The 55,496-nt window shown below is 64.4% G+C and carries 57 protein-coding genes and 4 tRNA genes (1 of these 61 running past the window's edge); 54 read left to right on the top strand and 7 right to left on the bottom strand.

Going from position 1 to position 55,496, the window contains the following annotated elements; all coding sequences use genetic code 11:
- The 46 genes from N5E02_RS03795 to N5E02_RS03570 form a co-directional block, all read left to right on the top strand.
- On the top strand, positions 1-689 hold the 3' portion of the coding sequence (locus N5E02_RS03795; protein WP_139726761.1) for an isoaspartyl peptidase/L-asparaginase. Its footprint begins 328 nt before the window's first position; 689 of the gene's 1,017 nt are visible here — the last part of the coding sequence; the start codon falls outside the window, past its left edge; its stop codon occupies positions 687-689.
- Between the two features lie 137 nt (positions 690-826).
- Positions 827-912 (top strand) — tRNA-Tyr (locus N5E02_RS03790).
- Between the two features lie 24 nt (positions 913-936).
- Positions 937-1,010: transfer RNA gene (locus tag N5E02_RS03785), tRNA-Gly, on the top strand.
- Positions 1,011-1,059: 49 nt separating this feature from the next.
- Positions 1,060-1,135: transfer RNA gene (locus tag N5E02_RS03780), tRNA-Thr, on the top strand.
- Positions 1,136-1,176: 41 nt separating this feature from the next.
- Entirely contained in the window at positions 1,177-2,367 is a 1,191-nt protein-coding gene (gene tuf, locus N5E02_RS03775; protein ID WP_188247895.1) for an elongation factor Tu, read from the top strand.
- Between the two features lie 102 nt (positions 2,368-2,469).
- Positions 2,470-2,545, top strand: a tRNA-Trp gene (locus tag N5E02_RS03770).
- Between the two features lie 49 nt (positions 2,546-2,594).
- Positions 2,595-3,008: a preprotein translocase subunit SecE gene (gene secE / locus N5E02_RS03765; RefSeq protein ID WP_004145202.1), complete on the top strand. Its 414-nt coding sequence runs from the start codon at positions 2,595-2,597 to the stop codon at positions 3,006-3,008.
- A gap of 10 nt (positions 3,009-3,018) precedes the next feature.
- Entirely contained in the window at positions 3,019-3,579 is a 561-nt protein-coding gene (nusG, locus tag N5E02_RS03760) for a transcription termination/antitermination protein NusG (protein ID WP_279945839.1), read from the top strand.
- A gap of 299 nt (positions 3,580-3,878) precedes the next feature.
- Positions 3,879-4,307 carry a 50S ribosomal protein L11 gene (gene rplK, locus N5E02_RS03755; protein WP_004145248.1) on the top strand — a complete coding sequence of 143 codons (429 nt, stop codon included), beginning with the start codon at positions 3,879-3,881 and terminating at the stop codon, positions 4,305-4,307.
- 4 nt (positions 4,308-4,311) lie between these two features.
- Complete coding sequence (gene rplA, locus N5E02_RS03750; RefSeq protein ID WP_005415407.1) at positions 4,312-5,010, top strand: 50S ribosomal protein L1; 699 nt, start codon at positions 4,312-4,314, stop codon at positions 5,008-5,010.
- Between the two features lie 386 nt (positions 5,011-5,396).
- The gene (rplJ, locus tag N5E02_RS03745; RefSeq protein WP_005408203.1) at positions 5,397-5,933 is read left to right on the top strand and encodes a 50S ribosomal protein L10; all 537 of its coding nucleotides are present in this window, start codon (positions 5,397-5,399) and stop codon (positions 5,931-5,933) included.
- 63 nt (positions 5,934-5,996) lie between these two features.
- The gene (gene rplL, locus N5E02_RS03740) at positions 5,997-6,365 is read left to right on the top strand and encodes a 50S ribosomal protein L7/L12 (protein WP_005415408.1); all 369 of its coding nucleotides are present in this window, start codon (positions 5,997-5,999) and stop codon (positions 6,363-6,365) included.
- Positions 6,366-6,696: 331 nt separating this feature from the next.
- Entirely contained in the window at positions 6,697-10,851 is a 4,155-nt protein-coding gene (gene rpoB / locus N5E02_RS03735) for a DNA-directed RNA polymerase subunit beta (RefSeq protein ID WP_005415409.1), read from the top strand.
- A gap of 87 nt (positions 10,852-10,938) precedes the next feature.
- The gene (gene rpoC / locus N5E02_RS03730; protein ID WP_061480645.1) at positions 10,939-15,162 is read left to right on the top strand and encodes a DNA-directed RNA polymerase subunit beta'; all 4,224 of its coding nucleotides are present in this window, start codon (positions 10,939-10,941) and stop codon (positions 15,160-15,162) included.
- Between the two features lie 284 nt (positions 15,163-15,446).
- A complete protein-coding gene (gene rpsL, locus N5E02_RS03725) occupies positions 15,447-15,821 on the top strand; it encodes a 30S ribosomal protein S12 (protein ID WP_004145320.1) in 375 nt (124 codons plus the stop codon).
- Positions 15,822-15,833: 12 nt separating this feature from the next.
- On the top strand, positions 15,834-16,307 hold the full coding sequence (gene rpsG, locus N5E02_RS03720) for a 30S ribosomal protein S7 (protein WP_004145321.1): 474 nt from the start codon (positions 15,834-15,836) through the stop codon (positions 16,305-16,307).
- A 141-nt stretch (positions 16,308-16,448) separates the two neighbouring features.
- Positions 16,449-18,590 carry an elongation factor G gene (fusA, locus tag N5E02_RS03715; protein WP_049414677.1) on the top strand — a complete coding sequence of 714 codons (2,142 nt, stop codon included), beginning with the start codon at positions 16,449-16,451 and terminating at the stop codon, positions 18,588-18,590.
- A 52-nt stretch (positions 18,591-18,642) separates the two neighbouring features.
- Positions 18,643-19,833 (top strand): elongation factor Tu, encoded by a 1,191-nt coding sequence (tuf, locus tag N5E02_RS03710; RefSeq protein WP_188247895.1) that lies wholly within the window; start codon positions 18,643-18,645, stop codon positions 19,831-19,833.
- Positions 19,834-20,165: 332 nt separating this feature from the next.
- A complete protein-coding gene (gene rpsJ / locus N5E02_RS03705) occupies positions 20,166-20,477 on the top strand; it encodes a 30S ribosomal protein S10 (protein WP_005408208.1) in 312 nt (103 codons plus the stop codon).
- Positions 20,478-20,488: 11 nt separating this feature from the next.
- On the top strand, positions 20,489-21,139 hold the full coding sequence (rplC, locus tag N5E02_RS03700) for a 50S ribosomal protein L3 (protein ID WP_004145336.1): 651 nt from the start codon (positions 20,489-20,491) through the stop codon (positions 21,137-21,139).
- A 12-nt stretch (positions 21,140-21,151) separates the two neighbouring features.
- A complete protein-coding gene (gene rplD, locus N5E02_RS03695) occupies positions 21,152-21,757 on the top strand; it encodes a 50S ribosomal protein L4 (protein ID WP_005415412.1) in 606 nt (201 codons plus the stop codon).
- Positions 21,754-22,053, top strand: coding sequence for a 50S ribosomal protein L23 (gene rplW / locus N5E02_RS03690; RefSeq protein ID WP_004145338.1), 300 nt, complete (start codon positions 21,754-21,756; stop codon positions 22,051-22,053). Before rplD ends, rplW begins: the two co-directional genes overlap by 4 nt.
- A gap of 10 nt (positions 22,054-22,063) precedes the next feature.
- Positions 22,064-22,891 (top strand): 50S ribosomal protein L2, encoded by an 828-nt coding sequence (gene rplB, locus N5E02_RS03685; protein ID WP_004145339.1) that lies wholly within the window; start codon positions 22,064-22,066, stop codon positions 22,889-22,891.
- 6 nt (positions 22,892-22,897) lie between these two features.
- Positions 22,898-23,167: a 30S ribosomal protein S19 gene (rpsS, locus tag N5E02_RS03680; protein WP_005415413.1), complete on the top strand. Its 270-nt coding sequence runs from the start codon at positions 22,898-22,900 to the stop codon at positions 23,165-23,167.
- 12 nt (positions 23,168-23,179) lie between these two features.
- Positions 23,180-23,515 (top strand): 50S ribosomal protein L22, encoded by a 336-nt coding sequence (gene rplV, locus N5E02_RS03675; protein WP_004145348.1) that lies wholly within the window; start codon positions 23,180-23,182, stop codon positions 23,513-23,515.
- Positions 23,516-23,533: 18 nt separating this feature from the next.
- Positions 23,534-24,268, top strand: coding sequence for a 30S ribosomal protein S3 (rpsC, locus tag N5E02_RS03670; RefSeq protein WP_005415414.1), 735 nt, complete (start codon positions 23,534-23,536; stop codon positions 24,266-24,268).
- A 5-nt stretch (positions 24,269-24,273) separates the two neighbouring features.
- Positions 24,274-24,687, top strand: a complete 414-nt coding sequence (gene rplP / locus N5E02_RS03665) for a 50S ribosomal protein L16 (RefSeq protein ID WP_004154486.1) — start codon at positions 24,274-24,276, stop codon at positions 24,685-24,687.
- On the top strand, positions 24,687-24,872 hold the full coding sequence (gene rpmC, locus N5E02_RS03660; protein ID WP_004154487.1) for a 50S ribosomal protein L29: 186 nt from the start codon (positions 24,687-24,689) through the stop codon (positions 24,870-24,872). The genes rplP and rpmC overlap by 1 nt, the downstream gene beginning before the upstream one ends.
- A gap of 11 nt (positions 24,873-24,883) precedes the next feature.
- A complete protein-coding gene (gene rpsQ / locus N5E02_RS03655) occupies positions 24,884-25,153 on the top strand; it encodes a 30S ribosomal protein S17 (protein ID WP_004154489.1) in 270 nt (89 codons plus the stop codon).
- Positions 25,154-25,165: 12 nt separating this feature from the next.
- Positions 25,166-25,534: a 50S ribosomal protein L14 gene (rplN, locus tag N5E02_RS03650; protein ID WP_010483978.1), complete on the top strand. Its 369-nt coding sequence runs from the start codon at positions 25,166-25,168 to the stop codon at positions 25,532-25,534.
- A gap of 16 nt (positions 25,535-25,550) precedes the next feature.
- Positions 25,551-25,868, top strand: a complete 318-nt coding sequence (gene rplX, locus N5E02_RS03645) for a 50S ribosomal protein L24 (RefSeq protein WP_004154490.1) — start codon at positions 25,551-25,553, stop codon at positions 25,866-25,868.
- Between the two features lie 11 nt (positions 25,869-25,879).
- On the top strand, positions 25,880-26,422 hold the full coding sequence (gene rplE / locus N5E02_RS03640; protein ID WP_005415416.1) for a 50S ribosomal protein L5: 543 nt from the start codon (positions 25,880-25,882) through the stop codon (positions 26,420-26,422).
- An 18-nt stretch (positions 26,423-26,440) separates the two neighbouring features.
- Complete coding sequence (gene rpsN, locus N5E02_RS03635; protein WP_005408209.1) at positions 26,441-26,746, top strand: 30S ribosomal protein S14; 306 nt, start codon at positions 26,441-26,443, stop codon at positions 26,744-26,746.
- 258 nt (positions 26,747-27,004) lie between these two features.
- Positions 27,005-27,403, top strand: a complete 399-nt coding sequence (gene rpsH, locus N5E02_RS03630) for a 30S ribosomal protein S8 (RefSeq protein WP_005415417.1) — start codon at positions 27,005-27,007, stop codon at positions 27,401-27,403.
- Positions 27,404-27,421: 18 nt separating this feature from the next.
- Positions 27,422-27,946, top strand: a complete 525-nt coding sequence (gene rplF / locus N5E02_RS03625; RefSeq protein ID WP_005415418.1) for a 50S ribosomal protein L6 — start codon at positions 27,422-27,424, stop codon at positions 27,944-27,946.
- A gap of 32 nt (positions 27,947-27,978) precedes the next feature.
- On the top strand, positions 27,979-28,332 hold the full coding sequence (rplR, locus tag N5E02_RS03620; protein ID WP_004154495.1) for a 50S ribosomal protein L18: 354 nt from the start codon (positions 27,979-27,981) through the stop codon (positions 28,330-28,332).
- A 161-nt stretch (positions 28,333-28,493) separates the two neighbouring features.
- Positions 28,494-29,036 carry a 30S ribosomal protein S5 gene (rpsE, locus tag N5E02_RS03615; RefSeq protein WP_005415419.1) on the top strand — a complete coding sequence of 181 codons (543 nt, stop codon included), beginning with the start codon at positions 28,494-28,496 and terminating at the stop codon, positions 29,034-29,036.
- Positions 29,029-29,220, top strand: coding sequence for a 50S ribosomal protein L30 (rpmD, locus tag N5E02_RS03610; RefSeq protein WP_005408214.1), 192 nt, complete (start codon positions 29,029-29,031; stop codon positions 29,218-29,220). Before rpsE ends, rpmD begins: the two co-directional genes overlap by 8 nt.
- Positions 29,221-29,226: 6 nt before the next feature.
- Positions 29,227-29,670 (top strand): 50S ribosomal protein L15, encoded by a 444-nt coding sequence (rplO, locus tag N5E02_RS03605; protein ID WP_004154498.1) that lies wholly within the window; start codon positions 29,227-29,229, stop codon positions 29,668-29,670.
- 7 nt (positions 29,671-29,677) lie between these two features.
- Positions 29,678-31,045 (top strand): preprotein translocase subunit SecY, encoded by a 1,368-nt coding sequence (gene secY, locus N5E02_RS03600; RefSeq protein ID WP_005415420.1) that lies wholly within the window; start codon positions 29,678-29,680, stop codon positions 31,043-31,045.
- A 347-nt stretch (positions 31,046-31,392) separates the two neighbouring features.
- Positions 31,393-31,749, top strand: a complete 357-nt coding sequence (gene rpsM / locus N5E02_RS03595) for a 30S ribosomal protein S13 (protein WP_004154500.1) — start codon at positions 31,393-31,395, stop codon at positions 31,747-31,749.
- An 11-nt stretch (positions 31,750-31,760) separates the two neighbouring features.
- Positions 31,761-32,150 carry a 30S ribosomal protein S11 gene (gene rpsK / locus N5E02_RS03590; RefSeq protein WP_004145443.1) on the top strand — a complete coding sequence of 130 codons (390 nt, stop codon included), beginning with the start codon at positions 31,761-31,763 and terminating at the stop codon, positions 32,148-32,150.
- A gap of 15 nt (positions 32,151-32,165) precedes the next feature.
- Entirely contained in the window at positions 32,166-32,795 is a 630-nt protein-coding gene (gene rpsD / locus N5E02_RS03585) for a 30S ribosomal protein S4 (RefSeq protein ID WP_004145446.1), read from the top strand.
- Between the two features lie 55 nt (positions 32,796-32,850).
- Positions 32,851-33,849 carry a DNA-directed RNA polymerase subunit alpha gene (gene rpoA / locus N5E02_RS03580; protein WP_005408216.1) on the top strand — a complete coding sequence of 333 codons (999 nt, stop codon included), beginning with the start codon at positions 32,851-32,853 and terminating at the stop codon, positions 33,847-33,849.
- A gap of 190 nt (positions 33,850-34,039) precedes the next feature.
- Complete coding sequence (gene rplQ / locus N5E02_RS03575; protein WP_005408217.1) at positions 34,040-34,423, top strand: 50S ribosomal protein L17; 384 nt, start codon at positions 34,040-34,042, stop codon at positions 34,421-34,423.
- Positions 34,424-34,584: 161 nt separating this feature from the next.
- Complete coding sequence (locus tag N5E02_RS03570; protein WP_065186362.1) at positions 34,585-35,091, top strand: disulfide bond formation protein B; 507 nt, start codon at positions 34,585-34,587, stop codon at positions 35,089-35,091.
- 96 nt (positions 35,092-35,187) lie between these two features.
- Here N5E02_RS03570 and N5E02_RS03565 read toward each other — a convergent pair whose 3' ends face one another.
- On the bottom strand, positions 35,188-37,314 hold the full coding sequence (locus N5E02_RS03565) for a TonB-dependent receptor (RefSeq protein WP_139726763.1): 2,127 nt from the start codon (positions 37,312-37,314) through the stop codon (positions 35,188-35,190).
- Positions 37,315-37,535: 221 nt separating this feature from the next.
- Here N5E02_RS03565 and N5E02_RS03560 point away from each other — a divergent pair, with 221 nt between their 5' ends.
- Entirely contained in the window at positions 37,536-38,927 is a 1,392-nt protein-coding gene (locus N5E02_RS03560; protein ID WP_053500150.1) for a 3-deoxy-7-phosphoheptulonate synthase class II, read from the top strand.
- Positions 38,928-39,601: 674 nt separating this feature from the next.
- Entirely contained in the window at positions 39,602-40,789 is a 1,188-nt protein-coding gene (locus N5E02_RS03555) for a mechanosensitive ion channel family protein (RefSeq protein ID WP_329953150.1), read from the top strand.
- A gap of 27 nt (positions 40,790-40,816) precedes the next feature.
- Here N5E02_RS03555 and N5E02_RS03550 read toward each other — a convergent pair whose 3' ends face one another.
- Genes N5E02_RS03550 through typA form a run of 3 tightly spaced genes read right to left on the bottom strand, consistent with a single transcriptional unit; the run spans position 40,817 to position 44,807 of the window.
- Complete coding sequence (locus N5E02_RS03550; protein ID WP_279945837.1) at positions 40,817-42,439, bottom strand: amidase; 1,623 nt, start codon at positions 42,437-42,439, stop codon at positions 40,817-40,819.
- 41 nt (positions 42,440-42,480) lie between these two features.
- Complete coding sequence (locus N5E02_RS03545; protein ID WP_049414692.1) at positions 42,481-42,948, bottom strand: DUF2127 domain-containing protein; 468 nt, start codon at positions 42,946-42,948, stop codon at positions 42,481-42,483.
- Positions 42,949-42,959: 11 nt separating this feature from the next.
- Positions 42,960-44,807, bottom strand: coding sequence for a translational GTPase TypA (typA, locus tag N5E02_RS03540; RefSeq protein WP_005415427.1), 1,848 nt, complete (start codon positions 44,805-44,807; stop codon positions 42,960-42,962).
- A 272-nt stretch (positions 44,808-45,079) separates the two neighbouring features.
- Between typA and N5E02_RS03535 the strand changes: the two genes are divergently transcribed.
- From N5E02_RS03535 to N5E02_RS03510, 6 genes are all read left to right on the top strand, one after another.
- Complete coding sequence (locus N5E02_RS03535; RefSeq protein WP_005408225.1) at positions 45,080-45,571, top strand: peptidylprolyl isomerase; 492 nt, start codon at positions 45,080-45,082, stop codon at positions 45,569-45,571.
- A gap of 117 nt (positions 45,572-45,688) precedes the next feature.
- The gene (locus tag N5E02_RS03530; protein ID WP_279945836.1) at positions 45,689-46,675 is read left to right on the top strand and encodes a malate dehydrogenase; all 987 of its coding nucleotides are present in this window, start codon (positions 45,689-45,691) and stop codon (positions 46,673-46,675) included.
- Positions 46,676-46,760: 85 nt separating this feature from the next.
- Positions 46,761-47,375 carry an RluA family pseudouridine synthase gene (locus N5E02_RS03525; protein WP_065178952.1) on the top strand — a complete coding sequence of 205 codons (615 nt, stop codon included), beginning with the start codon at positions 46,761-46,763 and terminating at the stop codon, positions 47,373-47,375.
- Between the two features lie 635 nt (positions 47,376-48,010).
- Positions 48,011-49,891 carry a propionate--CoA ligase gene (gene prpE / locus N5E02_RS03520; protein ID WP_279945835.1) on the top strand — a complete coding sequence of 627 codons (1,881 nt, stop codon included), beginning with the start codon at positions 48,011-48,013 and terminating at the stop codon, positions 49,889-49,891.
- 214 nt (positions 49,892-50,105) lie between these two features.
- The gene (locus tag N5E02_RS03515) at positions 50,106-50,609 is read left to right on the top strand and encodes a hypothetical protein (protein ID WP_005415431.1); all 504 of its coding nucleotides are present in this window, start codon (positions 50,106-50,108) and stop codon (positions 50,607-50,609) included.
- Positions 50,610-50,655: 46 nt separating this feature from the next.
- Positions 50,656-51,711, top strand: coding sequence for a suppressor of fused domain protein (locus N5E02_RS03510; protein ID WP_279945834.1), 1,056 nt, complete (start codon positions 50,656-50,658; stop codon positions 51,709-51,711).
- Between the two features lie 93 nt (positions 51,712-51,804).
- Here the strand turns inward: N5E02_RS03510 and N5E02_RS03505 are convergent, their stop codons facing one another.
- From N5E02_RS03505 to N5E02_RS03495, 3 genes are all read right to left on the bottom strand, one after another.
- On the bottom strand, positions 51,805-52,416 hold the full coding sequence (locus tag N5E02_RS03505) for a glutathione S-transferase N-terminal domain-containing protein (RefSeq protein WP_053501065.1): 612 nt from the start codon (positions 52,414-52,416) through the stop codon (positions 51,805-51,807).
- 84 nt (positions 52,417-52,500) lie between these two features.
- A complete protein-coding gene (locus tag N5E02_RS03500; RefSeq protein ID WP_004154513.1) occupies positions 52,501-52,959 on the bottom strand; it encodes a cell wall hydrolase in 459 nt (152 codons plus the stop codon).
- A 297-nt stretch (positions 52,960-53,256) separates the two neighbouring features.
- Positions 53,257-55,287 (bottom strand): NADPH-dependent 2,4-dienoyl-CoA reductase, encoded by a 2,031-nt coding sequence (locus N5E02_RS03495; protein ID WP_164093614.1) that lies wholly within the window; start codon positions 55,285-55,287, stop codon positions 53,257-53,259.
- Positions 55,288-55,496 lie beyond the last annotated feature (209 nt).

Here is a 55,496-nt window from a genome sequence, read left to right as displayed (position 1 = left end):
CCACCCTGGCTGCAGGTGCGGTGGCCGGCGTGCAGCGGGTGCGCAACCCGATCCTGCTGGCCCAGGCCGTGATGCAGAAGTCCAGGCACGTGATGATGGTCGGGCAGGGTGCCGAGGCATTCGCGGTGGAGCAGGGCATCGGCCTTGTCGATCCATCCTACTTCCGTACCGACAAGCGCTGGCAGCAACTGCAGCGCGCATTGAAGGAAGAGGCCAGTGGCCAGGCGCACGCCGACCTGGAGACCGCAAGGCACTTCGGCACGGTGGGCGCGGTTGCCTTGGATGCGCAGGGGCAGCTTGCCGCCGGCACCTCCACCGGTGGCATGACCAACAAGCGCTATGGCCGTGTGGGTGATTCGCCGATCATCGGCGCCGGTACCTGGGCCGACGCGGGCTGCGCGGTATCGGGCACCGGCTGGGGCGAGTACTACATCCGGACTGCGGCCGCGCACGAGATCTGTGCGCGCATGCGCTACCAGCGGCAGACGCCGGAGCAGGCCGGCAGGGGCGTGATCAACGAGATGATTCCGAAGATGGGCGGCGACGGCGGCGCGATCGTGCTTGCCGCAGACGGAAAAATGGCCATGCCGTTCAACACCCGGGGCATGTATCGGGGCTGGATCGGCGCCGATGGCGTCCCCCATGTCGCAATTTTCGCCAGCGAGACCCTGTCGGTCCCTGGGCAATAACCTTGCGTATCAATGGGTTTGCGACAACGTGTGAAAAAGATGGAAAAAAGCGTTGACAGCCCCCCGCCTGATCAGCAGAATAAGCGGCTCACCACCACACACCGCAACGCTTCGGCGGCAACGGGTTGGGGTGGTAAGGAGGGATACCCAAGCGGCCAACGGGGGCAGACTGTAAATCTGCTGGCTTACGCCTTCGGTGGTTCGAATCCACCTCCCTCCACCAGTTTCACGTTGTGACATTCCCGGCGCGGGAGTAGTTCAATGGTAGAACCTCAGCCTTCCAAGCTGATGGTGCGGGTTCGATTCCCGTCTCCCGCTCCATTGAATGAACTTTGAATATTATCGAGTTCATGTCATAATGCAAAACTCGGCTCACGTAGCTCAGTCGGTAGAGCACTTCCTTGGTAAGGAAGAGGTCGAAGGTTCGATTCCTTTCGTGAGCACCATCTTAAGCATCACCTCTCAGACGAATTCGAGATAAGCAGCCATGGCCAAGGGTAAGTTCGAGCGCACCAAGCCGCACGTCAACGTCGGCACCATCGGTCACGTCGACCACGGCAAGACCACGCTGACCGCCGCACTGACCAAGATCGGTGCCGAGCGCTTCGGTGGCGAGTTCAAGGACTACTCCTCGATCGACGCCGCGCCGGAAGAAAAGGCGCGTGGCATCACGATCTCGACCGCGCACGTCGAATACGAATCCCCGACCCGTCACTACGCCCACGTTGACTGCCCGGGCCACGCTGACTACGTCAAGAACATGATCACCGGTGCCGCCCAGATGGACGGCGCGATCCTGGTGTGCTCGGCCGCTGACGGCCCGATGCCGCAGACCCGTGAGCACATCCTGCTGTCGCGCCAGGTCGGCGTGCCGTACATCGTCGTGTTCCTGAACAAGGCCGACATGGTGGACGACGCCGAGCTGCTCGAGCTGGTCGAGATGGAAGTGCGCGAGCTGCTGAGCAAGTACGAGTTCCCGGGCGACGACACCCCGATCATCGCCGGTTCGGCCCGTCTGGCGCTGGAAGGCGACCAGAGCGAGATCGGCGTGCCGGCCATCCTGAAGCTGGTCGACGCGCTGGACAGCTGGATTCCGGAGCCGGAGCGTGCGATCGACAAGCCGTTCCTGATGCCGGTGGAAGACGTGTTCTCGATCTCGGGCCGCGGCACCGTGGTGACCGGTCGTATCGAGCGCGGCGTGATCAAGGTTGGCGACGAAATCGAAATCGTCGGCATCCGTCCGGTGCAGAAGACCACCGTGACCGGCGTTGAAATGTTCCGCAAGCTGCTGGACCAGGGTCAGGCAGGCGACAACGCTGGCCTGCTGCTGCGCGGCACCAAGCGTGACGACGTCGAGCGTGGCCAGGTGCTGGCCAAGCCGGGCACGATCAAGCCGCACACCAAGTTCGAAGGCGAAGTGTACGTGCTGTCGAAGGACGAGGGCGGCCGCCACACCCCGTTCTTCAACGGCTACCGTCCGCAGTTCTACTTCCGCACCACCGACATCACCGGCGCCGCCAAGCTGCCGGAAGGCGTCGAAATGGTGATGCCGGGTGACAACGTCAAGATGGAAGTCACCCTGATCAACCCGGTGGCCATGGACGAAGGTCTGCGCTTCGCCATCCGCGAAGGCGGCCGTACCGTCGGCGCCGGCGTGGTCTCGAAGATCATCGAGTAAGCCTGCAGTACCGGTGGTTGCATAGCGCCGCCGGTTACGCGAATGGCGGGCCGGGAACCTCGGTCCGCCTTCGCCGTCTAAGGGAAGGCAAGTTTTCAACGTACGCCAGTAGCTCAATTGGCAGAGCAGCGGTCTCCAAAACCGCAGGTTGGGGGTTCGAGTCCCTCCTGGCGTGCCATCTGCCCACCTTATCCAGCGGCCTGGGCCGCTAAAGCAGACACAGCCGGATGAATAGCAAGATCGAACACTCCAAGGACAACTCCGCCAACGGTGGAGATATCGTCAAGTATGTCGCCGCATCGCTGCTGGTGCTGGCCGGTCTGTTCGTCTGGTTCTGGTTCTCCGCGGACTCCGGTCGCGCCGCCCAGCTGGGTGCGTGGGCGGGTCAGTTGCGTGCATTGGCGGTCGTGGTCGGTCTGGTTGGCGGTATCGGCGTGTTCATGCTGACCGGCAAGGGGCGCGACACCCGCGAATTCCTCTCCGAGTCGCGCTTCGAACTGCGCAAGGTGGTCTGGCCGACGCGCCAGGAAGCCGTCCGCATGACCTGGGTCGTGATCGTCGTGGTGCTCATCCTCAGCCTGCTGCTGGGTGGCTTCGACTTCCTGATCCAGAAACTGACTCAGTGGTTCCTGAGCCGCTAAGGAGAATTGCATGAAGCGTTGGTACGTCGTTCACGCCTATTCGGGCTTCGAGAAGTCGGTGGCGCAGGCTCTGCGCGATCGCATCGTCCGTGATAGCATGGAAGAGCGCTTCGGCGACGTCCTGGTCCCGACCGAGGAAGTGGTCGAGATGCGCGCCGGCCAGAAGCGCCGTTCCGAGCGCAAGTTCTTCCCGGGTTACGTGCTGGTCCAGATCGAGACCCACGAGGAAGCCGGCATTCCGCGCATCGACAACGAAAGCTGGCATCTGGTCAAGGAAACCCCGCGGGTCATGGGCTTCATCGGCGGCACCGCTGATCGCCCGCTGCCGATCGCCGATTCCGAGGCCGAGGCCATCCTGAATCGCGTTCAGGAGGGTGTCGAGAAGCCGCGTCCGAAGGTGCTGTTCGAGCCGGGCCAGATGGTTCGCGTCACCGACGGTCCGTTCAACGATTTCAATGGCGTCGTCGAAGAAGTCAACTACGAGAAGAGCCGTCTGCGCGTCTCGGTGCTGATCTTCGGTCGTGCCACTCCGGTCGAGCTCGAGTTCGGCCAGGTCGAAAAGGCCGTCTGACCTGTGCTGTCGAGTCGAGCCATGCTCGGCTCCGGGGTATGGATGGTGCGGTAGTCGGGCAAGGCTCGACTCTCCAAAGGGAACCGGGCCTGGCCCGGTTCCGTTCGTTTACCTGCTGCTTCAGGCATGTGAAGAAAAAACCTGTTATAGTGCGCGGCTCCCCGCTGGGAAAGCCAGCAGGACGAGGCCGCCGCAAGGTGGCCTTCAGCATGATTTCAAAACGCGATGCCGGGACGCGTGATTCCCGGTCCGATGGGGAGCCTGTTGTCGAAAGGCGCTAGCACCCGGAGAGCACTCACATGGCAAAGAAAGTTGTCGGTTACATCAAGCTGCAGGTGAAGGCCGGTCAGGCCAACCCCTCGCCGCCGGTCGGTCCTGCGCTGGGTCAGCGTGGCCTGAACATCATGGAATTCTGCAAGGCGTTCAACGCTGCCACGCAGAAGCTCGAGCCGGGTCTGCCGGTTCCGGTGATCATCACGGCCTACTCGGACCGTACGTTCACCTTCATCACCAAGAGCACCCCGGCTACCACCCTGCTGAAGAAGGCCGCTGGCATCTCGTCGGGCTCCAAGCGCCCGAACACCGAGAAGGTCGGCAAGGTCACCCGTAAGCAGCTGGAAGAGATCGCCAAGGCGAAGGAACCGGATCTGACTGCCGCCGACCTGGACGCCGCCGTGCGTACCATCGCTGGCTCTGCCCGTTCCATGGGCCTCGTGGTGGAGGGTTAATAAGATGGCACAGACCAAGCGTGAGAAGGCCATCAAGGCCGCCGTCGTTCCGGGCAAGGCATACGCCTTCGAGGACGCGATCAACATCCTGAAGACCGCCACCAAGGCCAAGTTCGTCGAGTCGATCGACGTCGCCGTGCGCCTGGGCGTCGATGCGAAGAAGTCCGACCAGCAGGTCCGTGGCTCCACCGTGCTGCCGGCCGGTACCGGCAAGTCGGTCCGCGTCGCCGTGTTCGCTCCGGCCGGTGCCAAGGCTGACGAAGCCCTGGCTGCTGGCGCCGACGCCGTCGGTATGGATGACCTGGCCGAGAAGATGCAGGCCGGCGATCTGAACTACGATGTCGTCATCGCGACCCCGGACGCCATGCGCGTCGTCGGTAAGCTGGGCACCGTGCTGGGCCCGCGCGGCCTGATGCCGAACCCGAAGGTCGGCACCGTTTCCCCGAACCCGGGTGAAGCCGTGAAGAACGCCAAGTCGGGTCAGGTCCGTTACCGCACCGACAAGGCCGGCATCATCCACTGCACCATCGGCAAGGCCGACTTCGCCGAAGACGCGCTGAAGTCGAACCTGACCGCGCTGCTGCTGGACCTGATCAAGGCCAAGCCGGCCACCTCGAAGGGCACCTACCTGCAGAAGGTTTCGGTCAGCTCGACGATGGGCCCGGGCGTCACCGTCGACCAGTCGTCGCTGACCCTGAAGTAATTGTTTCAAGCGGTCACGGTGCCCCGGGTGCCGTGACCGTGACATTTGAAGGCATCGCTGGCAGTGCATCGCCCGCGGTAGCCGTCAAAGACCGCAGGCGCGGTCGTGGCAATACCGGCGACGGGCATGGAAGCTCGATCTGGCAAGGAGTCGCCGCCGGAGCAGTCAGGAGCGCTTAATCGATTCCCCGGAATCACCCTGCGTAGATGGTGCCCTTCTGGAGTTTTTCTGGTTCACGCACGTCTGGGTTTCCCAGGTTGGCCCACTCCAGGTCTAGAACGGCCCACCCCCGGAACATCATCCCGATGTTCCCGGCGTCCAGGATGGATGCCGCACAGGACCGCACACGGCAGGAGCCGTAAGCGGAGTTCAATAGGAGGAGTGCAATGGCTCTCAATCTGTCCCAGAAGCAAGAAGTAGTCGCCGAGCTGGCAGACGTCGCCGCCAAGGCCCACTCCTTGATCGCAGCCGAATACGCTGGCACCACGGTCGCCCAGATGACCGCGATGCGCAAGCAGGCTCGTGAAACCGGTGTTTTCTTGAAGGTTGTCAAGAACACCCTGGCTTCGCGCGCCGTTGAAGGCACCGAGTTCGCAGTCGCCCAGGACCAGATGGTTGGTCCGCTGCTGTACGCGTTCTCGCTCGAGGAGCCCGGCGCTGCCGGTCGCCTGATCAAGGAAGCCGCCAAGGGCAACGACAAGCTGAAGGCTAAGGTCGTCGCCATCGGTGGTGAAGTGTTCCCGGCGAGCCACGTCGACGTGCTGGCATCGCTGCCGACCCGCGACCAGGCCCTGGCCATGCTGGCCCGCGTCCTGACCGAGCCGGTCACGATGTTTGCCCGCGCCATCAAGGCCGTTGGCGAGAAGCAGGGGGGTGGCGATGTCGCCGCTGACGCTGCCGAGCCGGCCGCCGAGACCGCCTGAGTTTCGACTTACCGTGGTTCCTGACGGAACCTCAATCCAGAAAATCATCCAAAGGTATTAATCATGTCCCTTACCAACGAACAGATCGTCGACGCCATCGCCGAGAAGTCCCTGATGGAAGTGATGGAGCTGGTCAAGGCCATCGAAGAGAAGTTCGGCGTCTCCGCCGCTGCTCCGGTTGCCGTGGCTGCTGCCGCTGGCCCGGCTGCTGCTGTTGAAGAGCAGACCGAATTCGTCGTCACCCTGAAGACTGCCGGCGAGAAGAAGGTCGAAGTCATCAAGGCCGTCCGCGCCATCACCGGCCTGGGCCTGAAGGAAGCGAAGGACCTGGCCGAAGCCGGCGGCGTCCTGAAGGACAACGCTTCGAAGGAAGAAGCCGAGAAGATGAAGAAGGACCTGGAAGCTGCTGGCGCGACTGTCGAAGTCAAGTAAGCAGTTACCTTGCATCGTCACCGATTCGCGGCGATGCAGCCAAGGCTGGGGGCGTAAGCCCCCGGCCTTTGGTCGTTGTTGCGGTGTTGTAGATCCGCGCCATGCGTGGATGTGAAAAAAAAAGCAGGAAAAAGCCCAACACGGGCTGCAGTCAAACCCCGGCAGGCCAGCGCCGAGCGCGGCAGCGGGGGAGTGGTAGCAGACGAGTTGGCAGTTGGAAGTAGCGGGAGAAGGCGTGCTGGTGCCGGCAATACCAGCGACTTCCAACTGACAATTTCAAGTTCCCTTCGGATCGTGGGCGCACGATCCGCACAACAAGGTGGAAGACCTCATGACGTCCTATTCGTTCACCGAAAAAAAGCGTATCCGCAAGGATTTCGGCAAGCAGCGCTCGATTCTCGAAGTGCCGTTCCTGCTCGCCATCCAGGTGGATTCCTATCGTGAATTCCTGCAGGAGAACGTCGATCCGGCCAAGCGCACGGACCACGGCCTGCACGCTGCGCTGAAGTCGGTCTTCCCGATCGCCAGCTACAGCGGCAACGCTGCCCTGGAATACGTCGGCTACAAGCTGGGCGAACCGGTCTTCGACGAGCGTGAGTGCCGCCAGCGCGGCATGAGCTACGGCGCCCCGCTGCGCGTGACCGTGCGCCTGGTGATCTACGACCGTGAGTCGTCGACCAAGGCCATCAAGTACGTGAAGGAGCAGGAGGTCTATCTGGGCGAAATCCCGCTGATGACCGAGAACGGCACCTTCATCGTCAACGGCACCGAGCGCGTCATCGTCTCCCAGCTGCACCGCTCGCCGGGCGTGTTCTTCGACCACGACCGTGGCAAGACCCACAGCTCGGGCAAGCTGCTGTACAGCGCCCGCATCATTCCCTACCGCGGCTCCTGGCTGGACTTCGAGTTCGACCCGAAGGACGCGCTGTTCACCCGTATCGACCGCCGCCGCAAGCTGCCGGTGTCGATCCTGCTGCGCGCGCTCGGCTACAGCAACGAAGAGATGCTGGCCGAGTTCTTCGAGATCAACACCTTCCACATCAACCCGGATGAAGGCGTCCAGCTGGAGCTGGTGCCGGAGCGCCTGCGTGGCGAGACCCTGGGCTTCGACCTCGCCGACGGCGACAAGGTCATCGTGGAAGCCGGCAAGCGCATCACCGCGCGTCACATCAAGCAGCTGGAAGCCTCGGGCATTGCCGCCCTGGCCGTGCCGGACGACTACATCGTCGGCCGCATCCTGTCGCACGACGTGGTCGATGCCTCGACCGGCGAACTGCTGGCCCAGGCCAACGACGAGATCACGGACGAGCAGCTGCAGGCCTTCCGCAAGGCCGGTGTGGATGCCGTGGGCACCCTGTGGGTGAACGACCTGGATCGTGGCCCGTACCTGTCCAACACCCTGCGTATCGACCCGACCAAGACCCAGCTGGAAGCCCTGGTCGAGATCTACCGCATGATGCGTCCGGGCGAGCCGCCGACCAAGGATGCCGCGCAGAACCTGTTCCACAACCTGTTCTTCACCTTCGAGCGCTACGACCTGTCCGCGGTCGGCCGCATGAAGTTCAACCGTCGCGTGGGCCGCAAGGAAACCACTGGCGAAGCCGTGCTGTACGACAGCAAGTACTTCGGCGAGCGCAACGACGAAGAGTCCAAGCGCCTGGTCGCTGCCCACGGCGAAAGCTCCGACATCCTGGACGTGATCAAGGTCCTGACCGAGATCCGCAACGGTCGCGGCGTGGTCGACGACATCGATCACCTGGGCAACCGTCGCGTGCGTTCGGTCGGCGAAATGGCCGAGAACGTGTTCCGCGTCGGCCTGGTCCGCGTCGAGCGTGCGGTCAAGGAGCGCCTGTCGATGGCCGAGTCGGAAGGCCTGACCCCGCAGGAACTGATCAACGCCAAGCCGGTCGCCGCTGCCATCAAGGAGTTCTTCGGCTCCTCGCAGCTGTCGCAGTTCATGGACCAGAACAACCCGCTGTCGGAAGTGACCCACAAGCGTCGCGTCTCGGCCCTGGGCCCGGGCGGCCTGACCCGTGAGCGCGCCGGCTTCGAAGTGCGCGACGTGCACCCGACCCATTACGGCCGCGTCTGCACCATCGAAACCCCGGAAGGCCCGAACATCGGCCTGATCAACTCGCTGGCCGTGTACGCCCGCACCAACAAGTACGGTTTCCTCGAGACCCCGTACCGCAAGGTCGTGGACGGCAAGGTCTATGACGAAGTCGAGTTCCTGTCGGCCATTGAAGAGAACGAGTACGTCATTGCGCAGGCCAACGCGCTGACCGACGCCAAGGGCACCCTGACCGAGCAGTTCGTTCCGTGCCGCTTCCAGGGCGAATCGCTGCTGAAGCCGCCGGCGGAAGTCCACTTCATGGACGTTTCGCCGATGCAGACCGTCTCTATCGCGGCCGCGCTGGTTCCGTTCCTGGAGCACGATGACGCGAACCGCGCACTGATGGGCGCCAACATGCAGCGTCAGGCCGTGCCGACCCTGCGTTCGCAGAAGCCGCTGGTCGGCACCGGCATCGAGCGCGCCGTGGCGCGTGACTCGGGTGTGACCGTGAACGCCCGTCGTGGTGGTGAGATCGTGCAGATCGACGCGGCCCGCATCGTGGTCAAGGTCAACGAGGAAGAGATCGTTGGCGCCACCGACGCCGGCGTGGACATCTACAACCTGGTCAAGTACACCCGGTCGAACCAGAACACCTGCATCAACCAGCGTCCGCTGGTCCAGGTGGGTGACGTCATCGCCCGCGGCGACGTGCTGGCCGACGGTCCGTCCACCGACATCGGCGAGCTGGCCCTGGGCCAGAACATGCTGATCGCGTTCATGCCGTGGAACGGCTACAACTTCGAAGACTCCATCCTGCTCTCCGAGCGCGTGGTGGAAGAGGATCGCTACACCACGATCCACATCGAAGAGCTGACCTGCGTCGCGCGTGACACCAAGCTGGGGCCGGAGGAAATCTCCGCCGACATCCCGAACGTCTCCGAGCAGGCGCTGAACCGCCTGGACGAGAGCGGCGTGGTGTACATCGGTGCAGAAGTGCGCGCTGGCGACATCCTGGTCGGCAAGGTCACCCCGAAGGGCGAAAGCCAGCTGACCCCGGAAGAGAAGCTGCTGCGCGCGATCTTCGGCGAGAAGGCTTCGGACGTTAAGGACAGCTCGCTGCGCGTTCCGCCGGGCATGGACGGCACCGTCATCGACGTGCAGGTCTTCACCCGCGACGGCATCGAGAAGGACAAGCGCGCGCGCCAGATCGAAGAGTCCGAAATCAAGCGCGTCAAGAAGGACTTCGATGACCAGTTCCGCATCCTGGAAGCGGCCATCTACATGCGTCTGCGTTCGCAGATCGTGGGCAAGGTGGTCAATGGTGGTGCTGGCCTGAAGAAGGGTGACGTGATCACCGACGCCTTCCTCGACGGCCTGAAGAAGTCTGACTGGTTCGCCCTGCGCATGAAGGACGAGGACGCCTCGGAAGCCATCGAGCGCGCCCAGAAGCAGATCCAGGCGCACGAGAAGGAATTCGAGCGTCGCTTCGCCGACAAGCGCGGCAAGATCACCGCGGGCGACGACCTCGCCCCAGGCGTGCTGAAGATGGTCAAGGTGTTCCTGGCGGTGAAGCGCCGCATCCAGCCGGGTGACAAGATGGCAGGCCGCCACGGCAACAAGGGTGTGGTGTCCAACGTGGTGCCGGTCGAGGACATGCCGTACATGGCCTCGGGCGAGACCGTGGACATCGTGCTGAACCCGCTGGGCGTGCCGTCGCGTATGAACATCGGCCAGATCCTGGAAGTGCACCTGGGCTGGGCCGCCAAGGGTCTGGGTCGCAAGATCCAGGCGATGCTGGAAGCCCAGGCGGCGGTCGCCGACCTGCGCAAGTTCCTGGACGACATCTACAACCACGACGACACCAACGTGGCCAACCGTGTCGACCTGTCGCAGTTCAGCGACGAGGAGCTGCTGCGCCTGGCCCGCAACCTGACCGACGGCGTGCCGATGGCCACCCCGGTGTTCGACGGCGCCACCGAAGCGGAAATCAAGCGCATGCTGGAACTGGCCGACCTGCCGAGCAGTGGCCAGACCCAGCTGTACGACGGCCGCACCGGTGAAGCCTTCGACCGCCATACCACCGTCGGTTACATGCACTACCTGAAGCTGAACCACCTGGTCGACGACAAGATGCACGCCCGTTCGACCGGTCCGTACTCGCTCGTCACCCAGCAGCCGCTGGGCGGCAAGGCGCAGTTCGGCGGCCAGCGCTTCGGTGAAATGGAAGTCTGGGCGCTGGAAGCCTACGGCGCGGCCTACACCCTGCAGGAAATGCTGACGGTGAAGTCCGATGACGTGCAGGGCCGCAACCAGATGTACAAGAACATCGTCGACGGCGAGCACGAGATGGTCGCCGGCATGCCGGAATCCTTCAACGTGCTCGTGAAGGAAATCCGCTCGCTGGCCATCAACATGGAACTGGAAGACAACTGATCCATGCCGGCGCGGCGGTCCGCCGCCGCGCCGCTGGCAGTGAACTGAAAGCCCATCGACACAGCATTCCTCCTTCTGGAGAACACCATGAAAGACCTGCTCAACCTCTTCAACCAGCAGCGCCAGACGCTGGACTTCGACGCGATCAAGATCGCGCTGGCCTCGCCGGACCTGATCCGTTCGTGGTCCTTCGGCGAAGTGAAGAAGCCGGAAACCATCAACTACCGTACCTTCAAGCCGGAACGCGACGGCCTGTTCTGCGCCGCCATCTTCGGCCCGGTGAAGGACTACGAGTGCCTGTGCGGCAAGTACAAGCGCATGAAGCACCGCGGCGTGGTCTGCGAAAAGTGCGGTACCGAAGTGACCCTGGCCAAGGTGCGCCGCGAGCGCATGGGCCACATCGACCTGGCCTCGCCGGTCGCGCACATCTGGTTCCTCAAGTCGCTGCCGTCGCGCATCGGCCTGATGCTGGACATGACCCTGCGCGACATCGAGCGCGTGCTGTACTTCGAAGCGTACGTGGTGACCGAGCCGGGCCTGACCGCCCTGGAGCGCCGCCAGCTGCTGACCGAGGAACAGTACCTGCAGGCGCGCCAGGAACACGGTGACGACTTCGACGCCGCCATGGGCGCCGAGGCCGTCTACGAACTGCTGCGCACGATCGACCTGCAGTCCGAGATGACCCGCCTGCGCGAGGAAATCGCCGCTACCGGTTCGGAAACCAAGCTCAAGCGCCTCACCAAGCGCATCAAGCTGATCGAAGCCTTCCTGGAATCGGGCAACCGTCCGGAATGGATGGTCATGACCGTGCTGCCGGTGCTGCCGCCGGACCTGCGTCCGCTGGTCCCGCTGGATGGCGGCCGCTTCGCGACCTCCGACCTGAACGACCTGTACCGCCGCGTCATCAACCGCAACAACCGCCTGCGCCGCCTGCTCGAACTGAGCGCGCCGGACATCATCGTGCGCAATGAAAAGCGCATGCTGCAGGAATCGGTCGATGCACTGCTGGACAACGGCCGCCGCGGTCGTGCCATCACCGGCACCAACAAGCGCCCGCTGAAGTCGCTGGCCGACATGATCAAGGGCAAGCAGGGCCGCTTCCGCCAGAACCTGCTCGGCAAGCGCGTCGACTACTCGGGCCGTTCGGTCATCGTGGTCGGCCCGTACCTGCGCCTGCACCAGTGCGGCCTGCCGAAGAAGATGGCGCTTGAGCTGTTCAAGCCGTTCGTCTTCGCCAAGCTGCAGCGTCGTGGCCTGGCCACCACCATCAAGGCTGCCAAGAAGCTGGTCGAGCGCGAAGAAGCCGAAGTCTGGGACATCCTGGAAGAGGTCATCCGCGAGCATCCGGTGATGCTGAACCGTGCGCCGACCCTGCACCGCCTGGGCATCCAGGCGTTCGAGCCGGTACTGATCGAGGGCAAGGCCATCCAGCTGCACCCGCTGGTCTGCACCGCGTTCAACGCCGACTTCGACGGTGACCAGATGGCCGTCCACGTGCCGCTCTCGCTGGAAGCCCAGCTGGAAGCGCGTGCGCTGATGATGTCGACCAACAACATCCTGTCGCCGGCCAACGGCGAGCCGATCATCGTGCCGTCGCAGGACGTCGTGCTGGGTCTGTACTACATGACCCGCTCGCTGGAGAACAAGAAGGGCGAGGGCATGGCCTTCGCCAACATCGCCGAAGTCAAGCGCGCCTACGACAACCGCGTGGTGGAACTGCACGCCAAGGTCAAGGTCCGCATCACCGAGGTGGTGACCGACGAAGACGGCAACAAGCAGAACAAGACCTCGATCGTGGACACCACGATCGGTCGCGCCCTGCTGGCTGAAATCCTGCCGGAAGGCCTGCCGTTCGCGCTGGCCAATGTCGAGCTGACCAAGAAGAACATCAGCCGCCTGATCAACTCCAGCTACCGCCAGCTCGGCCTGAAGGACACGGTCGTGTTCGCCGACAAGCTGATGTACACCGGCTTCGCCTATGCGACCCGCGCCGGCGTCTCGATCGGCATCGACGACATGCTGATCCCGGACGAGAAGAAGGGCATCCTCACCGAGGCCGAAGCCGAAGTGCTGGAAATCCAGGAGCAGTACCAGTCGGGCCTGGTCACCGCCGGCGAGCGCTACAACAAGGTGGTCGACATCTGGTCGCGCACCAACGAGCGCATCGCCAAGGCGATGATGGACACCATCGGTACCGAGAAGGTCGTCAATGCCAAGGGCGAGACCATCGACCAGAAGTCGATGAACTCGCTGTACATCATGGCCGACTCCGGTGCGCGTGGTTCGCAGGCGCAGATCCGTCAGCTGGCCGGCATGCGTGGCCTGATGGCCCGCCCGGACGGCTCGATCATCGAGACGCCCATCAAGGCGAACTTCCGCGAAGGCCTGAACGTGCAGGAGTACTTCAACTCCACCCACGGTGCCCGTAAGGGTCTGGCCGATACCGCGCTGAAGACCGCGAACTCGGGTTACCTGACCCGTCGCCTGGTCGACGTGGCGCAGGACGTGGTGATCACCGAAGTGGATTGCGGTACCACCGAAGGCCTGATCATGACCCCGATCGTGGAAGGCGGCGACGTGGTCGAGCCGCTGAAGGATCGCGTGCTGGGCCGCGTGGTTGCCGAGGACGTGTTCCTGCCGGGCAACGACGAAGATCCGATCGTCACCCGCAACACCCTGCTGGACGAAGCCTGGGTTGCCAAGCTGGAAGATGCCGGCGTGCAGACCATCAAGGTCCGCTCGACCATCTCCTGTGAATCGGCCTTCGGTGTCTGCTCGCGCTGCTACGGCCGCGACCTGGCGCGTGGCCACCTGGTCAACATCGGTGAAGCGGTCGGCGTCATCGCCGCCCAGTCCATCGGTGAGCCGGGTACCCAGCTGACCATGCGTACGTTCCACATCGGTGGTGCGGCGTCGCGAGCTGCTGCGGTCGACAACATCACCGTCAAGACCACCGGCTCGGTCAAGTTCAGCAACCTCAAGTCCGTGGAGCACGCCAACGGCTCGCTGGTGGCGGTGTCGCGCTCGGGCGAAATCTCGGTGCTCGATGCGCACGGCCGTGAGCGTGAGCGTTACAAGCTGCCGTACGGTGCGACCATCACGTCCAAGGACGGTGATGCGATCAAGGCTGGCCAGACCGTGGCCAACTGGGATCCGCATAACCACCCGATCGTGTCGGAAGTGGCCGGCTTCATCCGCTTCATCGACTTCGTCGACGGCGTCACCGTCATCGAGAAGACCGACGAGCTGACCGGCCTGGCCTCGCGCGAAATCACCGATCCGAAGCGTCGTGGTACCCAGGCCAAGGACCTGCGCCCGATCGTGCGCATCGTCGACGCCAAGGGCAACGACCTGTCGATCCCGGGCACCGACCTGCCGGCGCAGTACCTGCTGCCGCCGCGTTCGATCGTCAACCTGCAGGACGGCGCCCCGGTGGGCGTGGGCGACGTCGTCGCCAAGATCCCGCAGGAAGCGTCGAAGACCCGCGACATCACCGGTGGTCTGCCGCGCGTGGCCGACCTGTTCGAAGCGCGCAAGCCGAAGGATCCGGCGGTGCTGGCCGAGCGTTCGGGCATCATCAGCTTCGGCAAGGACACCAAGGGCAAGCAGCGCCTGATCATCAAGGACACTGATGGTTCGGAGCACGAAGAGCTGATCCCGAAGTACCGCCAGGTCATCGTGTTCGAAGGCGAGCATGTCACCAAGGGTGAAACCATCGTGGACGGCGAGCCGAGCCCGCAGGACATCCTGCGCCTGCTGGGTGTCGAGCCGCTGGCTGCCTACCTGGTCAAGGAAATCCAGGACGTGTACCGCCTGCAGGGCGTGAAGATCAACGACAAGCACATCGAGGTGATCACCCGCCAGATGCTGCGCAAGGTCGAGATCACCGACCAGGGCAGCAGCAAGTTCCTGAACGGCGAACAGGTGGAGCGCCAGCGCGTTATCGAGGAGAATGCGCGCCTGTCGACCCGCAACGAACTGCCGGCGCGCTTCGATCCGGTTCTGCTGGGTATCACCAAGGCCTCGCTGGCGACCGAATCGTTCATCTCGGCGGCCTCCTTCCAGGAGACCACCCGAGTGCTGACCGAGGCTGCCGTCCGCGGTACCAAGGACAACCTGCGTGGCCTGAAGGAAAACGTCATCGTCGGCCGCCTGATTCCGGCCGGTACCGGCCTGTCCTACCACAGCAGCCGCCGTCGCGGCGCTTCCGGTCTCACCGACTCGGAAATGCAGACCCTGGCCGGCACCCCGGCTGCGGTCGAGTCCCCGGTGGTTGAAGCCGAAGCTGAACAGGCCTCGGGCGAAGAATGAGGTATCCGGTCCGGCCGCAAGGCCGGACCACCCCGTCGGTCCATCGATGGGATTGGGAAAGGGCAGGGGAGATCGTCCGCGATCGACCCAGCCAACCTGAACGGGGTACATGGAGGCCCCCCAGTAACGTCCCGGGATCAGGGACGGGCTTGACAGGAGGCGTTTGACTGCTTTCCTTGCAGGTTGCTACAATCGTCTGTCTCAGCAGGCCAAAATTTCGGCCTGCTTTAACATTTCCGCATCTCTGGCCGGATTTTCCGGCCACCAATCAGAAGAACCTACTGATGGCGACGATCAACCAGCTGGTCCGCAAGCCGCGGCAAGCGACCACCTACAAGAGTGCCTCGCCGGCGCTCGACAAGTGCCCGCAGCGCCGTGGCGTCTGCACCCGTGTCTACACCACCACTCCGAAGAAGCCGAACTCGGCTCTGCGCAAGGTTGCCAAGGTCCGCCTGACCAACCAGGAAGAAGTGATTTCCTACATCGGTGGTGAAGGCCACAACCTGCAGGAGCACTCCGTGGTCCTGATCCGCGGCGGTCGCGTCAAGGACCTGCCGGGTGTGCGTTACCACACCGTTCGTGGCTCGCTCGACGCCGCCGGCGTTGCCAAGCGTCGCCAGGCCCGTTCCAAGTACGGCGCCAAGCGTCCGAAGGCATAAGGAGAGAGCACTATGTCGCGTAAGGGTAATACTCCGCAGCGTTCCGTCCTGCCCGATCCGAAGCACGGAAGCGAAACCATCGCCCGTTTCATCAACATGGTCATGCAGAGCGGCAAGAAGTCCGTCGCCGAAAAGATCGTGTACGGCGCCATGGACGTGATCACCGAGAAGAACAGCAGCGCCAACGCCATTGAACTGGTGCAGAAGGCTCTGGACAACGTCGCTCCGGCGGTCGAAGTCAAGTCGCGCCGCGTCGGTGGTGCCACCTACCAGGTGCCGGTCGAAGTGCGTTCGTCGCGCAAGATGGCCCTGGCCATGCGCTGGTTGATCGACTCCGCGCGCAAGCGTGGTGAGAACACCATGCCGAAGAAGCTGGCTGCTGAACTGATCGACGCCTCGGAAAACCGCGGCGGCGCCATCAAGAAGCGCGAAGAAACCCACCGCATGGCCGAAGCCAACAAGGCATTCGCCCACTACCGCTGGTGAGTTTGACGGCCTTGTAAAACAGGCAGGGCAGCACCACTTCGGTGCGTGCTGCCTCGCGGTCCCAGAAGGACTGCGCCAATCCGAAGGCCGCCGAAAGGCGGCGTTCGGCCATCCGAAATCCAAGAAATCTGAGAGGCTCCCGTGGCCCGTTCCACTCCCATCGAGCGTTACCGTAACTTCGGCATCATGGCTCACATCGATGCCGGCAAGACCACCACGTCCGAGCGCATCCTGTTCTACACCGGCAAGAGCCACAAGATCGGTGAAGTGCACGACGGCGCCGCCACCATGGACTGGATGGAGCAGGAGCAGGAGCGTGGCATCACGATCCAGTCCGCTGCCACCACCGCGTTCTGGAAGGGCATGGACAAGTCCCTGCCGGAGCACCGCTTCAACATCATCGACACCCCCGGGCACGTCGACTTCACCATCGAAGTGGAGCGTTCGCTGCGCGTGCTCGACGGTGCCGTCTTCGTCCTGTGCGCCGTCGGTGGCGTGCAGCCGCAGTCGGAAACCGTGTGGCGCCAGGCCAACAAGTACCACGTGCCGCGCATCGCGTTCGTCAACAAGATGGACCGCACCGGTGCCAACTTCCAGAAGGTCGTCGGCCAGCTGAAGGCCAAGCTGGGTGCGGTTGCCGTGCCGATGCAGCTGCCGATCGGCGCTGAAGACAACTTCAAGGGCGTCGTCGACCTGCTGAAGATGAAGGCCATCCACTGGGATGAAGCTTCGCAGGGCATGAAGTTCGAATACAGCGACATCCCGGCCGAACTGCAGGGGCCGGCGGAAGAAGCTCGCCAGTTCATGGTCGAGACCGCTGCCGAAGCCAGCGAAGAGCTGATGGAAAAGTACCTGGGCGGCGAAGAGCTGGCCGAGGCTGAAATCATCAACGCGCTGCGTACCCGCACCCTGGCCACCGAAATCGTGCCGATGTACTGCGGCTCGGCCTTCAAGAACAAGGGCGTGCAGGCCATGCTGGACGGCGTGATCCAGCTGCTGCCGTCGCCGGTCGACGTGCCGGACGTGAAGGGCGTGGACGTTGACGACGACACCGTCGAAATGACCCGCAAGTCGGACGACAAGGCTCCGTTCTCGTCGCTGGCCTTCAAGATCATCACCGACCCGTTCGTCGGCGCGCTGACCTTCTTCCGTGTCTACTCGGGCACCCTGAACGGTGGCGACACCGTGCTGAACTCGGTGAAGGGCAAGAAGGAGCGCATCGGCCGCATCCTGCAGATGCACTCGAACAACCGCGAGGAAATCAAGGAAGTTCTGGCTGGTGACATCGCCGCTGCCGTGGGTCTGAAGGACACCACCACCGGTGACACCCTGTGCGCCGTGGACGCCCCGATCATCCTGGAGCGCATGACGTTCCCGGAGCCGGTGATCTCGATGGCCGTCGAGCCGAAGACCAAGTCGGACCAGGAAAAGATGGGCCTGGCCCTGGGCCGCCTGGCGCAGGAAGATCCGTCGTTCCGCGTCAAGACCGACGAAGAATCCGGCCAGACCATCATCTCGGGCATGGGCGAGCTGCACCTGGACATCATCGTTGACCGCCTGAAGCGCGAGTTCAACGTTGAAGCCAACGTCGGTGCGCCGCAGGTGGCCTACCGCGAAACCATCACCCTGGCTGACGTCAAGTCGGACTACAAGCACGCCAAGCAGTCCGGTGGTAAGGGTCAGTACGGTCACGTCGTGATCGAACTGTCGCCGATCACTGCTGCCGACCGTGCCGATCCGAAGATCGCTCCGATGATCAAGGACGACTTCCTGTTCATCAACGACATCACCGGCGGCGTGATCCCGAAGGAATTCATCCCGTCGGTCGAGAAGGGCCTGCGCGAAACCATCACCAGCGGCCCGCTGGCTGGCTTCCCGGTCGTGGACGTCAAGGTGAAGCTGGTGTTCGGTTCGTACCACGACGTCGACTCCTCGGAAATGGCGTTCAAGCTGGCTTCGTCGATGGCCTTCAAGCAGGGCTTCGCCAAGGCCAAGCCGGTGCTGCTGGAGCCGATCATGAAGGTCGAGATCGTGACCCCGGAGGATTACCAGGGTGACGTGATGGGCGACGTCAGCCGTCGTCGCGGCGTGCTGCAGGGCTCCGACACCACCGGTGACGGTTCGGCCAGCATCATCAACGCGATGATCCCGCTGGGTGAAATGTTCGGCTACGCCACTGCACTGCGTTCGCAGACCCAGGGCCGCGCCACTTTCACCATGGAATTCGATCACTACGAGCCGGCTCCGACCAACATCGCCGAAGCCGTCATGAAGAAGGGCTGAGCCTCGCTCAGCCTCTCTTGAAACCACTTACGAACAATCAAGGTATAGAACAATGGCAAAGGGTAAGTTCGAACGCACCAAGCCGCACGTCAACGTCGGCACCATCGGTCACGTCGACCACGGCAAGACCACGCTGACCGCCGCACTGACCAAGATCGGTGCCGAGCGCTTCGGTGGCGAGTTCAAGGACTACTCCTCGATCGACGCCGCGCCGGAAGAAAAGGCGCGTGGCATCACGATCTCGACCGCGCACGTCGAATACGAATCCCCGACCCGTCACTACGCCCACGTTGACTGCCCGGGCCACGCTGACTACGTCAAGAACATGATCACCGGTGCCGCCCAGATGGACGGCGCGATCCTGGTGTGCTCGGCCGCTGACGGCCCGATGCCGCAGACCCGTGAGCACATCCTGCTGTCGCGCCAGGTCGGCGTGCCGTACATCGTCGTGTTCCTGAACAAGGCCGACATGGTGGACGACGCCGAGCTGCTCGAGCTGGTCGAGATGGAAGTGCGCGAGCTGCTGAGCAAGTACGAGTTCCCGGGCGACGACACCCCGATCATCGCCGGTTCGGCCCGTCTGGCGCTGGAAGGCGACCAGAGCGAGATCGGCGTGCCGGCCATCCTGAAGCTGGTCGACGCGCTGGACAGCTGGATTCCGGAGCCGGAGCGTGCGATCGACAAGCCGTTCCTGATGCCGGTGGAAGACGTGTTCTCGATCTCGGGCCGCGGCACCGTGGTGACCGGTCGTATCGAGCGCGGCGTGATCAAGGTTGGCGACGAAATCGAAATCGTCGGCATCCGTCCGGTGCAGAAGACCACCGTGACCGGCGTTGAAATGTTCCGCAAGCTGCTGGACCAGGGTCAGGCAGGCGACAACGCTGGCCTGCTGCTGCGCGGCACCAAGCGTGACGACGTCGAGCGTGGCCAGGTGCTGGCCAAGCCGGGCACGATCAAGCCGCACACCAAGTTCGAAGGCGAAGTGTACGTCCTGTCGAAGGATGAGGGCGGTCGCCACACCCCGTTCTTCAACGGCTACCGTCCGCAGTTCTACTTCCGCACCACCGACATCACCGGCGCCGCCAAGCTGCCGGAAGGCGTCGAAATGGTGATGCCGGGTGACAACGTCAAGATGGAAGTCACCCTGATCAATCCGGTGGCCATGGACGAAGGTCTGCGCTTCGCCATCCGCGAAGGCGGCCGTACCGTCGGCGCCGGCGTGGTCTCGAAGATCATCGAGTAATCTGGTAGTATCAGCGCCCCGATGTTGCCTGGGTAGGGCATCGGGGCGTATCAAATGGGAAAGCAGGCACAGGATGTGCCTTGTGTTCCCCGGACCAGGAAGGGTCAATGCCATTCAGGCGGCGTCAACAGGCGACTGTTGACAGCTGCCTTGCGTGCCATTATGCTTCTACGTCTGGGCAGGCCGGGTAACTGGTCTGCCTACGTTTTTGAGGTCCATGGATTGACCTTGGCGGCCTGCAGGACTGCGGGCCGTCCGTATTCAGGAATTTCATGGGACAAAGCAACCCAGAGGCTTTGTCTGTCGCTCTTTTAACGAAGGAACCTACCGCCATGGCGGACCAAAAGATCCGGATCCGGCTGAAAGCGTTCGATCATCGTCTGATCGACCGTTCGGCCAGCGAGATCGTTGAAACGGCAAAGCGGACCGGCGCGCAAGTGCGTGGCCCGATCCCGCTGCCGACCAAGATCGAGCGTTACACCGTTCTCGTTTCCCCGCACGTCGACAAGGACGCGCGTGACCAGTACGAGACCCGCACGCACAAGCGCGTGCTCGATATCGTTGACCCGAATGACAAGACCGTGGACGCGCTGATGAAGCTCGAACTGGCTGCCGGCGTCGACGTTCAGATCAAGCTGACCTGAGGACTACGACCATGACGAAGAAGTATTCGTTGGGCTTCGTGGGCCGCAAGGCCGGCATGAGCCGCGTGTTCACTGAAGATGGCCGCTCCATCCCGGTGACCCTGATCGAAGCAACCCCGAACCGCATCGCGCAGATCAAGACCGTCGAAACCGACGGCTACAGCGCCGTGCAGGTGACCGTCGGCGCGCGTCGCGCTGCCCTGGTCAACAAGCCGGAAGCCGGCCACTTCGCCAAGGCGAAGGTGGAAGCGGGTCGTGGCCTGTGGGAATTCCGCGTTGAAGACGCGCAGCTCGGCGATTTCGCCGTTGGCGGCGAAGTCAAGGCGGACATCTTCGAAGTCGGCCAGATCGTCGACGTCCAGGGTGTCACCAAGGGTAAGGGCTTCCAGGGCACCATCAAGCGCCACAACTTCCGTATGGGCGATGCAACCCACGGTAACTCGCTGTCGCATCGCGCGCCGGGTTCGCTGGGTCAGCGCCAGACCCCGGGTCGCGTTTTCCCGGGCAAGAAGATGTCGGGCCACATGGGCGCGGTGCAGCAGAGCACCCAGAACCTGGAAGTGGTCAAGGTCGACGTCGAGCGCGGTCTGATCGCGGTTCGCGGCGCCGTTCCGGGCGCGGCGGGTGGCGATGTGATCGTCCGTCCGGCGAGCAAGGCATAAGGAGAGATGACGATGGAACTCGTTATCACGGGTAGCAACAACAAGGTCTCGGTCTCCGAAGCCGTGTTCGGTCGCGATTTCAGCGAAGATCTGGTCCACCAGGTCGTCGTTGCTTACCGCAACGCCGGTCGCGCCGGCACCAAGGCACAGAAGACTCGCTCCGAAGTGGCTGGTACCACCAAGAAGTCGAAGAAGCAGAAGGGCGGCGGCGCGCGTCATGGCGCACTGACGGCTCCGATCTTCGTCGGCGGCGGTGTCACCTTCGCGGCCAAGCCGCGCAGCTTCGAGCAGAAGGTCAATCGCAAGCAGTACCGTGCCGCCATGTGCGCGATCCTGTCCGAGCTGAACCGTCAGGGCCGTCTGACCATCGTGGAGGCCTTCGACGTCGAAGCCACCAGCACGAAGGGTCTGATCGCCAAGCTGGCCGGCCTGGAAGTGGGCAAGCGCCCGCTGATCGTCACCGAGGAAGCGTCCGAGCACCTGTACCTGTCCGCCCGCAATCTGCCGTACGTGCAGGTGCGTGATGTGCAGGGTCTGGACCCGGTCTCGCTGGTGGGTGCCGACACGGTCGTCATCACCGCTGACGCGGTCAAGAAGGTCGAGGAGTGGCTGGCATGAACAGCAACGAAAAAATCTTCAGCGTGCTGCGTGCCCCGCGTGTCTCGGAAAAGACCGCGCGCCTGCAGGAACTCTCCAATCAGTATGTCTTCGAAGTTTCGAACGAAGCCACCAAGGCCGATGTAAAGGCCGCGGTTGAGCAGCTGTTCGACGTCAAGGTCGAAGCCGTCAACGTGGTCAACGTCAAGGGCAAGAACAAGTCCTTCCGTAACCGTGCTGGCCGCCGCGGCGATTGGCGCAAGGCGTACGTTCGCCTGGCCGACGGCCAGTCGATCGATGTAACGGCCAAGGCCTGAGGTACATCCCATGCCATTGATGAAATTCAAGCCCACCTCCCCCGGCCGCCGTTCGGCCGTGCGCGTGGTCACCCCCGACCTGCACAAGGGTGCTCCGCACGCCGCGCTGGTCGAGTCGCAGAGCCGCTCGGGTGGTCGTAACCACCACGGTCGCATCACCGTGCGTCACGTCGGTGGTGGTGCCAAGCAGCACTACCGCATCATCGACTTCAAGCGCAACAAGCTGGGCATCCCGGCGCGCGTGGAACGCATCGAATACGATCCGAACCGCACCGCCCACATCGCTCTGCTGTGCTACGTCGACGGTGAGCGTCGCTACATCATCGCCCCGAAGGGCCTGAAGGCTGGTGATCAGGTGATCGCTGGTTCGGACGCCCCGATCAAGGCCGGCAACACCCTGCCGCTGCGCAACATCCCGGTCGGTACCACCATCCACTGCATCGAGCTGAAGCCGGGCAAGGGCGCTCAGATCGCTCGCGCCGCTGGTGCGGCCGTGCAGCTGGTGGCTCGTGAGGGCATCTACGCCACCCTGCGCCTGCGCTCGGGTGAAATGCGCAAGGTTCCGGTCGAGTGCTGCGCCACCATCGGCGAAGTCGGCAACGACGAGCACAGCCTGGAAAAGCTGGGCAAGGCCGGTGCCAAGCGTTGGCGCGGCGTCCGCCCGACCGTTCGTGGTGCTGCCATGAACCCGGTTGACCACCCGCACGGTGGTGGTGAGGCCAAGGCCGGCCAGGGTAACCCGCATCCGGTCACCCCGTGGGGTGTCCCGACCAAGGGTTACAAGACGCGCCATAACAAGCGCACTCAGCAGTTCATCGTCCGCGATCGTAGGGGCTAATCGACCATGGCACGTTCACTCAAGAAGGGCCCGTTCGTCGATCACCACCTCGTCAAGAAGGTGGAGGCCGCTGCGGGCAGCAAGAAGCCGATCAAGACCTGGTCGCGCCGTTCGATGATCCTGCCTGACATGGTAGGCATCACCATTGCCGTGCATAACGGCAAGAACCACATCCCGGTTCTCGTCAACGAGAACATGGTCGGCCACAAGCTCGGCGAATTTGCCATCACCCGGACCTTCAAGGGTCACGGTGGTGACAAGAAGTCGGGCAAGTAAGGAGAGATGACAATGGAAGCGAAAGCCATCCTGCGCACTGCGCGCATCTCCCCGCAGAAGGCTCGTCTGGTCGCTGACCAGGTGCGCGGTCTGCCGGCCGAACGTGCGGTCAACCTGCTGAAGTTCTCGGACAAGAAGGCTGCCCACCTGATCAAGAAGGTGGTGGAGTCGGCAATTGCCAACGCCGAGAACAACCAGGGCGCCGACGTCGACGAGCTGAAGGTTCAGACCATCATGGTTGATGAAGGTCCGACCCTGAAGCGTTTCATGGCGCGGGCGAAAGGCCGCGGTACCCGCATCCTCAAGCGCACCAGCCACATTACTGTGGTTGTGGGCGCCGCCAAGTAAGCGGATAAGGAAAAGACCATGGGTCATAAAGTTCATCCGATTGGTATCCGCCTCGGCATTTCCAAGGACTGGAACTCCAAGTGGTACGCCAACAAGGCCGAGTTCGCCGGTTACCTGGCAGCCGACCTGAAAGTGCGCGACATGCTGCGCAAGAAGCTGGCTCAGGCCGGCATCAGCAAGATCCTGATCGAGCGTCCGGCCAAGACCGCTCGCGTGACGATCCACACCGCCCGTCCGGGCGTGGTGATCGGCAAGCGCGGTGAGGACATCGAGAAGCTGCGCAAGGAAGTGAGCGAGATGATGGGCGTCCCGGCGCACATCAACGTCACCGAAGTGCGCAAGCCGGAACTGGACGCGCAGCTCGTTGCCGAGTCGATCGCCCAGCAGCTGGAGCGTCGCATCATGTTCCGCCGTGCAATGAAGCGCTCGGTCGGCAACGCGATGCGCCTGGGTGCCCTGGGCATCAAGGTCAACGTCGGTGGCCGCCTCAACGGTGCAGAAATCGCCCGTTCGGAGTGGTACCGCGAGGGCCGCGTGCCGCTGCACACCCTGCGTGCCGACATCGACTATGGCTTCGCTGAAGCCAAGACGACCTACGGCATCATCGGCATCAAGGTCTGGATCTACAAGGGCGAGGTCTTCGATTTCTCCCAGGTTGGCCAGGAAAAGCAGGACGACACCCCGTCGCGCAACGATCGTCACGATCGCGGCGACCGCGGTGACCGTCAGCGCCCGGCCCGTGAAGCGAGGTAACGACAATGTTGCAACCCAAGCGAACCAAGTACCGCAAGGTACACAAGGGCCGTAACGATGGCCTGAGCTGGAGCGCCAACGCTGTCAGCTTCGGCGAATACGGCCTGAAGGCAACCGCACACGGTCAGCTGACCGCGCGCCAGATCGAAGCGGCCCGCCGCTCGATCAGCCGCTACGTCAAGCGCGGCGGCAAGATGTGGATCCGCGTGTTCCCCGACAAGCCCATCACCAAGAAGCCCATCGAAGTCCGAATGGGTTCGGGTAAGGGTAACGTGGAATACTGGGTGGCCCAGATCCAGCCCGGCCGCATGATCTATGAAATCGAGGGTGTTTCCGAGGAAGTGGCTCGCGAGGCGTTCCGCCTGGCCGCCGCCAAGCTCTCGGTCACCACCACTTTCGTGACCCGTACGGTGCGCTGATGGATATCAAAACTCTCCGTGAAAAGTCGGCTGACGAACTCAAGGCCCACCTGATCGACCTGCGTAAGGAACAGTTCTCTGTCCGTATGCAGCAGGTCACCGGCCAGCTGCCGAAGACCCACGACATTCGCCGGGTCCGTCGCGAGATTGCTCGCGTCAAGACCCTGCTCGGCAGCACGAAGTAAGGATGGCCGCTATGAGCGACAATACTGAAAAGAAGACGCTGCGCACGGTCGAAGGCCGTGTCGTCAGCAACAAGATGGACAAGACGGTTACCGTCCTGGTTGAGCGTCAGGTCAAGCACGCGCTGTACGGCAAGTACATCAAGCGCTCGACCAAGCTGCACGCCCACGATGCCGACAACGCCTGCAAGGAAGGCGACGTCGTCCGCGTGACCGAGATTGCTCCGATGTCCAAGACCAAGAACTGGCGCGTGGTGGAAGTCATCACGCGTGCGGCTGAATAAGGAGTCTGAATCATGATCCAGATGCAGAGCTACCTTGACGTCGCGGACAATTCGGGTGCCAAGCAGGTGATGTGCTTCAAGGTGCTGGGTGGTTCCAAGCGCCGTTACGCCGGTATCGGCGACATCATCAAGGTCACCGTGAAGGATGCGATTCCGCGCGGCAAGGTCAAGAAGGGTGAAGTGTATGACGCCGTCGTGGTGCGTACCCGCAAGGGTGTGCGTCGCGCCGACGGTTCGCTGATCCGCTTCGACGGCAACGCTGCCGTCCTGCTGAACAACAAGCAGGAGCCGATCGGTACCCGTATCTTCGGGCCGGTGACCCGTGAACTTCGTTCGGAGAAGTTCATGAAGATCGTCTCGCTCGCTCCCGAAGTGCTGTGAGCGACAGGAGATAATCATGGCTAACCGTATCAAGAAGGGCGACCAGGTTGTCGTCAACGCTGGCAAGGACAAGGGCAAGCAGGGCGAAGTCGTCCGCGTCGACGGCGACCGCGTGGTCGTCGCCAACGTGAACATCGTCAAGCGCCACACCAAGCCGAACCCGCAGGCAGGTGTTGCCGGCGGCGTGGTCGAGCGCGAAGCTTCGATCCATATCTCCAACGTGAACGTGCTGAACCCGGCTTCGGGCAAGGGCGAACGCGTTGGCTTCAAGGTGCTGGAGGATGGACGCAAACTGCGTGTGTTCCGCTCCAGCGGTGAGGCGCTCGACGCCTGAGGAATGTGAAGATGACTTCCCGTCTCGAAAAGATCTACAAGGAAGAAGTGGTGCCGGCGCTGATGAAGCAGTTCGGCTACACCAATCCGATGGAAGTACCGAAGCTCGTCAAGGTCACCCTGAACATGGGTGTCGGCGAGGCTGCCACCAACAAGAAGATCCTGGAAAACGCCGTCGCGGACATGACCAAGATTTCCGGCCAGAAGCCGGTTGTCACCAAGTCGCGTATCTCGGTTGCGTCGTTCAAGATCCGTGATGGTTGGCCGATCGGCTGCAAGACCACGCTGCGTCGCCACAAGATGTACGAGTTCCTGGACCGCCTGATCAACATCTCGCTGCCGCGCGTGCGCGACTTCCGTGGTGTTTCCGGTCGTTCCTTCGACGGCCGCGGCAACTTCAACATGGGTGTGAAGGAACAGATCATCTTCCCGGAAATCGACTTCGACGCCGTCGACGCGATCCGCGGTATGGATATCGCCATCACCACCACTGCGAAGACCGACGCGGAAGCGAAGGCGCTGCTGGCAGCGTTCAAGTTCCCGTTCCGTAACTGATCTGTCGAGGAAACCGAAATGGCAAAGACCTCCATGGTCAACCGCGACATCAAGCGGGAAAAGCTGGCCAAGAAGTACGCTGAGAAGCGTGCGGCTCTGAAGAAGATCGTGTCCTCCGTGGACGCGACCTACGAAGAGAAAATCGACGCCGCAACCAAGCTGGCCAAGCTGCCGCGCGATTCGTCGCCGAGCCGCCAGCGCAACCGTTGCGAGCTGTCGGGTCGTCCGCGTGGCGTGTACAGCAAGTTCGGCCTCGGCCGCAACAAGCTGCGCGAAGCCACCATGCGTGGCGACGTCCCGGGCCTGCGCAAGGCCAGCTGGTAATCCCAGCCGGCCCTGCGATCAGGAGTCCCCTCGGGGGCTTCTGAACCGGGGGAGGGAGGCGTTCAGCTTCCTTTCTGCGAAAAAACCCGAAGAGCCCGGCGCAAGTCGGGCTCTTTTGGCGTATACTCCCGCGTCTTGCCCTGCGCAAACGGGGTTGTAGGAGTGGGCCCCGGCCCGCTGCATCAAGGGACCTGGCCCGTTTCCAGGAGACAACAGATTTTCGCGAAAGCGGATATCGGTGCACTCAAAGGTACTCATATGAGCATGACTGATCCCATCGCCGACCTGCTGGTCCGCATCAAGAATGCGGCTGCGGTTGGCAAGCAGACGGTGAAAGCCCCGTCGTCCAAGATCAAGGTTGCGATCGCCCAGGTCCTGAAGGACGAGGGTTACATCACCGACCTGCGCGTGACCCAGCTGGAAAACAACAAGGCCGAGCTGGAAATCGTGCTGAAGTATTTCGAAGGCAAGCCGGTCATCGCGACCCTGAAGCGCTTCTCGCGTTCGGGCCTGCGCCAGTACCGCGGCAAGAGCGAGCTGCCGAAGGTCATGAATGGCCTGGGCATCTCCATCATTTCCACCTCCAAGGGCATCATGACTGATGCGCAGGCGCGCCAGCTGGGCGTCGGCGGCGAAGTCCTGTGCTTCGTGGCCTAAGGCGAAAGGAGTAGAACTATGTCCCGCGTAGCCAAGAAGCCCGTCACCCTGGGTAAGGTCGAACTGAACGTCCAGTCGGAAAGTGTCACCGTCAAGGGCCCGAAGGGCACCCTGTCGCTGGTCAAGCCGGCCGGTATTGCCATCAACGTCGACAGCGGCGTTGCCACCCTGAGCACCGAGAGCGCCGACCTGGTCGCGCTGACCGGTACCGTGCGCGCGATCCTGGCCAACATGGTCAAGGGCGTGTCCGAAGGCTTCGAGCGCAAGCTGGAGCTGGTCGGCGTGGGTTACCGTGCTGCCATGCAGGGCAAGGATCTGAGCCTGTCGCTCGGTTTCTCGCATCCGGTCGTGTTCGTGGCGCCGGAAGGCATCACCATTTCCACCCCGACCCAGACCGAGATCCTGGTCCAGGGCGCTGACAAGCAGGTCGTCGGTGAAGTCGCCGCCAAGATCCGTGCGTTCCGCAAGCCGGAGCCGTACAAGGGCAAGGGCGTGAAGTACTCCGACGAAGTCATCATCCGTAAGGAAGCCAAGAAGGCCTAATTAGGCGCTTCCGCTTTCAAGGAAAAAACATCATGAACAAGAACATCGCCCGCCTGCGTCGCGCCAAGTCGACCCGCGCCCACATCCGTGAGCTCGGCGTCGCCCGCCTGTCGGTGCTGCGCACCGGCCAGCACCTGTACGCCCAGGTCTTCACCGCTGACGGTTCGAAGGTGCTGGCTGCCGCCAACACCACCCAGACCGACGTCAAGGAAGGCCTGAAGAACGGCAAGAACGCCGATGCCGCTGCCAAGGTCGGCCGCATCGTTGCCGAGCGCGCCAAGGCCGCCGGCATCGAGAAGGTTGCCTTCGATCGTTCGGGCTACCGCTACCACGGCCGCATCAAGGCCTTGGCAGAAGCCGCCCGCGAAGCCGGCCTGCAGTTCTAAGGGACAAGGGCAGGGGGCCGATGGCCTCCTGCCTGCCTGCTCGCCAGCCTGAGTGAGGCTGGACGGCGCCGCTCTTCTGCAGCGGTCCACCGGAACAACGCGTCACTCCACAACCATAAGCGGCCTCGAGCCGTACATACCCAAACAACCAAGGAATCAACATGGCAGAAGAGCGTCAGCAGCGGGGTCGCGATCGCGACCGTAACCGCGAAGAGAAGATCGACGACGGCATGATCGAAAAGCTGGTCGCGGTCAACCGCGTCAGCAAGACCGTCAAGGGTGGCCGCCAGTTCACCTTCACCGCCCTGACCGTGGTCGGCGACGGCGAAGGCAAGGTCGGTTTCGGTTATGGCAAGGCCCGCGAAGTGCCGGTCGCCATCCAGAAGTCGATGGAACAGGCCCGCAAGAACCTGGTCAGCGTTGACCTGAACAACGGCACCCTGTGGCACACCATCAAGGATGGTCACGGCGCAGCCCGCGTGTTCATGCAGCCGGCTTCGGAAGGTACTGGCGTCATCGCCGGCGGTGCGATGCGCGCCGTGCTGGAAGCCGTTGGCGTGAAGAACGTGCTGGCCAAGGCCACCGGTTCGCGCAACCCGATCAATCTGGTGCGCGCCACCGTGAAGGGCCTGACTGCTGCGCAGTCGCCGGCCCGCATCGCGGCCAAGCGTGGCAAGAAGGTGGAGGAACTCAACCATGGCTAATGAGTCCAACAAGACTGTGAAGGTCCGCCTGGTGCGTGGCCTGCGTGGCACCCAGTCGCGTCACCGCCTGTCGGTGCGTGCCCTGGGCCTGAACAAGCTCAACGATGTGCGTGAACTGAAGGACAGCCCGCAGGTGCGCGGCCTGATCAACAAGGTTCAGTACCTCGTCCAGGTTGAGGAGTAATCGACCATGACTCTGCGTCTCAATGAACTGAGCCCGGCACCGGGCGCCCGCACCGAGCGCACCCGCGTCGGCCGCGGTATCGGCTCGGGCCTGGGCAAGACTGCCGGCCGCGGCCACAAGGGTTCGTTCGCCCGCAAGGGTGGCGGCAAGATCAAGGCTGGCTTCGAAGGCGGCCAGACCCCCATGCAGCGTCGTCTGCCGAAGATCGGCTTCCGTTCGCCGATCGCCAAGGACACCGCTGAAGTGCTGCTGTACGCGCTGGACAAGCTGCCGGCCGGTGAGATCGACTTCGCCGCCCTGCGTGCTGCCAAGCTGGTCCCGAGCACTGCCAAGAAGGCCAAGGTCGTCGTCAAGGGCGAAGTGACCAAGGCGTTCACCCTGAAGGGTATTGCTGCCACGGCTGGTGCCAAGGCTGCGATCGAAGCTGCCGGCGGCAGCGTAACGGAGTAAGAAAATCATGGCGCAAGCTGGCATCGGTAACCTCGCGGGCGGAATGGGCAAGTTCACTGAACTTCGCCAACGTTTGCTGTTCGTCGTCGGGGCTTTGATCGTCTATCGCATCGGCTGCTACGTGCCGGTGCCGGGCGTCAATCCCGATGCCATGCTTGCCATGATGCAACAGCAGGGCGGCGGCATCGTGGACATGTTCAACATGTTCTCGGGCGGCGCCCTGCACCGTTTCAGCATCTTTGCGCTGAACGTGATGCCGTACATCTCGGCATCGATCGTGATGCAGCTGGCCGTGCACATCTTCCCCGCCCTGAAGGCGATGCAGAAGGAAGGTGAGTCCGGCCGCCGCAAGATCACCCAGTATTCGCGCATCGGCGCCGTGCTGCTGGCAGTGGTGCAGGGCGGTTCGATCGCGCTGGCCCTGCAGGGCCAGGTTTCGCCGTCGGGCGCTCCGGTCGTGTACGCCCCCGGCATGGGCTTCGTGCTCACCGCGGTGGTCGCACTGACTGCCGGCACCATGTTCCTGATGTGGGTCGGTGAGCAGGTCACCGAACGCGGTATCGGCAACGGCGTGTCGCTGATCATCTTCGCCGGTATCGTCGCCGGTCTGCCGGGTGCGGTCATCCACACCTTCGACGCCTACCGCGACGGCAACATCCAGTTCATCCAGCTCCTGCTGATCGCCATCGTCGTACTCGCCTTCACCTTCTTCGTGGTGTTCGTGGAGCGTGGCCAGCGCCGGATCACGGTCAATTACGCGCGCCGCCAGGGCGGTCGCAACGCGTACATGAACCAGACCTCGTTCCTGCCGCTGAAGCTCAACATGGCCGGCGTCATCCCGGCGATCTTCGCCTCGAGCCTGCTGGCCTTCCCGGCCACCCTGGCCATGTGGTCCGGCCAGGCTGCCAACCAGAGCAGCTTCGGCCAGGTCCTGCAGAAGGTCGCCAATGCCCTGGGCCCGGGCGAGCCGCTGCACATGATCGTGTTCGCTGCGCTGATCACCGGTTTCGCGTTCTTCTATACCGCGCTGGTGTTCAATTCGCAGGAAACCGCCGACAACCTGAAGAAGTCGGGCGCTTTGATTCCGGGCATCCGTCCGGGCAAGGCCACCGCCGACTACATCGACGGCGTGCTGACCCGCCTGACCGCGGCCGGCTCGGCTTACCTGGTGATCGTCTGCCTGCTGCCGGAACTGATGCGCACGCAGCTGAATGCCTCGTTCTACTTCGGTGGCACGTCGCTGCTGATCGTGGTGGTGGTGGTGATGGACTTCATCGCCCAGGTGCAGGCACACCTGATGTCCCATCAGTACGAGAGCCTGCTGAAGAAGGCCAACCTGAAGGGCGGCAACCGCGGCGGTTTTGCCCGCGGCTGATAGGCCTGTTATACTTTCGTCTTCCTGACGTGATGGTCCCTCCGCTTCGCGGACTCCGGCCACACAAACGAAGGGCGGCCCCCGCAGCGGTTCCGGGTGGGGGTGTGATGAGGTGGTCCCGCGCTGGAGTAGCGCGGGCGGTCCCGGGGGAAACCCCAGGTCCAACCCCATCCGGCGCCGGAGCCTGGGCACACTCCCCAGGCCGGGTTCATGAAACCAATGGTTTCACGGGCTTCCATGTAAACCGGAACCTTGTTAGTATCGCTAGTTCACTTTTTTGATCCATCCTGCCGGATTGGCGTGCCCGAGGCGCGCTGTCGGCCATCACTCAGCTGGAGAACCGCGTCATGGCGCGTATTGCAGGCGTCAACCTGCCAGCCCAGAAGCACGTCTGGGTCGGGTTGCAAAGCATTTACGGCATCGGCCGTACCCGTTCGAAGAAGGTCTGCGAAGTCGCAGGCGTTGCTTCGACCACCAAGATCCGCGATCTGTCGGAGCCGGAAATCGAGCGCCTGCGCGCCGAAGTCGGCAAGTACATCGTGGAAGGCGATCTGCGCCGTGAGATCGGCATCGCGATCAAGCGCCTGATGGACCTGGGCTGCTACCGCGGCCTGCGTCACCGTCGTGGCCTCCCGCTGCGTGGCCAGCGCACCCGTACCAACGCCCGCACCCGCAAGGGTCCGCGCAAGGCGATCAAGAAGTAAGGGACTGAGAAATGGCTAAGCCCGCTGCTAAGACCAAGAAGAAGATCAAGCGCGTCGTCACCGACGGCGTTGCCCACGTCCACGCTTCGTTCAACAACACCATCGTCACCATCACCGACCGCCAGGGCAACGCTCTGTCGTGGGCGACCTCCGGTGGCGCTGGCTTCCGCGGTTCGCGCAAGTCGACCCCGTTCGCTGCCCAGGTGGCTGCTGAAAAGGCCGGTCGTGCTGCGCTGGACTACGGCGTGAAGTCGCTGGAAGTCCGCATCAAGGGCCCGGGTCCGGGCCGTGAGTCGGCCGTGCGTTCGCTGAACAACGTCGGCTACAAGATCACCAACATCATCGACGTGACGCCCATCCCGCACAACGGGTGCCGTCCGCCGAAGAAGCGTCGCGTCTAAAGGGAGCGATAAGAAATGGCTCGTTATATCGGTCCTACCTGTAAGCTCGCCCGCCGCGAAGGCGCCGACCTGTCCCTGAAGAGCCCGGCGCGTGCGCTGGACTCCAAGTGCAAGCTGGAGCAGAAGCCCGGCCAGCACGGCGCCACTGCCCGCAAGGGCAAGCTGTCCGACTACGCCACCCAGCTGCGTGAAAAGCAGAAGGTCAAGCGTATCTACGGCCTGCTGGAGCGTCAGTTCCGCAACTACTACAAGAAGGCCTCGACCAAGAAGGGCAACACCGGCGAGAACCTGCTGCAGCTGCTGGAAACCCGCCTGGACAACGTCGTCTACCGCATGGGCTTCGCCGTGACCCGTCCGGCTGCCCGTCAGCTGGTGTCGCACCGCGGCGTCACCGTGAATGGCAAGTCGGTCAACCTGGCTTCGTACCAGGTCAAGGCTGGCGACGCCATCGCTCTGTCCGAAAAGGCTGCCAAGCAGCTGCGCGTCCAGGAAGCCCTGACCGTCGCCGCCCAGCATGACCTGAGCCCGTCGTGGGTTGAAGTGGATTCCGGCAAGTTCACCGGCATCTTCAAGGCTGTTCCGGATCGTTCGGATCTGCCTGCGGACATCAACGAAGCGCTGATCGTCGAGCTGTATTCGAAGTAATTCACATTGGAGAGCCCCCGGCGACGGCCGGGGGTTCACTAGGAGAACCCGCAACATGACGGTTACCGCCAACCAGGTTCTGCGTCCTCGCGGTCCGCAGATCGAACGCCTTACCGACACCCGTGCAAAGGTCGTTATCGAACCTTTGGAGCGGGGTTACGGGCATACGCTGGGCAACGCCCTGCGTCGCGTGCTGCTGTCGTCCATCCCGGGCTTCGCCATCACGGAAGTCGAAATCGACGGCGTGTTGCATGAGTACACCACGGTCGAAGGTCTGCAGGAGGACGTCCTCGAAGTCCTGCTCAACCTGAAGGATGTGGCCATCCGTATGCACTCCGGCGACAGCGCCACCCTGTCCCTGTCCAAGCAGGGCCCGGGCGTTGTCACCGCTGCCGACATCAAGGTCGACCACAATGTGGAGATCCTGAACGGCGACCATGTGATCTGCCACCTGACCAAGGACACGGCAATCAACATGCGTCTGAAGATCGAACGTGGTTTCGGCTACCAGCCGGCTGCCGCGCGTCGTCGTCCGGACGAAGAAACCCGTGCCATCGGCCGTCTGGTCCTGGATGCCTCGTTCTCGCCGGTTCGCCGTGTCGCCTATGCCGTGGAAGCGGCGCGTGTCGAACAGCGCACCGACCTGGACAAGCTGGTCATCGATATCGAGACCAACGGCACCATCGATGCCGAGGAAGCCGTGCGCACCGCCGCCGACATCCTCAGCGACCAGCTGTCGGTGTTCGGTGACTTCACCCACCGCGACCGCGGTGCGGCCAAGCCGGCCAACAACGGCGTGGATCCGGTGCTGCTGCGCCCGATCGACGATCTGGAGCTGACCGTGCGTTCGGCCAACTGCCTGAAGGCTGAAAGCATCTACTACATCGGCGATCTGATCCAGAAGACCGAAGTGGAGCTGCTGAAGACCCCGAACCTGGGCAAGAAGTCGCTCACCGAGATCAAGGAAGTGCTGGCTCAGCGCGGCCTGTCGCTCGGCATGAAGCTGGAGAACTGGCCGCCGGCCGGCGTCGCCAGCCACGGCATGCTGGGCTGATATCGGTAATACCTGAAGGCTCCACCGTTCGCGGTGGGGCCTTCAACGCACCACACCATGCCACGACGAACCGCAGGTTCGCGGGCAGGTCGTCCAGGACGGGCGGCCAGGACCATCCGCAGTCCGCGCAGCAACGCCAGGATGGCGACAACGATCCACACAGCCTCATCATTAACCAAGGAATGTCACCATGCGTCACCAGAAGTCTGGCCGTAAGTTCAGCCGTACCAGCGCCCACCGCGAAGCGATGTTCAAGAACATGGCCGCCTCGCTGTTCAAGCACGAGCTGATCAAGACCACCCTGCCGAAGGCCAAGGAACTGCGCCGCGTTGCCGAGCCGCTGATCACCCTGGCCAAGGTCGACTCCGTCGCCAACCGCCGTCTGGCTTTCGCCCGCCTGCGCGACAACGAAGCCGTGGGCAACCTGTTCACCATCCTGGGCCCGCGCTACGCGAACCGTCCGGGCGGCTACCTGCGCCTGCTGAAGTGCGGCTTCCGCGCTGGCGACAACGCGCCGATGGCCTACGTCGAGCTGGTTGACCGTCCGGTCGTGGCCGAGGAAGTGGCCGAGTAATCGGACCGCTCCAATGCGACACAGCGAAAGCCCGGCCTCTGCCGGGCTTTTGCGTTTCTGCGGGATTTGACCCGCACCGTTCCGACAGGCGTCACCTGTGGCGGTTCGAATGGCATGCACTCTCGGTTACGCTTGGCGCCTGATCCATTCGAGCGTTGACGATGAATCCACTGCGCTGGCCCTTCCGCGCCCAGTTCTTCCTGGGCTTCCTGATCTGCGCCGGCCTGCTGGGCTACGCGATCTTCCTGCAGCTGAAGATGGGCCTGGAGCCGTGCCCGCTGTGCATCTTCCAGCGGCTGGCGTTCGCCGCGCTGGGCCTGCTGTTCCTGATCGGTGCACTGCACGGGCCCTCCAACCGTTCTGGCCGGGCAACCTACGGCGTGCTCGCCTTCATTGCCGCCGCGGTCGGCGTAGGCATCGCTGCGCGCCACGTCTACGTGCAGATGCTGCCACCGGAGATGGGGGCGACCTGCGGCCCGCCGCTGAGCTTCCTGCGCGAGACCATGGGGCCGCTGGAAGTGTTCCGCACGGTGCTGACCGGTACCGGCAACTGCGGCAATATCGACTGGACGTTCCTGGGCCTGACAATGCCGATGTGGTCGGGCGTGTGGTTCGTGCTGCTGGCGCTGTGGGCGCTGGTGGTGTCGCTGCGCAAGGTCAAGCGCTGAACGCAGGGTAGTGCCGGCCGCTGGCCGGCAACCGCATGAACGATGGCAGCGTTCCCGTAGATGCCGGCCAGCGGCCGGCACTACCACGGTCCGTTCTCAGAAATCCTGCTGCAGGCTCAGGTAGGCGCCACGGCGCGGCCCCCACTGCGGCGCGAACACGCCAACACCGCCGCCATCGCGCAGCTGGTAGCTGCGATCCAATGCGTTGATCACGGCCAGCTGCACATGCAGCGGATGGCCACTGTCGGCATTGAAGTCATGCCCGGCGCTGAGGTTCACCTGCAGGTAGGATGGCAGCTCGCCGCCGTTGGGCACGCCCTCGATGTCCGAACGCAGGCCGCTACCGAACACGTAGTTGGCGCCGACCCGGTTGTGGCCGGCGAAGGCGTAGCTGAAACCGCCCGATGAGGTCAGCTTCTGGTCGTGGTCGAGGTGGATCCAGTGGTTGGCCACATAGGCCAGCGCTTCTGGATCGAGGTTGTACTGGCTGGTGATGACCTGGGTGCCGATGGCCTTGTTGTACGCCGCGTTGACGTAAGCGCTGAACGGACCGTTGCTGTAGTCGGCACTGAACTCCAGGCCACGGATATGGCCGCGGCGGTAGTTGAACGTCGAATAGATGTAGGCGGCACCAAACTGGCCTTCGTCCTGCAGGCGCGCAACACGGCGGTCGTACGCGTCCAAGCCCAGGGTCAGGTGTTCGCCCAGCTGATGCGATACGCCGATGTCGTAGTAGTCACTGCGCTCGCCCAGTGGCGTGTTGTTGCCGCCGCTCGGCTGCTGGTTGGTGGTGCCGTCGTACAGCGCGATATCGCTGCTGGCGATCAGCTCACTGGCCGGCGGCGTGAAGTAACGCGAATAGCCGGCATGCACGGTGGTGCTGTCGCTGGCATTCCAGGCCACGCCCAGGCGGGGGCTGAGCTGGCCCTCGGTGTGGCCAAAGGCCTTGTAGCGATCGCCGCGCAGGCCGTAGTTGACGGTCCAGTCGTCGCCGATCTTCCATTCATCCTGCACGTACAACGCCAGCGTGCTGGCATGGAAGGCACTGCGGTCAGGTATCAGCAGCGGCGTGGTGCTGGACTGCTGGCCGGCGTCATCGACCGGGAACACCCAGCTGCTGTTGCTGGCCCGCGCGTTCTCGTAGTTGCCGTACAGGCCATAGCGCAGCGTGTGGTCGTTGCCCAGCGGGGTGGAGAAATCGGCCTGCAGCGTGTTGGCGCGGTTGCTGCGCTGCACCTGCGAGGCGACGCCACTGAATACCAGGTCGCCGATGACATCCGGGTTGAACGCCACATCGCTGTAGCGCTGCCCGGCGGACAGCTGGTAGGCGGTGCTGCCCAGCGCGCCCTGCAGCACCAGCATGCCGAAGCGGGTGGTTTCGCGCTGGGTTTCATCCAGCTGGCTGGAGTCGAAGGTGGTGGTGTCCAGGTAACCGAACTGCGGGGTCTGCCCGGGGTTGACCGGGATCTGGAAGCGGTTGTTGGCGAAGCCGGCGAACACGCTCAGGCGGGTGTTCTCGTTGACCAGGTAGGTGAGGTCAGCGAACGCTTTGCCCTGGTGGGTGTCGTCGTGCAGCGGCTTGCGCGAGCGGGTCGGGTTTTCCAGGCCAACCTCGTTCTGGTCGTAGTTGCCAGTCAGGAACCAGCTCCATCGCCCCTGGTTGCCCCACCACGAGGCATTCGGATTGATCTTGCCGAACGAGCCTGCGGTCAGACCGGCGCTGCCGCCATTGCCGAGCTCGGCACCATTGCGGGTGGTGATGTCGACCACTGCAGCGGTGCGCTCGCCGAACTGCGCCGGCAGCGCGCCATCCATCAGGCGGATGCTCTTGACGGTGCGGGCATCCAGTGTCTGGCCGAAGCCGGAGATCGATTCGGGCAGCAGTACGCCATTGATGCGGTACTGCAGATTGGCGTGGTCGCCGCGCACGTGCACGCCGCCATAGGAATCCTGGACCACGCCCGGGGCCTGCAGCAGTACCTGGCTGAGCGGCGCGGAGGCACCCAGCGGCTGCTTCTGGATGTCCTCGGCGGTGATCTGGTACTGGCTGCTGCCGATGTCCGGCGACAGCGCGTTGCGGGCCTGGTCGAGCTGGGCGTGGACAGTGACTGCGTCCAGATCCTTGACGGAGGAAGAGGTGTCGTCGGTCGTTGCGGCGAAGGCGGGCAGGCTGGCCAAGGCCAGGGCGAAGGTAATACCGGTAGCGAGGGGCGAGGGCTTCATGGTGAGAGAGGGGGCGGCTGGGCGTGGAAGGGGCCGGTCCATGACGTGCAAGTGTTACTCCGTAACAAATCATGCGCCTGTCCCGTGCGGCTGGCCATGCCGGATCTGGCTGCTGGCGTTGGCCTTTCCCTGCCGTTCAGGTGGCCGGGGCGGTGGGGGTGGGCCTTTGCGTCAGCGGCTGGCTCTGCGACCATGGCCGCCCCCCACCCCGGAAGTCTGCAATGAGCCTGTCCGCCGTTCCGCCCGCCTCCGATTCCGACGCGACCACCGCTGGCGCTGCCTGGTCGCCGGAGAGCTGGCGTGGCAAGACCGCGCTGCAGATGCCGACCTACCCGGACCCGGTGGCGTTGGACGCCGCTCTGCACGAGCTGAAGCGGCTGCCGCCGCTGGTCACCTCGTGGGAGATCCTGGCGTTGAAGCAGCAGCTGGCCGAGGCCCAGGAAGGCAAGCGCTTCCTGCTGCAGGGCGGCGACTGTGCCGAGAATTTCAGCGACTGCGAATCGGGCACCATTTCCAACCGATTGAAGGTGTTGCTGCAGATGAGCCTGGTGCTGGTGCACGGCCTGCGCCAGCCGGTGATCCGCGTGGGCCGCTTCGCCGGCCAGTACGCCAAGCCGCGCTCGGCCGACACCGAGACCCGCGACGGCGTGACCCTGCCCAGCTACCGCGGCGATGTGATCAACGCGCCGGCCTTCACCGAGGCAGCACGCCTGCCGGACCCGAAGCGGATGCTGCAGGCCCACGCGCATTCGGCGATGACGATGAACTTCGTGCGTGCGCTGATCGACGGCGGTTTCGCCGACCTGCACCACCCCGAATACTGGAACCTGGAGTGGGTAAGCCACTCGCCGCTGGCGGCCGAGTACCAGAAGATGGTGGCCTCGATCGGCGATGCGGTGCACTTCATGGAGACCCTGGCCGGGGCCCGCGTGCACAACCTCAACCGCATCGACTTCTACACTTCGCACGAAGCCCTGCTGCTGCCCTACGAGCAGGCGTTGACCCGCCAGGTGCCGCGCCAGCAGGGCTGGTTGAACCTGAGCACGCATTACCCGTGGATCGGCATGCGCACGGCCGCGCTCGATGGCGCGCACGTGGAGTACCTGCGTGGCGTGCGCAATCCGATTGCGATCAAGGTGGGCCCGTCGGTGACGCCGGACCAGCTGCTGCGCCTGATCGATGTGCTCAACCCACATGACGAGCCGGGCCGCCTGAGCTTCATCCATCGGATGGGCGCGACGCAGATCGCCGAGAAACTGCCGCCGCTGCTGGACGCGGTCAAGCGTGATGGTCGCCGCGTGCTGTGGGTGTGCGATGCGATGCATGGCAATACCGAAAGCACCGCCAACGGTTTCAAGACACGCCGCTTCGACAACGTGCGTGGCGAGGTGGAGATGTCGTTCGATCTGCATGCGGCCGCCGGTACGCGCCTGGGCGGTGTGCACCTGGAACTGACCGGCGAGGACGTGACCGAGTGCATCGGCGGCGCGCGCGAACTGACCGAGCGCGACCTGGAGCGTGCGTATCGTTCGACGGTGGACCCGCGGTTGAACTACGAGCAGTCGCTGGAGATCGCGATGGCGATCGTGCGCAAGCAGGAGCAAGTGCGGTAAGGATTGTTCGGCAGGGCTTGCAGCCCTGCACCTGCTACGAGCCAGAGCAACGTCAACGTCAACGTCAAAAGCGGGCTATCCGTGGGTTGGCGGGACGGCGTCGGAGTGCGGGGACGCCGCAAGTACGTCCTTGTAGGCTTGGCAGCCGCATCCATGCGGCTGACACCCCGCACCCCGACACCGCCCCACCTTCGACAGGTTCACTCGGCTGCTGGTAGGTGTCGACCTTGGTCGACACGGTAGATCCACGCCATGCGTGGATGCTTTTGGAATCCAATTCGAAGTATTCGATTCCGATGGAGATTCATCCACGCATGGCGTGGATCTACTGCAGATCGCGGAGATCTGTCGTAGGCGGGGTGGGTCCGGTTGCGGGGGCGTGAGCCGCATGGATGCGGCGACCGAGCTTACATGGGTGAGGGCGCTTTGCTTGCGAAGCACTGCTTCGCAAGCGCCCGAACGCACAGCCGCCAGCGGCTGGGCCGGGCCCCGGAGGTGTACTTGCAGCGCCCCCCGCAACCGGACCCACCCCGCCATCCCACAGCAAACCCGCTTCTGCTTCGGCTGTTGCTGTTGAGGTTGCCGGCCAGCGGCCGGCACTACCGCAGGTGCAGGCTGCAAGCCCTGCCGACCAACACCCTTCTTACGAACGGCTGACGTGACGCTCATGTGCCATGCGCGAGGCTGTCCACTTGGCGGTTCGACTGGAGGTGACAAGGGTGCACTGGCAGAGCGCACAGGCCTACGCATGGCCGTTGGGATTGGCCGTGGTGGTGGGCGGTATCGGCGCGTGGCTGATCCTGTGGATCTATCATCGGCTGAAAGGGCGTGATCGGCGGCGCGCGCGCATCGGGCGTGTGCTCGGGCTGCCAATGGCCACCGCATGGCCGCTGCTGCTGTTGATTCCTGCGTTGCAGGCCACGCCGCTGCAGGATCCCCTTCTGGGCAGCCTGCAACGGGTGCTGCATATCGCACTGACCGCCTGCTTCATCTGGTTGCTGGTACGCGCAGTGGCAGCGGGTGAGCGGGCCATCCTGCGCAGCCATCCCATCGATGTCTCCGATAATCTGGAAGCGCGCCGCATCCAGACCCAGACGCGGGTACTCAGCCGCGTGCTGATGGGCGGCATCATCGTGCTGGGCACTTCGCTGGTGTTGCTGACCTTCCCCATGGTGCAGAAGATCGGCACCGCGCTGCTGGCCTCGGCGGGCCTCATCGGCCTGGTGGCCGGTATCGCCGCAAAGCCAGTGTTCGGCAACCTGATCGCTGGCCTGCAGATTGCAGTGACCCAGCCGATCCGGCTGGACGATGTGGTGATCGTCGAGGGCGAGTGGGGACGCATCGAGGAGATCGGCAGCAGCTACGTGGTGGTACGCATCTGGGACGAGCGGAGGATGGTGGTGCCGTTGACCTGGTTCATCGAGAACCCCTTCCAGAACTGGACGCGGCGTAGCGCTGACCTGCTCGGCACAGCCTTCCTGTGGCTGGATTATCGTGCCCCGATTGCGGCGATCCGTGCTGAACTGGAGCGCATCTGCCGGGGCGAAGCGTTGTGGGATGGCCGGGTCTGCGTGACCCAGGTGACCGAAACCAGCGAGCGCGCGATCCAGGTGCGCCTGCTGGTGAGTGCGCGCAGCTCCGGCGACGCGTTCGACCTGCGTTGCCTGGTACGCGAGCGCATGCTCGATTTCCTCGCGCGTGAGCATCCGCACTCGCTGCCGCAGCTGCGTGCGCGGCTGCAGCATGCTGACGAGCTGGACATGCCGCGTGGTCCACGCGCACGTACTGCAGATGTGCGTTCGCCGGGGGCTGAAGACGGTGAGGCGGCAATCGTGCCGATGGAGCCGGAACCCGAACGGTAGCGCCGGCCAGCGGCCGGCACTACCGGATCAAGGCTCGCCGGCGTCGATCAGCGTGTCGGTGCCGAAGTGCGGTGGCCGCCGCGCGCGGGTGCGCTGTTCGTAGGCGTACGCCATTTCGATCAGCTTCGGTTCGCTCCAGGCGGTGCCCATGAACAGCAGGCCGACCGGCAGGCCATCGATCTGGCCCATCGGCACGCTGAGGCTGGGATAGCCGGCGACGGCGGCGGCACTGTAGCTCTCGCCGGGGAAGTCGTCGCCTTCGCTGCGGATCGGCCACGCAACGCCGGTGGTCGGCGCGACCAGGGCGTCGAGCTGGTGGGCGGCGAGGGCCGCATCGATGCCTTCCGGGCCCGCCAACCGGCGCGCATCGCTGCGTGCGCGGATGTAGGCGGGGTCAGCCAGGCCGGCGGTGGCGTCGGCCTCTACCAGCAGTTCCTGGCCGAACAGGCCAAGCTCCTGCTTGCTGTGCGCCTGGTTGAAGGCGATCAATTCGGCCAGGCTGTGCAGGGGAGCGCGGTGGGTGCTGAAGTAACGCTCCAGCCCGGCCTTGAACTCGTACAACAGTACCTTGCGTTCGGCGTCGGCCCAGGCGCCCTGGTTGGGCAGCTCCACCGGCACCACGACGGCACCGGCCCGACGCAGCTCGGTGGCGGCGTGTTCGATCAGTGGCGGCATGCCGCGGTACTTCAGCAGCGGCGTCTGCAGCAGGCCGATGCGCTTGCCACGCAGTCCCTGCGGATCCAGCCGCGCGGTGTAGTCGTACACCGCACGGCCGGGCATGGTTGCGGTGGCCGGGTCGGCATCATCGCGGCCGGCAATTGCGGTCAGTACGGCCGCAGCGTCGGCGACGCTGCGTGTCATCGGTCCCGCAGTGTCCTGGCTGAAGGAAATCGGGATGATGCCATCGCGGCTGACCAGGCCGACGGTCGGCTTGAGGCCGACGATGCCATTGATCGCCGCAGGGCAGACGATGCTGCCGTCGGTTTCGGTGCCGATCGCCACGCTGGCCAGGTTGGCGGCCACCGCTACCGCGCTGCCGCTGCTGGAGCCGCAAGGCGAGTGGCTGAGGCGATAGGGATTGCGGGTCTGGCCACCGCGCGCGCTCCAGCCGGACACCGAATCGTTGCCGCGGAAATTGGCCCATTCGCTGAGATTGGTCTTGCCCAGCACCACGGCCCCGGCCTCGCGCAGGCGCCGCACCAGATACGCATCGTCAGGGCGGAACCCCTGCAGGGCCAGCGAGCCGGCACTGGTGGCCATCGGTGCGGCGTTGATGTTGTCCTTCAGCAGTACCGGGATGCCATGGAGCGGTCCGCGCAGGTGCCCATCGCGGCGCTCGCGGTCGCGTTCGGCGGCTTCCGTCAGGGCATCGGGGTTGAGCTCGATCACCGCGCGCAGGCGGGGGCCGGCCCGATCCAGGGCGGCGATCCGCTGCAGGTAGGCCTGGACCAGGGTGGCGCTGTCCAGCTCGCCGGCGGTCATCTGCGCCTGCAGGTCGGTGACATCGGTTTCGGCGTACGGGAAGGGCACGTTGCGGCTCGCGGGTTCGGCCGCATGCGCGCTGGGCGTGGCCGGGCTGCAGCCAGCCGAAAGCAGCACAGGCAGCGTGGCAAGCAGGCAGGTCAGCAGAGGCGGCAAGGACGGGCGCATGGGGCGGCTTGGTCGGCTCCAATCCCCAGTGTAGCCGCTGCTCAGCGGTGGCGCTTGCGCAGATCGCGGGCGAGGACGTAGACCACGATCAGGTTGATCGCCAGGATCGTCCACGACGGCCAGCCGGGGTGGCGGATGATCGCAAAGATGTCGAAGGGCAGGTACAGCGAGGCAGTCAGGCAGCCCAGCCAGGAGGCCCAGGCCTTGGCCCGCCACAGGCCCCAGGCTTCGACCAGGTGCAGCAGGCCGTAGCCGATCATCCCCGCCGCGGCCAGGTGGACCGCGTCGGGGCTGATCATATGCAGCAGCGAGGGCAGGGTGCCATGGTCCGGATCCAGGCTGAAACGCCGGATCAGGACCATGATGCCGTGCCGAAGCGGCTGCGGTCCGAGCACTTCCAGCCCGGTGGCGGCCAACAGCGCCAGTAACGCCTTGCTCGCTTCGAGCAGGGCGATGACGTGCAGGCCCGGATGCCGGTGTGGATCCGGGTTGTAGCCGCTCTGGTTCACGGGGTGCAGGCTCAGCCGCCGCGCGAAGCCTTCTTGCGATCGCTTTCGGTCAGGAACTTCTTGCGCAGGCGGATCTCCTTCGGGGTGATCTCGACCAGCTCATCGTCTTCGATGAAGTCCAGGGCCTGTTCCAGCGAGTACTTGATCGCCGGGGTCAGCTGGATCGCATCGTCCTTGCCCGAAGCGCGCATGTTGGTCAGCGGCTTGGTCTTGATCGCGTTGACGGTCAGGTCGTTGTCCTTGGAGTGGATGCCGACCAGCTGACCTTCATACACGTTGTCGCCTTCGGCAGCGAAGAGCTTGCCGCGTTCCTGCAGCGGACCCAGCGAGTAGGCCGGGGTGACGCCCGGCGCATTGGCGATCATCACGCCGTTGATGCGCTTGGCGATGGCGCCCTGTTCCTTCGGGCCGTAGTGGTCGAACACGTGGAACAGCAGGCCCGAACCCTGGGTCAGGGTCTTGAACTCGTTCTGGAAGCCGATCAGGCCACGGGCCGGGATCTGGTACTCCAGGCGCACGCGGCCCTTGCCGTCCGATTCCATGTTCTTCAACTGGCCCTTGCGGGTGCCCAGCTTTTCCATCACGCCGCCCTGGTGGATTTCTTCGATGTCCACCACCAGCTGCTCGATCGGCTCCATCAGCTGGCCGTCGATTTCCTTGATGATCACTTCCGGGCGCGACACAGCCAGCTCGTAGCCTTCACGGCGCATGTTCTCGATCAGCACCGACAGGTGCAGTTCGCCACGGCCGGAGACCAGGAACTTGTCGGCGTCTTCCAGCTGCTCGACCTTCAGGGCCACGTTGTGGACCTTTTCACGGTCCAGGCGGTCCTTGATCTGGCGGCTGGTCAGGAACTTGCCACCGGACAGGTCCTTGTTGCCGGCGAACGGCGAATTGTTCACCTGGAAGGTCATCGAGATGGTCGGCTCGTCGACGGTCAGCGCAGGCAGGGCTTCCGGGAAGTCCGGTGCGCAGATGGTGTCGGAGATGGTCAGCTCCTGGATGCCGGAGATGGCCACGATGTCGCCGGCCTCGGCCGAATCCTGCTCGATGCGCTCCAGGCCCATGAAGCCCAGCACCTGCAGCACCTTGCCGTTGCGCTTCTTGCCTTCACGGTCAATGACCGCGACCTGCATGTTCTTCTTCAGGGTGCCGCGCTGGATGCGGCCGATGCCGATCACGCCCACGAAGTTGTTGTAGTCCAGCTGGCTGATGCGCATCTGGAACGGGCCTTCCGGGTCCACTTCCGGCTTCGGCGCGTGCTGCATGATCGCTTCGTACAGCGGGGTCATGTCGCCGTCGCGCACGGTGTCTTCCAGGCCCGCGTAGCCGTTCAGGCCCGAGGCGTAGACGATCGGGAAATCCAGCTGCTCGTTGGTGGCACCGAGCTTGTCGAACAGGTCGAAGACCTGGTCGATCACCCACTCCGGACGGGCGCCCGGACGGTCGACCTTGTTGACCACGACGATCGGCTTGAAGCCCATCGCGAAGGCCTTCTGGGTCACGAAGCGGGTCTGCGGCATCGGGCCGTCCATCGCATCAACCAGGATCAGCACGGTGTCGACCATCGACAGCACGCGCTCGACCTCACCGCCGAAGTCGGCGTGGCCGGGGGTATCGACGATGTTGATCCGGTTCTTGATGCCGGTCTTCTTGTCTTCCCAGGTGATGGCGGTGTTCTTGGCCAGGATGGTGATGCCGCGTTCCTTTTCCTGGTCGTTGCTGTCCATCACGCGCTCGGCGAGGACGGTGCGCTCGGACAGGGTGCCGGACTGCTTCAGCAGCTGGTCGACCAGGGTGGTCTTGCCATGGTCGACGTGGGCGACGATGGCGATGTTGCGAAGATTTTCGATGGACATACGAAAGGGGGCCAGTCGGCGCCGGATTTGGAAAAAGAAGTCCAACATTATACGTCGAACTTGACGATTCGCGAAAAGGTGGATTTCACACCGGCCCAGCGGCCCATTCAGCTGGCTGTCCGCCGCTTCGACCGAGGTCGCCAGGACGGGGCCCCCGGCTCACCTTCCGCTGGCTGAAGGCGGGGGCTCCACCGATGGTCGAAGGCACCGCCGCCACGAGGCAGGTGTAAACTAGGTGGCTAGACGCATTCCCCTTTGCACCAAGGATCTTCATGTCCCTCATCGCCACTTTCGACACCACCCAGGGCCCGATCAAGGTCGAGCTGTTCGCCGACAAGGCGCCGCTGACCGTGGCCAACTTCGTGAACCTGGTCAAGCACGGCTTCTATGACGGCCTGATCTTCCACCGCGTGATCGCCGACTTCATGATCCAGGGCGGCTGCCCGCAGGGTCGTGGCACCGGCGGCCCGGGCTACAAGTTCGAAGACGAGAAGAATGGCGTGAAGCACGAGGTCGGCTCGCTGTCGATGGCCAACGCCGGCCCGAACACCAACGGCAGCCAGTTCTTCATCACCCACATCAAGACCGATTGGCTGGACGGCCGCCACACCGTCTTCGGCAAGGTCCTGGAAGGCCAGGCCATCGTCGATTCGGTCAAGCAGGGCGACGTGATCCATTCGATCACCCTTGAAGGCGACGTCGACGCTGTGCTGGCCGCCCAGGCCGACCGCGTCGCGGAGTGGAACAAGCACCTCGCCGCCTGACCCCCTTCGAAACGGCCACCCACGGGTGGCCGTTTCCCTGTTCCCCGCCGCCTGCCCGGCCTGCGTGGCCATGCCCGCGGCGTCCCATCAAACGCTTGCAAGCAAGAGGAAACCCCCATGAAAGCACCCGTTCGTGTTGCCGTGACCGGCGCCGCCGGCCAGATCGGTTATGCCCTGCTGTTCCGCATCGCCTCCGGCGAAATGCTGGGCAAGGACCAGCCGGTCATCCTGCAGCTGCTGGAACTGCCGGTCGACAAGGCCCAGGCCGCCCTGAAGGGCGTGATGATGGAGCTGGAAGACTGCGCGTTCCCGCTGCTGGCCGGCATGGTTGGCACCGATGACGCCGAAGTCGCGTTCAAGGACGCCGACATCGCTCTGCTGGTCGGCGCACGTCCGCGTGGCCCGGGCATGGAGCGCAAGGACCTGCTGCTGGAAAACGCCAAGATCTTCACCGCCCAGGGCGCGGCGCTGAACAAGGTCGCCAGCCGCGACGTGAAGGTGCTGGTGGTCGGCAACCCGGCCAACACCAACGCCTACATCGCGATGAAGTCGGCCCCGGACCTGAAGCCGGAAAACTTCACCGCCATGCTGCGCCTGGACCACAACCGCGCGCTGAGCCAGCTGTCGGCCAAGCTCGGCAAGCCGGTCGGTGGCATGGAGAAGCTGGTCGTGTGGGGCAACCACAGCCCGACCATGTACCCGGACTACCGTTTCGCCACCGTCGACGGCGCCTCGATCGCCGATGCGATCAACGACCAGGAGTGGAACGCCAACACGTTCATCCCGACCGTCGGCAAGCGCGGCGCGGCGATCATCGAAGCCCGTGGCTCGTCCTCGGCCGCTTCGGCCGCCAATGCCGCCATCGACCACGTGCGTGACTGGGTGCTGGGCAGCAACGGCAAGTGGGTCACGATGGGCGTGCCGTCCGACGGTTCCTACGGCATTCCGGAAGGCGTGATCTTCGGTTTCGCGGTGACCACCGAGAACGGCAAGTACGCCCTGGTCAAGGATCTGCCGATCGACGACTTCAGCCAGAAGTACATCGACAAGACCCTGGCCGAGCTGGAAGAAGAGCGCGCCGGCGTCGCCCACCTGCTGGGCTGATGCAGGCGGTACCGGCTCCGGTCGGTACGCAGAAAGCGGGGAAGCTTCGGCTTCCCCGTTTCTGTTTGGACGGATACAGAGCCGGATGATCCATCTGCACTACATCGACGACGCGCTGCTGGTGGCTGAAAAGCCCCCCGGCCTGCTGTCCGTGCCCGGCCGCAGCGCCGAGAACCAGGACTGCGTCGTCGCGCGCCTGCAGGCGCTGTACCCGGATGCGTTGACCGTGCACCGCCTGGACCAGGTGACTTCCGGGCTGCTGCTGCATGCGCGTGGCAAGGACATGCAGGCGGCGTTGTCGATGCAGTTCGAGCAGCGCCGGGTTGGCAAGCGCTATGAAGCGGTCGTCGAGGGGCTGCTTGAAGGCGATGCCGGCGACGTGGATCTGCCGCTGATCGTGGACTGGCCGAACCGGCCGAAGCAGATGATCGACCATGAGCGCGGCAAGCCGGCGCTGACGCGTTGGCGCGTGCTGGTGCGCGATGTTGAAGCGCGGCGCACGCGCGTGGCGTTGGAACCGATCACCGGCCGCAGCCATCAGTTGCGGTTGCACATGGCCAGTATTGGCCATCCGATTGTTGGCGACGTGCTGTATGACGCGGCACCGGCGCACCGCGTGCATCTGCATGCACGCAGCCTGCGGTTCACGCATCCGCTGACGGGCGAGGCGCTCGCGTTCGAGTCCGCGACTCCGTTCTAGGGATTCGGCAGGGCTTGCAGCCCTGCACCCGCAGAATCAACGTCAATGTCAAAAGCCGGCTATACGTGGGTTGGCGGGACGGTGTCGGAGTGCGGGGCCGCCGCAAGTACGTCCGTGTAGGCTTGGCAGCCGCATCCATGCGGCTGACACCCCGCACTCCGACACCGCCCCACCTTCGACAGGTTCACTCGGCTGTTGGTAACGGTGGCCGTTGTTCCGCGCAGCTGTTGGTAGGTGTCGACCTTGGTCGACACGCTTTTTCTGTCAGATATCGAATGAATCATTCACGCATGGCGTGGATCTATCGTGTCGACCAAGGTCGACACCTACCAGAACAATATGCCGTTCCGACAGATCGCGGAATCTGTCGAAGGCGGGGTGGGTCCGGTGGCGGGAGTGTCCGCGGCATGGATGCCGCGGCCAAGCCCCCATGGACGGGTTTACGGCGTCTCCCGCCACCGGACCCACCCCGCCATCCCCAAGTAAGCCAGCTTCTGCTGTTGCTTCGGCTTCGGCTTCTGCAGGTGCAGGGCGCAGCCCTGCATGAAAAACCCACCCCCTACCAAGGTAGGGCGGCCCGCGCGCCAGCGCCGGACTATCCTCGAACCCATGACTTTGTCTGGGAGGGCTGCGTCATGAACTACGAGGAAACCTACCGTCGCTCGATCGACGAGCCGGAGGCCTTCTGGGGCGAGGAAGCCAAGCGCATCCATTGGCACAAACCGCCGCAGCAGGTGCTCGACTACAGCAACCCGCCGTTCCGGCGCTGGTTCGTCGGCGGCGAAACCAATCTCTGCTACAACGCCGTCGACCGCCACCTGGCAACGCGCGCCGACCAGCTCGCGCTGGTTGCGATTTCCACCGAAACCAACAGCACCCGCGAGATCACCTATCGCCAGCTGTATCGCGAAGTGAACGACTTCGCCGCCGTGCTCAAGCATCTCGGCGTCGGCCACGGTGACCGCGTGGTGATCTACATGCCGAACATGGCCGAAGCCGTGTTCGCGATGCTGGCCTGCGCGCGCATCGGTGCGGTGCACTCGGTGGTGTTCGGTGGCTTCGCCGCGCACAACCTGGCGCTGCGCATCGACGATGCGAAGCCGAAGTTGCTGATCGCAGCGGACGCCGGCATGCGCGGTGGCAAGCTGATTCCGTATAAGCCGATGGTCGACGCGGCCTGCGCCGAAGCGGCGTCGCCGCCACCGCACGTGCTGATCGTGTCGCGCGGGCTGGATGCCGCCGAACCCCGCGTGCCGGGTCGCGACGTGGACTACGCCGCGCTGCGTGCACACGTTGGTGAGGTCGATGTGCCGGTACAGTGGCTGGAAGCGAGCGAGCCGAGCTACCTGCTGTACACCTCCGGTACTACCGGCAAGCCGAAGGGCGTGCAGCGCGATGTCGGTGGTTACGCGGTGGCGATGGCGCAGTCGATGGAGACCGTGTTCGACTGCAAGCCGGGCCAGGTGATGTTCTCCACTTCCGACGTCGGCTGGGCGGTAGGCCACTCGTACAACGTGTACGGCCCGCTGATCGGTGGCTGCACCTCGTTGCTGTACGAGGGGCTGCCGATGAATCCGGACCCGGGTATCTGGTGGGCGCTGTGCGAACAGTACAACGTGCGCACCATGTTCTCCTCACCCACCGCCATCCGCGTGCTGAAGAAGCATGACGCGGACTTCATCCATCGCCACGACCTGCGCGCCCTGAAGTATCTGTTCCTGGCCGGAGAGCCGCTGGACGAGCCCACCGCGCACTGGATCAGCGAAGCGCTGGGCAAGCCGATCATCGACAACTACTGGCAGACCGAAACCGGCTGGCCGGCACTGACCCTGCTGCCGGGCCTGGAGATGAAGCCGGTGCGCTTCGGTTCACCGGGCTTCCCCAATCTCGGCTACCGGATGAAGGTGATCGACGAGAACACCGGCGAGGAAGTGGCACCGGGGCAGAAGGGCGTGCTGGTGGTGTCGCCGCCCTTGCCGCCGGGTTGCATGAGCACGGTGTGGAACGACGACAGCCGTTTCCTGCAGAGCTACTTCAGCCACTTCAAGGAACTGCTGTACAGCTCGCTGGACTGGGCGATCCGCGATGACGATGGCTATACCTTCATCCTCGGCCGTACCGACGATGTGATCAACGTGGCCGGGCATCGTCTGGGCACGCGCGAGATCGAGGAGGCCATCTCCAGCCATCCGCGCGTGGCCGAGGCTGCCGTGATCGGGGTCAAGGACGAGCTGAAGGGGCAGGTGCCGCTGGTGTTCGTCACCCTCAAGCAGGGGCTTGAAGGCGAGGATCCGGCGCCGGTGGTGGCCGAGATGATGGCGACGGTGACGACTTCGCTTGGTGCGGTCGCGCGCCCGGCGCATGTGCACGTGGTCAACGCGCTGCCCAAGACCCGTTCGGGCAAGCTGCTGCGGCGCTCGTTGCAGGCGTTGGCCGAGCAGCGTGACCCGGGCGACCTGTCGACGCTGGACGACCCCAGCGCGCTGGAAGAGATCCGTCGCGCGCTGGGCCGTTGATCCGGTGGTGCCGGCCGCTGGCCGGCCCCCCATCAATCCCGAGGTTGCCGGCCAGCGGCCGGCACTACCCGCTGCACTTGCGCTAAGCTCGCCCTGTCATCGACCTGCAACACGCGGTGCGCGCCGGGGAATGCGCGCGCCGCCCAGGGGTGGCACACAGGGGGGCGTGCCCGTGAGGGTGCGCCGGCATGGCGCATCAAGGGAGGGGGACGCAATGGCATTGCTGCACGCCAAGACGGCTGCTGGCCGTCAGGAAATCGAAGACCGTGGCCGGCGCCTGCCGGCGGCACTGCGTTCAATCCTGCTGATGGTCGATGGCCATCGCGATGACACCGAACTGCGCGGCTTGTTCGATGGCCTGCGCGCACCTCCGGATGCACTGGAGCAGCTGGCCGCACAGGGACTGATCGAGGTGATCGGCGGGAGCGTAGAGGCCGCTCCGGCGCGTGGCATCAGCACCGGCCGCGAACAGGACCCGGCGCTGTACCAGCAGTTGTACGACGCGATGAGCGAGGCGGTGCGGCGCCATCTGGGGCTGAAGGGCTACTTCATGCAGTTGAAGATCGAACGCTGCACCGATGCGCTGGCGTTGGAACGCCTTTGCCCGGAACTGCTGGCGGCGGTGGGCAAGGCGCGCAGCCCGGCGCTGGCCCAGCGCTGGTGGCAGGAAACCCAGTCCGCCGTAGTAAACGCTGGCAAAGAGGTCGTGCAGGCCTAAGCCACCGCGTAAAGTGATCGGTTCACTTCCCCACAAGGAGTTCCGCGTGCAGGACGACCACGATGACACCGACACCCCCGGCTGGGACGCGATCAATGCGGCGCTTTCGCCGCTGTATGCCGGGCAGGAGCCGCGACACTACGGCACCGCGCTTCCCTACACGCTCGGCGGCCAGGATCCGCTGGATGGCATCAGCGTGTACTGGGCGGATGCGCCGGTTCCGCATTGGCACTACATCACCTACGGTTTCTCCGAGCTGTATGCCAAGGAGAGCAGTGATGCTGCCGCCAGCGGCTATGGTTTCGAGCTGACGTTCCGTCTCGCTGCCGAAGCCGCTGAGAACGCCGACAGCACGCCGCCGGTGTGGCCGATGAACCTGCTGCAGAACCTGGCGCGCTATGTGTTCGGCAGCGGCAACGTGTTCGAGGATGGCCACCATCTGAATGCCAACGGCCCGATCGCACTGGAGACCGACACGCGGTTGTGCCACCTGGCCTTCATTGCCGACCCGCAGTTGCCGGCACGCGACACCGCCAATGGCCACCTGCAGTTCCTGCAGCTGGTCGGATTGACCGATGAGGAAATGGAGGCAGTCAAGCGCTGGTCTACGCGCGGCGTGCTGCAGGCGCTGCAGCCGGCAATGCCGCTGTGGGTCAGCGACCTGCACCGCGGCAACCTGCTGGAGGACCCTGTGCTGGCGGCAGAGGTGCGGGCCGGCAGCGAGCGCGAAGGCTCCAGCACCGGCATGTTGTTCATCGAGACACTGGACTGGCGCCAGGAGGCGGGCATGATCACGCTGGTGCTTGGCGCCGGCCAGGTGGCGAGCGTGTGCGAACTGCTGCCGCTGCGCCTGCGCCACGGCAGATCGCTGGAACTGGTCAGCCGCGAGCGGCAGTGGGAGTTCATCGCCGACGGGGGCGGTGAAGTGGCGGACGTATCCGCCGACAGCGCGCGCTGGTCACTGGACGAGGCGGGCCTGCAGGCCCTGGCAGGGGTGCACACCGAGCGCGGGGTCTACCCGCTGGCAGGAAGGTTGCGTATCGAGGTGGTGCCGACCTACCTGCGCGATGCCAAGGGGGAAGTGATCCGCCAGATCGGCTGATCGCGCCAATGAAATCGAGGGGGGCGGAGCCGCCTGGTAGCCGATGGGGTCAGATCCGTTCGCCACGCGAACGGATCTGACCCCTGACCAAGGTCAGGCCAGGCCTTCGGCCTTCAGCGCGGCCTGCACGCCGGCATCGGCGTCCATGCGTGCCTTGTAGGCGGCCAGGTTGTCCAGGCCGGACAGATCGACCTTGGTACCGGCGGCCCAGCGCAGGGTGATGTAGAAGTACGGGTCGGCGAAGCTGCGGAAGCCGGCCAGCCAGGGCTTGTCGGCCAGCTGCTTGTCAGCGGTCTCGAACAGGCCACGCAGGCGCTTGTGCGCGGCGGCGCGGATCGCGTCGTACTGGCTCTCGTCGGCGATGAACTTGCCCGGCGCGAACAGCGGCGAGAAGGCCGGGTGCACGTCGGAATTGACGAAGGCCAGCCAGCGGGTGGCTTCGGCGCGCTGGCGCGGGCTGCCATCACCGGCGAGGCCGGCCTGCGGGAAGCTGTCGGCGATGTAGCCCATGATCGCGGCGTTCTGCAGCAGCACGAAGTCGCCGTCGACCAGTGCGGGAACGGCACCGGCCGGATTGATCTTCAGGAATTCCGGACCCTTCAGGGTGTCCTTGTTCAGCAGTTCAACCTCGAACGGCTGGCCGGTCCACTGCAGGGCGATGTGGTCGGCGGTGGAACAGGCACCGGGCTTGCTGTACAGCTTCATGGGAACTCCAGGTGATGCGGGCGGGAAACGCCCACTATCCCAGAGCCCGGCGGCGGCCGGCAACGCTGCCGCCAGCACGGATCGTTACGATTGCCGTGGCTTGAGGTTCTGCACCTTGTAGAAGGTGTGATCGCCGATGGTCGCCACCTGGTAGGCGTTGCGCCAGTTCGGGCTGGCGATGGACAGCGCGGCGAAGTGGCTGGCACCGGGCACGATCTCGCGGCGTTCGCCGGCCGGCAGCGCCCAGTTGCGCTCGGCGTCGAAGGCCACGTTCATCGCTTCGCTCCACGCCGCGTCATTGCCCAGCTGGGTGCCGGGGGAGACGATGGTCGGTGCGAACTGCTTGCGCGCGGTGACCACCTGGCACATCGAGTCGCCCCACAGGCCACTGTCGAGACGGCGCAGGGCGACCTCGGCAACAGCCTGCTGGCCGCGCAGGGTCTGGTCGCGGGCTTCCAGGTAGACGGTGGTGCTCAAACACAGTGAATCAGCGGCCGGCTGAGGCAACAACTGCGACAGCCAGAGAATCCAGGCCAGTTTCATATAACTCCTTGCTCCGTATGGGCCGCACCCTCCGGTTCCGGCCGCGGGGCGACAGGAGGTGGGGGACGACTTGGCGTCATGGGGAGGCGGCCATCGGGGCCGCCCCGTGGGCAGCCCCAAAAGAAACGATCAGTACCGATCGTGGGGACTGCGCCGGCTCACCGGAAACTGGCTGGTGAGCGGAAAGATGGCGCAAGGTAGGGGGGCATAGCCGAACGCATCGTGAACCGCTCGGCTTGACATTCAGGTTCAACCGGGGTGACGGAAATCACATTCCGTCCCCCATTCAGGCGCTCATCAGAGCGCGGCGGCGACCCGGCTGCCCTGGTCGATGGCGCGTTTCGCATCGAGTTCGGCGGCCACGTCGGCACCGCCGATCAGCTGCGCGTTGATGCCGGCCGCCTGCAGTTCGGCCTGCAGCGTGCGGTTCGGTTCCTGCCCGGCGCAGATCACCACATGGTCGACCGGCAGCAGCTGTTCGCTGCCGTCCACGCGGATGCGCAGGCCCTCGTCGTCCACCCCTAGGTACTCGACGCCACCGAGCATGCGCACGCCCTTGGCCTTCAGCGTGGCGCGATGGATCCAGCCGGTGGTCTTGCCCAGCCGCGCGCCCGGCTTGCCCGGGCTGCGCTGCAGCAGCCACAAGCGTCGCGGTGACGGCTCGACCTCGGGCCGACCCAGCGAGCCGCGTGCCTCGAAGCTGGGGTCCACGCCCCATTCGGCCATCCAGCGCTGCGGATCCAGCGAGGGGGATTCACCGGCGTGGCTGAGGAATTCGCCGACATCGAAGCCGATGCCGCCGGCGCCGATGATCGCCGCATTGGCGCCCACTTCGACCCGTCCCAGCAGCACGTCCAGGTAGCTCACCACCTTGGCGTGATCGGCACCGGGGAAATCGACCTTGCGCGGGGTGATGCCGGTGGCCAGCACCACCTCGTCGAAGCCAGCCAGTTGGGAAGCGTCGACGCGGGTGCCCAGGCGCAGCTGTACGCCGGTCTCCTGCAGCGCGTGGCGGAAGTAGCGCAGGGTCTCGTGGAACTCTTCCTTGCCGGGGATGCGCTTGGCCACGTTGAACTGGCCGCCGATCTCATCATTGGCATCGAACAGGGTGACCTGGTGGCCACGCTGGGCAGCGACAGTGGCGCAGGCCAGGCCGGCGGGGCCGGCGCCGACCACCGCAACCGTCTTCGGCGTAGCAGTGGGACGATAGACCAGCTCGGTCTCGTGGGCGGCGCGCGGATTGACCAGGCAGCTGGCCAGCTTGTTCTCGAACACGTGGTCCAGGCAGGCCTGGTTGCAGGCGATGCAGGTGTTGATCGCCTCCGCGCGGCCGGCACGGGCCTTGTTCGGCCACTGCGGGTCGGCCAGCAGCGGGCGTGCCAGCGACACCATGTCGGCGCCGCCACCGGCCAGGATGCTTTCGGCAACGTCGGGCATGTTGATGCGGTTGGTCGCCACCAGCGGTACCTTCACATGCGGCTTGAGCTTGGCGGTGACGCCGGCAAAGGCCGCGCGCGGCACCGAGGTGGCGATGGTCGGAATGCGCGCTTCGTGCCAGCCGATGCCGGAATTGATGATCGTTGCGCCAGCCGCCTCGATCGCCTGCGCCTGTTGAACGATCTCGTCCCAGTCGCTGCCGTCGTCGACCAGATCCACCAGTGACAGGCGGTAGATGATGATGAAGTCCGGGCCACAGGCCTCGCGGATGCGGCGCACGATCTCGACCGCGAAGCGCATGCGCTGGCGCGCGTCGCCGCCCCAGGCATCGGCGCGCTTGTTGGTGCGCGGGGCGATGAACTCGTTGATGAGGTAGCCCTCCGAGCCCATCACTTCCACGCCGTCGTAGCCGGCCTCGCGGGCCAGCTTCGCGCTGCGAGCGTAGTCGGCGATATGGCGCTCTACGCCGCTGGCCGACAATGCGCGCGGGGTGAACGGGTTGATCGGTGCCTTCAGCTTCGACGGTGCCACCGACAACGGGTGGTAGGCATAGCGGCCGGCATGCAGCAACTGCAGGCAGATCTTCGCGCCGTGCTGGTGCGCGGCGGCGGTGAGCTGGCGGTGCGGCCGCACTTCCCAGGGCCAGGACAGCTTGCCACCGAATGGCTTCAGCCAACCGACCACATTGGGCGCGAAGCCGCCGGTGACGATCAGGCCGACGCCGCCCTCGGCGCGCTCGGCGAAGTAGGCCGCCAGCCGTGGGAAGTCGCGGGCGCGATCTTCCAGGCCGGTGTGCATCGAACCCATCAGGACGCGGTTGCGCAGCTGGGTGAAGCCCAGATCCAGCGGGGCGAACAGGTGGGGATAGGCGCTTTCGTTGGCTGGCGACATGGTCGATACGCTTGCGTACGGAAGCGCGAAGCGTGCCGCGAAACGGCGGCCGGGGCAAGGGCCGCTTCTTTGGGAGGGCTGGCCGCTGTCTGACGGTTTGGTAGTGCCGGCCGCTGGCCGGGTGCGCTCGGCACATGCGTGCTGTCGCTCCCGCGTTTCGCTGCGCGAATCGCGGGCCCCACTCACCGGCCTCCAACCCCCCGCGCCTG

This window comes from Stenotrophomonas sp. GD03777 (assembly GCF_029842485.1).
GTDB classification, from domain to species: domain Bacteria; phylum Pseudomonadota; class Gammaproteobacteria; order Xanthomonadales; family Xanthomonadaceae; genus Stenotrophomonas; species Stenotrophomonas sepilia.
The sequence above is the reverse complement of the archived record's forward strand: the minus strand, read 5'-3'. Positions and strand labels throughout refer to the sequence as shown.

Excerpts from the sequence above, each read along its gene's own strand:
- rplB (WP_004145339.1), top strand. The coding sequence starts at position 22,064 with ATGCCATTGATGAAATTCAAGCCCACCTCCCCCGGCCGCCGTTCGGCC.
- secE (WP_004145202.1), top strand. The coding sequence starts at position 2,595 with ATGAATAGCAAGATCGAACACTCCAAGGACAACTCCGCCAACGGTGGA.
- rplC (WP_004145336.1), top strand. The coding sequence starts at position 20,489 with ATGACGAAGAAGTATTCGTTGGGCTTCGTGGGCCGCAAGGCCGGCATG.
- rpoB (WP_005415409.1), top strand. The coding sequence starts at position 6,697 with ATGACGTCCTATTCGTTCACCGAAAAAAAGCGTATCCGCAAGGATTTC.
- rplW (WP_004145338.1), top strand. The coding sequence starts at position 21,754 with ATGAACAGCAACGAAAAAATCTTCAGCGTGCTGCGTGCCCCGCGTGTC.
- rpsC (WP_005415414.1), top strand. The coding sequence starts at position 23,534 with ATGGGTCATAAAGTTCATCCGATTGGTATCCGCCTCGGCATTTCCAAG.
- rplO (WP_004154498.1), top strand. The coding sequence starts at position 29,227 with ATGACTCTGCGTCTCAATGAACTGAGCCCGGCACCGGGCGCCCGCACC.
- rplK (WP_004145248.1), top strand. The coding sequence starts at position 3,879 with ATGGCAAAGAAAGTTGTCGGTTACATCAAGCTGCAGGTGAAGGCCGGT.
- nusG (WP_279945839.1), top strand. The coding sequence starts at position 3,019 with ATGAAGCGTTGGTACGTCGTTCACGCCTATTCGGGCTTCGAGAAGTCG.
- N5E02_RS03525 (WP_065178952.1), top strand. The coding sequence starts at position 46,761 with ATGATCCATCTGCACTACATCGACGACGCGCTGCTGGTGGCTGAAAAG.
- N5E02_RS03565 (WP_139726763.1), bottom strand. The coding sequence starts at position 37,314 with ATGAAGCCCTCGCCCCTCGCTACCGGTATTACCTTCGCCCTGGCCTTG.
- rpoC (WP_061480645.1), top strand. The coding sequence starts at position 10,939 with ATGAAAGACCTGCTCAACCTCTTCAACCAGCAGCGCCAGACGCTGGAC.
- rpoA (WP_005408216.1), top strand. The coding sequence starts at position 32,851 with ATGACGGTTACCGCCAACCAGGTTCTGCGTCCTCGCGGTCCGCAGATC.
- rplA (WP_005415407.1), top strand. The coding sequence starts at position 4,312 with ATGGCACAGACCAAGCGTGAGAAGGCCATCAAGGCCGCCGTCGTTCCG.
- N5E02_RS03550 (WP_279945837.1), bottom strand. The coding sequence starts at position 42,439 with ATGCGCCCGTCCTTGCCGCCTCTGCTGACCTGCCTGCTTGCCACGCTG.
- rpmC (WP_004154487.1), top strand. The coding sequence starts at position 24,687 with ATGGATATCAAAACTCTCCGTGAAAAGTCGGCTGACGAACTCAAGGCC.
- rpsN (WP_005408209.1), top strand. The coding sequence starts at position 26,441 with ATGGCAAAGACCTCCATGGTCAACCGCGACATCAAGCGGGAAAAGCTG.
- rplE (WP_005415416.1), top strand. The coding sequence starts at position 25,880 with ATGACTTCCCGTCTCGAAAAGATCTACAAGGAAGAAGTGGTGCCGGCG.
- prpE (WP_279945835.1), top strand. The coding sequence starts at position 48,011 with ATGAACTACGAGGAAACCTACCGTCGCTCGATCGACGAGCCGGAGGCC.
- N5E02_RS03535 (WP_005408225.1), top strand. The coding sequence starts at position 45,080 with ATGTCCCTCATCGCCACTTTCGACACCACCCAGGGCCCGATCAAGGTC.
- N5E02_RS03505 (WP_053501065.1), bottom strand. The coding sequence starts at position 52,416 with ATGAAGCTGTACAGCAAGCCCGGTGCCTGTTCCACCGCCGACCACATC.
- rplV (WP_004145348.1), top strand. The coding sequence starts at position 23,180 with ATGGAAGCGAAAGCCATCCTGCGCACTGCGCGCATCTCCCCGCAGAAG.
- rpsQ (WP_004154489.1), top strand. The coding sequence starts at position 24,884 with ATGAGCGACAATACTGAAAAGAAGACGCTGCGCACGGTCGAAGGCCGT.
- rpsG (WP_004145321.1), top strand. The coding sequence starts at position 15,834 with ATGTCGCGTAAGGGTAATACTCCGCAGCGTTCCGTCCTGCCCGATCCG.
- rpmD (WP_005408214.1), top strand. The coding sequence starts at position 29,029 with ATGGCTAATGAGTCCAACAAGACTGTGAAGGTCCGCCTGGTGCGTGGC.
- N5E02_RS03570 (WP_065186362.1), top strand. The coding sequence starts at position 34,585 with ATGAATCCACTGCGCTGGCCCTTCCGCGCCCAGTTCTTCCTGGGCTTC.
- rplR (WP_004154495.1), top strand. The coding sequence starts at position 27,979 with ATGAACAAGAACATCGCCCGCCTGCGTCGCGCCAAGTCGACCCGCGCC.
- rplN (WP_010483978.1), top strand. The coding sequence starts at position 25,166 with ATGATCCAGATGCAGAGCTACCTTGACGTCGCGGACAATTCGGGTGCC.
- rpsL (WP_004145320.1), top strand. The coding sequence starts at position 15,447 with ATGGCGACGATCAACCAGCTGGTCCGCAAGCCGCGGCAAGCGACCACC.
- N5E02_RS03530 (WP_279945836.1), top strand. The coding sequence starts at position 45,689 with ATGAAAGCACCCGTTCGTGTTGCCGTGACCGGCGCCGCCGGCCAGATC.
- rplF (WP_005415418.1), top strand. The coding sequence starts at position 27,422 with ATGTCCCGCGTAGCCAAGAAGCCCGTCACCCTGGGTAAGGTCGAACTG.
- rplX (WP_004154490.1), top strand. The coding sequence starts at position 25,551 with ATGGCTAACCGTATCAAGAAGGGCGACCAGGTTGTCGTCAACGCTGGC.
- rpsK (WP_004145443.1), top strand. The coding sequence starts at position 31,761 with ATGGCTAAGCCCGCTGCTAAGACCAAGAAGAAGATCAAGCGCGTCGTC.
- rplP (WP_004154486.1), top strand. The coding sequence starts at position 24,274 with ATGTTGCAACCCAAGCGAACCAAGTACCGCAAGGTACACAAGGGCCGT.
- typA (WP_005415427.1), bottom strand. The coding sequence starts at position 44,807 with ATGTCCATCGAAAATCTTCGCAACATCGCCATCGTCGCCCACGTCGAC.
- N5E02_RS03560 (WP_053500150.1), top strand. The coding sequence starts at position 37,536 with ATGAGCCTGTCCGCCGTTCCGCCCGCCTCCGATTCCGACGCGACCACC.
- rplJ (WP_005408203.1), top strand. The coding sequence starts at position 5,397 with ATGGCTCTCAATCTGTCCCAGAAGCAAGAAGTAGTCGCCGAGCTGGCA.
- rpsS (WP_005415413.1), top strand. The coding sequence starts at position 22,898 with ATGGCACGTTCACTCAAGAAGGGCCCGTTCGTCGATCACCACCTCGTC.
- rpsJ (WP_005408208.1), top strand. The coding sequence starts at position 20,166 with ATGGCGGACCAAAAGATCCGGATCCGGCTGAAAGCGTTCGATCATCGT.
- rplL (WP_005415408.1), top strand. The coding sequence starts at position 5,997 with ATGTCCCTTACCAACGAACAGATCGTCGACGCCATCGCCGAGAAGTCC.
- rpsH (WP_005415417.1), top strand. The coding sequence starts at position 27,005 with ATGAGCATGACTGATCCCATCGCCGACCTGCTGGTCCGCATCAAGAAT.
- rpsE (WP_005415419.1), top strand. The coding sequence starts at position 28,494 with ATGGCAGAAGAGCGTCAGCAGCGGGGTCGCGATCGCGACCGTAACCGC.
- tuf (WP_188247895.1), top strand. The coding sequence starts at position 1,177 with ATGGCCAAGGGTAAGTTCGAGCGCACCAAGCCGCACGTCAACGTCGGC.
- N5E02_RS03495 (WP_164093614.1), bottom strand. The coding sequence starts at position 55,287 with ATGTCGCCAGCCAACGAAAGCGCCTATCCCCACCTGTTCGCCCCGCTG.
- secY (WP_005415420.1), top strand. The coding sequence starts at position 29,678 with ATGGCGCAAGCTGGCATCGGTAACCTCGCGGGCGGAATGGGCAAGTTC.
- tuf (WP_188247895.1), top strand. The coding sequence starts at position 18,643 with ATGGCAAAGGGTAAGTTCGAACGCACCAAGCCGCACGTCAACGTCGGC.
- N5E02_RS03515 (WP_005415431.1), top strand. The coding sequence starts at position 50,106 with ATGGCATTGCTGCACGCCAAGACGGCTGCTGGCCGTCAGGAAATCGAA.
- N5E02_RS03555 (WP_329953150.1), top strand. The coding sequence starts at position 39,602 with ATGCGCGAGGCTGTCCACTTGGCGGTTCGACTGGAGGTGACAAGGGTG.
- rplQ (WP_005408217.1), top strand. The coding sequence starts at position 34,040 with ATGCGTCACCAGAAGTCTGGCCGTAAGTTCAGCCGTACCAGCGCCCAC.
- N5E02_RS03500 (WP_004154513.1), bottom strand. The coding sequence starts at position 52,959 with ATGAAACTGGCCTGGATTCTCTGGCTGTCGCAGTTGTTGCCTCAGCCG.
- rplD (WP_005415412.1), top strand. The coding sequence starts at position 21,152 with ATGGAACTCGTTATCACGGGTAGCAACAACAAGGTCTCGGTCTCCGAA.
- rpsD (WP_004145446.1), top strand. The coding sequence starts at position 32,166 with ATGGCTCGTTATATCGGTCCTACCTGTAAGCTCGCCCGCCGCGAAGGC.
- rpsM (WP_004154500.1), top strand. The coding sequence starts at position 31,393 with ATGGCGCGTATTGCAGGCGTCAACCTGCCAGCCCAGAAGCACGTCTGG.